This is a genomic window from Anaerostipes butyraticus (assembly GCF_016586355.1).
Classification (GTDB): domain Bacteria; phylum Bacillota; class Clostridia; order Lachnospirales; family Lachnospiraceae; genus Anaerostipes; species Anaerostipes butyraticus.
Map to the genome: position 1 here is coordinate 57,672 of NZ_BLYI01000047.1, position 57,671 is coordinate 115,342.

Sequence of the window (57,671 nt, forward strand, 5' to 3'; positions counted from 1 at the left end):
TCAAAGGCGCATTTCATATGAAATGGCGTTTTCTGATTCTGATTATCCTTTGTGTCGTAATATACTGTGGATATAAACGGATCACTTATTCCCCGTATTATGAGGCAACATCAACATTTACGATCAGTGCCAGCATTTCAGCTGAGGCGTCAGATACTTATATGGATAATGCCACGGCTAATCAGATGGCGAAAACTTTCCCATACATTCTAGAAAGCGGAGTCCTGCAGGAGATCATAGCGCAGGATCTGGGAAGACAGTCTGTACCGGGAAAGATTGAGGCAGATGTTATGGAGAATACCAATCTGTTTACGCTGAAAGTAACGGCAGACGATCCTGAGATGGCAAATAAGATTCTGCAATCTGTCGTGAAAAATTATCCGACAGTAGCAGAATTTGTAATCGGAAGTTCACAGCTGACACTGATGGACGAGAGCGGAGTCCCGGCTTCCCCGGCAAATCCGTTCAGCTACCGTCATGAAATCATCATCGGCGGTATTATCGGAGTGGTTTTATGCATTCTGCTGGATCTTTTGTTTGCGCTTGGAAAGAATACTGTAAAGAAAGAGGAAGATTTCAAACGGCTGTTCAGTGTGAAAAGTCTTGGAACGATTCCTCATGCCAAGTTCCATAAGAGAAGATCCAAGGTTCAGGAACTGGTGGTGCTGGATAATCCGAGAATTCCAAGGAATTTCCTGGAAGCTGCAAGAACAGTCCGGCGAAGACTGGAACGGGCAAGCAAAGAGACTGGAATGAAGTCATTCCTTGTGACCAGTGCCATGCCTGGAGAAGGAAAATCTACAGTTTCTGCTAATATTGCCCTGGCTTTGGCTATGAAAGGCTATAGTGTGATCCTGGTGGATGCCGACTTAAGAAACCCATCCACTGCGAAGGTGCTGGGCATGGAAGAAAAAGAAACCGGAACTCTGGAAGTAATCAAGGGTGAAGCGGATATTAAAGATGCGGTTCAGCCTTATAAGGATTCCGGTGTTATGGTACTGGCAGGTTCTTCTCCGATTCAGGATACATCTGGAGTTCTGAGCGGCGATAATATGAAAGAATTTGTCAAGAAGCTGGAGGAACAGGCAGATTTTGTTATCATCGATACACCTCCGAGTGCTCTTTTATCTGATGCGGCGATCGTAGCACAGTATGTAGACGGAGCAGTGTTTGTTGTCCGTCAGGATTACACGGAAATCGATCGGATTTTAGATGGAATGGAAATCCTGTCTGGTTCCGGAGTAGAGATCAAGGGATGTATTTTGAACGATGCAGACGTGAAAGCTGGCGAATCCAGCACATATGGCCACAGTTATCATGCGAAAGCAGAAACTGCATAATTAAGAGAGAAGGAGCGGCATTTGTACAATTTTATGATTAACCCTGCGGCGCGTTCCGGCATGGGAAGAAAAACATGGAAAAAAGTAGAAAAGATTCTTTTAGAGCAGCAGATTGAGTACCGGGCATATTATACCAAAGGACAGGGAGACGCGAGACGGATTGCCGGAAAGGTTACATCCGGTTCGGATCCGGTGAAGCTGGTACTGATCGGAGGAGACGGTACTTTGCATGAAATGGTATCTGGTATTAAAAACTGGGAAAATGTATCGGTTGGTTATATTCCGGTCGGATCGGGAAATGATTTTGCGAGAGGAATGGGATGGAAGAGATCTCCGAAGAGACAGATAGAGAATATTCTGAGGACTGGAGAGAACTGGCAGATGGACTGTGGAAAGGTTCAGACAGAACGCGGCGGCGGACGTTTTATGGTCAGCGCTGGAATAGGATATGACGCCGGAGTCTGCTGGAGAGTGAATCATTCTGGATTAAAGAAGATTCTAAATCGTATGAGACTTGGGAAACTGACCTATCTTATCCTTGGAGCTTATGAGTTATTTGCTTCTAAAAGATTCCGCGGTGAGCTGGAATTGGACGGCAGGTGTAAAGTTTTTCTTCGGGACATTCTGTTTTGTTCTGTGCATAATCTTCCTTATGAAGGAGGAGGGGTTCCTTTTTGCCCTAAGGCGGATCCAATGGACGGAAAAATGGATGTATGTGTTGTGTCAAGGGTTCCCAAACGGAAACTTCCGGTTCTGCTCCTGCAGGCTTTAAAGGGTCAGCACATAAAATACAGAGGTGTGCATGTCTATCGCTGTAAAGAGATAAAGATTCATGCAAGGACGCCTCAGTATTTCCATATGGACGGGGAAGTAATTGGAAAAGTTCGTAAGGTGAAAATATGTGTAGAAAAAGGAAAGGTACATATGTTATAAGAGAAAACGCCTCGAAAGGAGGCGTTTTTTTAATGAAATAACTGAAATATTTTGAAGAAATGTGAATATTTTGGTTATTATAAGTGTATAAACTATATTGATAAATGTTTACAAAGTATTTATCGGATGATATAATATAGAAACAGTACAGGAAAGTACTGGAAGACAGAAAAAGAATCAGGAAAGGAGGTACGGATGAAGGAAGAGGAATTACTGCAAATGATATCAAATCTGCTGGACGAAAAGTTAAAACCAATACAAGAGGGCATACAGAGGCTGGAAGAACGGATGGACAGACTGGAAGAGAGAATGGATCATCTGGAAAAACGGATGGACAGATTGGAAGAGAGAATGGATCATCTGGAAGAGCGGATGGACAGGCTGGAAGAGAGAATGGATCATCTGGAAGAACGGATGGACAGACTGGAAGAGAGAATGGATCATCTGGAAAAACGGATGGACAGATTGGAAGAGAGAATGGATCATCTGGAAGAGCGGATGGACAGGCTGGAAGAGAGAATGGATCATCTGGAAGAGCGGATGGACAGGCTGGAAGAGAGAATGGATCATCTGGAAAAGCGGATGGACAGACTGGAAGAGAGAATGGATCATCTGGAAGAAAGGATAGGCCAACTGGAGCAGCGGATAGAGAGCCTGGAGCAGAAGGTAGAAAACCTGGAGAGACGGATAGAAAGCCTGGAGCAGAAGGTAGAAAACCTGGAGAGACGGATAGAGAGTCTGGAACAGAGGGTAGAGAATCTGGAGAAGCGGATAGAGAGTCTGGAGCAGAAGGTAGAAAACCTGGAAAGACGGATAGAAAGCCTGGAGCAGAAGGTAGAAAACTTGGAGAAGCGGATAGAGAGTCTGGAACAGAAGGCAGAGAATCTGGAGAAGCGGATAGAGAGCCTGGAGCAGAAGGCAGAGAACCTGGAGAGACGGATAGAGAGTCTGGAGCAGAAGGCAGAGAATCTGGAGAGGCAGATGGAGAGCCTGAAGCAGAAGGTGGAAAAACTGGAGACACGAATGGGGGATCTGGAACGGAAAACAGGAAGTCTTGAGACGAAAACAGAAGAACTGATCAAAAGAATGGATGCGCTGGAGAGGAGTCATATCATTCTGGCTGGAAAGATTGATAAAGCAGAGCAGAGAATTATGGATATCGAATTTATCATTGAGACCAGACTGGCACAGGATATTCATGCGGTTGCGGAAGGTCACTCTTTTGTGAATAGTAAATTAGCATATCTGATTGAGACCATGCAGAAGTACCGGGATATTCCGATGGCAGTGCATTATCTGTATTATGAGTTTCAGCAGATGAAACGTCAGAAGACAACAGCGTAGTGAGGAAGCACAGGAAGGGCGGAATTAATTCCGGGCCCTTCCTGTGCTTTTCCTCTTGATAATAAAAGGTTCAAATTCCAGATTGGTTACAAAACCCCTTGGCTGATTTTTTGTCTTTGAATCTCTTAAACGGGCAATGATATCAACAGCTTCCCGGCCCTTGGCTTCGATGGAGTGTTCTACAGTTGTAAGAGAGATGCGGTTCATGGATGCCATAGGAACATTGTCAAAGCCGCAGACAGAAAAATCAGCAGGAACCCGGTATTTCATTTCGTATAAAGCATCTAAGATACCAATGGCGACCATGTCATTATATCCGACAAAAGCAGTAGAGTCGGTTCCTTCCATGAGAATTTGTTTTGTCAGGTTAAATCCGGAGGAATATTCCAGAAGGTTTGGCGATAACAGATTATATTCCCCGGAAGAAAGAGATCGCAGCGTGACGCAGTTTTCTCCCAAACCGTGATCCTCAAAGGCCCGGCACAATCCTTCATATCGTTTGGAACGGGAACGTTCTACACTGCTGATCGGAGTAGAAATATAAGTAATTTTTTTATGTCCGAGAGAGATCAGATGCTCGGCTACCAGGTAGGCAGGCTTGGTGCTGCTGACATGAATGGAGTCGAATATGATCTCATCATTTTTATCTCCGATGTTGACAATAGGCAGAAGTTTTGACATCTGATTTACTTCTGACAGAAAAGATGTTGGATAAAGATAGACAATGCCTGCTACTTCCACATCCCGTCTCAGCATGTCAAGATAATACTGTTCAGTGCTGGGATTGCGCAGCGTTGGGGCAACAAATGTCAGATAACCATAGTCGTGGGCACGTTCTGTGATCGAATGGATCAGGATTGTGTAATAGTGATTGGAAAGGAACGGACACATAATGACAATAACTTCGGATAAAGAATGCTCTGGTGTGGAGGCTGTCTTTTTTTTATGGTAGCCGAGTTCTTCTGCAGCCATAAAAACCCTTTGGCGGGTTTCTTCTGAAAAAGACACATTGGGTTTCTGATTCAGAATCATGGAAACAGCAGACTGGGAAACGTTTGCGTATTCAGCGATATCTTTTGTTGTAACTTTCTTTTTTTTACCCATCATGATCCTCCTAATCAAAATTATTTTAATTAATTAAATGTTGTTAATATTTTATGAAAATATTACTAATATTATCGAAATAATATTAATAAAACTATTCTTATCATATCATAAGGATGGCGGAAAATACAGAGAAATACAGGGTTTTTTCAAATGAAAATTTTGTGTAAAATTGGATCTGAAAAAATGTAAAAATTCATCTTATTAATAATTTTTTAAAATATTAATAAAATCCTGAAAATGTTGGAAAACAGCTCCTGGCGGACGTTTGACAAGGGCGGAGATCCATGTTTTAATGATACCAGAAACCAAACGAAGCCATACTTTTTAGGAGGAATAGAACATGAGATTTTTTGTAGACACAGCAGATGTAGATCAGATTAGAAAAGCAAATGATATGGGAGTAATCTGTGGAGTAACCACAAACCCATCCTTAATCGCAAAGTCCGGAAGACAGTTTGAAGACGTTATCAAAGAAATTACTTCCATCGTAGACGGCCCGATCAGCGGGGAAGTAAAAGCAACAACGACAGACGCAGAAGGAATGATCAAAGAAGGAAGAGAAATCGCAAAAATCCATAAGAATATGGTAGTTAAGATCCCGACAACAATTGAAGGACTGAAAGCTACAAAAGTATTATCTTCCGAAGGAATCAAAACAAACCTTACATTAATCTTCAATCCGAACCAGGCATTACTGGCAGCAAGAGCCGGTGCGACTTACGTGTCTCCTTTCCTTGGCAGATTAGATGATATTTCCCAGAACGGATTAGATCTTATCGCAGACATCAAAGAAATCTTTGATATGGCAGGAGATATCGATACACAGATCATCTGTGCAAGTGTCCGCAATCCAATTCATGTTATGGAATGTGCAAAAATGGGTGCAGATATTGCGACAGTACCGTATAATGTATTTGAGCAGATGATGAAACATCCTCTGACAGACCAGGGAATTGAAAAATTCCAGGCAGATTATAAGGCAGTATTTGGAGAATAGGAAAGGGTGGTAAATATCATGACAACCGCAGAATTAAAAAAGACGGCCAATGAAATCCGCAAAGACATTATCAAAGCAACACATGCTGCAAAATCAGGACATCCGGGCGGATCACTTTCAGCAGCAGATATGTTCACTTATTTATATTTCGTTGAGATGAACATTGATCCGAAAAATCCAAAGGATGAAAACAGAGACCGCTTTGTTTTATCCAAAGGACATGTAGCTCCAGGATATTATTCAGCACTTGCGGAAAGGGGATATTTCCCGAAAGAAGATCTTCTTACTTTAAGGCATATTGATTCTTATCTTCAGGGGCATCCGGACATGAAGAAGATTCCGGGTGTTGATATGTCTAGCGGTTCTTTGGGACAGGGAATTTCAGCAGCTGTTGGTATGGCTCTGGCAGCAAAATTAAAGAACAAAGATTATCGTACTTACACACTTCTTGGAGATGGTGAGATCCAGGAGGGACAGGTATGGGAAGCTGCAATGTTCGCAGGGGCCAGAAAGCTGGATAACCTTGTTGTGATCGTGGACAATAACGGACTTCAGATCGATGGAAACATTGAGGACGTATGCTCACCATATCCGATTGGTGAAAAATTTGCCGCATTTAATTTCAATGTCGTTGAGATTAACGGACACGATTTCGATCAGATCGCAGATGCCTTGAAACAGGCAAGAGAATGCAAAGGAAAACCAACGGCGATCATTATGAAGACAATCAAAGGAAAAGGTGTATCCTTCATGGAAAACCAGGCTTCATGGCATGGTACCGCACCAAATGATGAACAATGTGAACAGGCACTGAAAGATTTAGAAAAGGTGGGCGAGTAAGATGGCAGATGTAAAGAAGATTGCGACAAGAGAAAGCTATGGAAATGCTTTAGTGGAATTAGGAAAAGAAAATCCTGATATTGTAGTTTTGGATGCCGACTTGGCCGCTGCAACAAAGACAGGCGTGTTCAAGAAGGAATTTCCGGAAAGACATATTGACTGCGGAATCGCAGAGTGCAATATGGTTGGAATTGGAGCAGGACTTGCGGCAGCAGGAATGATTCCTTTTGTCAGCAGTTTTGCAATGTTTGCTGCAGGACGTGCTTTTGAGCAGGTAAGAAACTCTGTTGGATATCCACATTTAAATGTGAAAATCGGAGCAACACATGGTGGAATTTCCGTAGGAGAAGACGGAGCAACACATCAGTGCTGTGAGGACATTGCGTTAATGCGTACAATTCCGGGAATGACGGTCATTGTTCCTTCCGATGACGTAGAAGCAAGAGCAGCAGTAAAAGCAGCAGCGGAAATGGACGGACCGGTTTATATGAGATTCGGACGTCTGGCTGTTCCAGTGATCAACGACACAGCAGATTACAAGTTCGAAATCGGAAAAGGTACTGTATTAAAAGAAGGTACTGATGTGGCAATTATTGCCAACGGACTTTGCGTTGCGGAAGCACTGGAAGCAGCAAAGAAACTGGAAGCGGACGGAATCAATGCAAAAGTCATCAATATGGCAACGGTAAAACCGCTGGATGAGGAACTGGTTCTTGCGGCAGCAAAAGAAACAGGAAAAGTTGTTACAGTGGAAGAACATTCTGTGATCGGAGGACTTGGAAGCGCTGTATGTGATGTGCTGTCTGAGAAACTTCCGACTCCGGTATTAAAGATCGGTATTAATGATGTATTTGGACATTCAGGACCGGCAGTGGAACTGATCAAGGAATTCGGCCTGGATGGAGACAGCATCGCAAAGAAAGTAAAAGATTTTGTAAAATAGGTCAAAACATCTCAGTTGTATTTTATTATGGATGGGGCATATCTGTGAGAGCGGATATGCCCCGTTTTCTGTTGTGGACGGCTTTGAAAAAATCGGGTATAGTAAAAGAAAAAGGAGGATGCCGGAATGAAAGTATTAAACTACGGATCATTAAACTATGACTATGTATATGAAGTGGATCATATCAACAAACCGGGAGAAACTCAGAGCTGTCAGGCAAGGAATGTGTTCTGCGGCGGCAAAGGACTGAATCAGTCGGTTGCGCTGGCGCGCGCCGGGGTTTTGGTATATCAGGGCGGATTGATCGGGGAGGACGGACAGTTGTTTTTAGATATCTGCCGGGAAAACGGAATTGACACATCTTATCTTGGAAGAACGGAGGGACCCTGTGGACATGCAGTCATTCAGCTGGATAAAAATGGGGAAAACAGCATTATGATTTATGGAGGAGCGAATCAGAAACAGACACCGGAGCATATCGCTCAGGTGCTGGAGAATTTCGGAGAGGGTGATATTTTATTGCTGCAGAATGAAGTGAATGGCTTGAAAGATCTGATCGATCAGGCGTGGAAACGACAGATGAAGATTATCCTGAATCCTTCTCCATGGAATGACGTATTGAAAGAGTGCGATCTGAAGAAAGTAAGTATTTTCCTGATCAACGAAGTAGAGGGGGAACAGATAACAGGGAAACAGAAACCGGAAGAGATATTAGAGGAAATGGAACGATTTTATCCGGATGCTCAGACGGTCCTGACTCTTGGAAGCCAGGGAGCCATATGGCAGGGAGAAGGACGGCAGATCAGGCAGGAGGCTTATCCGGTGAAGACGGTAGATACTACGGCGGCAGGAGATACCTTTACCGGATATTTTATTGCAGGACTTACTGAAAATATACCAATGGAAGAGAATCTGAACCGGGCAGCCAGGGCATCTGCCATTGCGGTTTCCAGAATGGGAGCAGCGCCCTCTATTCCGCTGCGAAGGGAAGTGGAAAGCTGGACAAACTTTTAAAGAAAACATATAATATCATTTTGCAGAACAGAAAAGGAGGATGGAAAAATGTGGACCAGGAGTGAATTAAAGCAGAGAGGAAAAAGCGCTTTTCTCAGGAATTATGGAATTACGGTTCTTGTTACATTGATTTTGGGATTTCTGACAGGAGAATTATCAGGAAACAGTATAAGCAATGGCGCCAGAGATGTTATAACGGAGAATGATGGAGATATCATGGCTCTGGCAAGTTATGTGTGGCTTTTGATTTTTGGGATCGGCCTTATCATAGCTCTGATCGGTATTCTGGTAAAGATTTTTATTGGAAATCTGATTGAGATCGGAGCCATGCGGTTTTATGAGGAAAACAGCAGCCGCAAAACATCACTGGGAGTGATTCTTTCCGGATTCCGTCAGGGTTCTTATGGAAAGAATGTGCTGACATTGTTTTTAAGGGATCTTTACCGGGTGCTGTGGACATTTCTGCTGATTATACCGGGAATTGTGAAAAGCTATGAATATTCCATGATTTCCTATATTCTGGCGGAGAATCCGGAAATTTCCCGCCGGAGGGCTTTTGAGATCAGCCGGGAGATGATGCGTGGTGAAAAATGGAGTGCATTCGTGCTGGATCTGTCATTTATCGGATGGAATTTTCTGAGCGTGATTACGTTTGGAATTGTGGGACTGCTGTATTCCAGACCATATTTAAAATCAACCTGGGTGGAACTTTACAAAGTAAACCGGGAAAAAGTACTGGGAAATGGAAGCGCATCCATAGAGGAACTGCCAGGAGTCGATGTGGATGTTGTAGAATAAGAAAGAAACAGAGGATTCTGCGAAGCGCGGAATCCTCTTTCTTTATTTGATAACCGGACAAAGGCATGATATAATGAACGTCAAGGCATATGCCGGTCTCTGGACGGGCAGAATTTGCCATGGACAAATGAGAGAAAACAAGATACAGAATCGCAGTTATATTTAAGGAGTGTAAAATGGGAAAATATTTTGGAACAGACGGTTTTCGAGGAGAAGCAAATATAAATCTGACAGTAGAACACGCATACAAAGTAGGACGATATCTTGGATGGTATTTTAACCAGAAGACATCCAGGGCGAAGATCGTCATTGGCAAAGATACAAGAAGAAGCAGCTATATGTTTGAGAATGCTTTGGTTGCCGGGCTGACAGCTTCCGGGGCAGATGCTTATATGCTGTATGTAACAACAACACCGAGTGTGGCTTATGTAGTCCGTACGGAGCAGTTTGACTGCGGAATTATGATTTCTGCCAGCCATAATCCATATTATGACAATGGTATTAAGCTGATCAATGCCAGGGGTCATAAGATGGAAGCTGAGGTGGAAGCGAAAGTAGAAGCTTATATTGACGGTGAAACGGAAGAAATCCCATTTGCCACGAAAAAAGAAATCGGACGGGCAAGAGATTATACAGCAGGAAGAAACCATTACATCGGATATCTGATTTCTTCTGCAACTCGTTCTTTCAAAGGAATGAAAGTCGGACTGGACTGTGCCAATGGAAGTTCTTTTGCCATTGCGGAAAATGTATTTAACGCTCTTGGAGCGGAGACTCATGTAATTAACAATGAGCCGGACGGAACGAATATTAACACCAACTGCGGTTCTACGCATATTGAGATTTTAAGAGGATATGTAAAAGAGAATCATCTGGATGTGGGATTTGCCTATGACGGTGACGCAGACCGGTGCATCGCAGTCGATGAAAACGGGCAGGTTGTAGATGGAGATCTGATCCTCTATGTATGCGGACAGTATCTGAAAAAACATGGGGAGTTAAATAATAATACGATCGTTACGACAGTCATGTCAAATCTCGGATTGTATAAAGCGCTGGATGCGGCAGGAATTTCCTATGAAAAGACGGCGGTAGGAGATAAATATGTAAACGAAAACATGGTAAAGAATGGGCATGCTCTGGGCGGTGAGCAGTCCGGACATATTATTTTCAGCAAATATGCCACAACAGGAGATGGAATCCTGACATCTTTGAAGATCATGGAAGCGATCATTGAACAGAAGCAGACACTGGGACATCTGGTAGAAGCAGTAAAAATTTATCCTCAGATTCTGGAAAATGTTCGTGTGTATGATAAAAAGAAAGCGCAGGAAGATCCTGATGTACAGGCAGCTGTAGCTGAAGTGGAAAAAGAGCTGGGAGATGAAGGAAGAATTCTGGTTCGTGAAAGCGGAACGGAGCCGCTGGTTCGTGTTATGGTAGAGGCTAAGAGTCATGAAATCTGCCGTGATAAAGTGGATAAAGTGGTGAAGGTTCTGAGACAGAAAGGACATGTTGTCGAATAATTTATGGGGAAATTATATGCGGATATTATAATAGATATTTCTCATGAGGCACTGGATCGGGTATTTAGCTACAAAGTGCCTTTTTCCTTACGGGAAGAGATTCAGATCGGGCAGCAGGTGGCGGTTCCTTTTGGAAGGGGCAATCACGAGCGGAAGGGATTTGTTGTCGGTTTTTCAGATAAGACAGATTATGAGGAAGATAAGGTAAAAGAAATTATCAGAATCGAGCCGGGAGGAGTGACAGCGGAATCCAGGATGCTGAATCTGGCATACTGGATACGGGAGCATTATGGGTCTACCATGATCCAGGCGCTCAGGACGGTCCTTCCGGTACAGGAAAAGATGAACCGGAAGTCCAGCCGCTGGATTGAGCTGAAGATCGATCCGGTGCATGGCCCGGCGCTTCTGGAAGAATATTTCGGAAGACATTATACGGCAAAGGCCAGGCTTCTGGCGGCGCTTCTGGATCAGAACAGGATTTCCTGGGATCAGGCCTCTCACCAGCTGAAAATCTCTAAAAGCACGGTAGACGCCATGGTGAGAGAAGATGTAATCCGGGTGGTGACTGAGTATTATTACCGCAATCCAAATCAGGAAATGATCAGCCGGGAGGCACCGGTTCCTCTGAATCAGGAACAGCAGGATCTGATCGATGAGTTCCGGCAGGATCTGATGAGGGAAGAACATAAAGTATATCTGCTCCACGGAGTTACAGGAAGCGGGAAGACAGAGGTTTATCTGGCGGCCATTGAAGAAGTGATAAAAAGAGGAGAACAGGCCATTGTTCTGATCCCGGAGATTGCCCTGACGTATCAGACAGTTCAGAGATTCACGAAACGGTTTGGAGACCGGGTTTCTATTTTGAATTCCCGTCTGTCCAAAGGAGAAAAATACGATCAGTGGCTGAGAGCAAAACAGGGAGATGTGGATGTGATCATAGGTCCCAGGTCGGCTTTGTTTGTGCCCTTTCCAAATCTTGGGCTGATCGTCATTGATGAGGAACATGAGAGCAGTTACAAAAGTGAACAGACGCCGAAATATCACGCCAGAGAAACGGCGATCCAGAAGGCTTCCATGGAGGGCGCTTCGGTGATCCTGGGATCTGCGACGCCGTCTGTAGAAAGTTATAAAAATGCCCTGGAAGGCCGATACTGTCTGTGGGAGCTGACGAAACGGGCTCAGAACGCAGTGCTGCCGCGTGTATATATTGAAGATCTGAGGGAAGAATTGAAAGCAGGAAATCGAAGCATTTTCAGCAGAAAGCTCCGGCAGCTGATGGAAGACCGTCTGGCAAAGGGAGAACAGATGATGCTGTTTTTAAACCGGAGAGGATATGCAGGATTTGTATCCTGCAGAAGCTGCGGTCATGTGATGGAATGCCCTCATTGTGATGTGTCTATGACCTATCACCGGGAGGGTATGTTAAAGTGTCACTACTGCGGATATGAACTGCCGATGCCAAAGACCTGTCCTGAATGCGGGAGTCCTTATATCGGAACCTTCGGACTGGGAACCCAGAAAGTGGAATCGGCCATTTATAAGGAGTTTCCTCAGGCCAGAGTGCTGCGAATGGATATGGATACTACGAGAAAAAAGCACAGTTATGAAGAAATTTTAAAAGCCTTTTCAAAAGGAGAAGCCGATATCCTTGTGGGAACGCAGATGATCGTAAAAGGGCATGATTATGCCAATGTGACACTGGTAGGCATTTTAGCGGCAGATCTGTCGCTGCATGCCAATGATTACAGAGCCGGTGAGCGTACGTTTCAGCTGCTGACTCAGGCGGCAGGAAGAGCCGGGCGTGGAGACAAAGGCGGGGAAGTGGTCATTCAGACATATTCTCCGGAACACTACAGTATCGTTGCGGCGGCAAAGCAGGATTACAAGGAGTTTTATCAGCAGGAAATTGGATATCGTTCTTTAATGAAATATCCTCCGGTATGGCAGATGCTGGTAATCTTTTTTTCCGGCAGACAGGAGGAAGAGGTCAGAGATCTGTCACAAAAAGCGGCGGATATTCTGAAACGGATGGAATTTCTTGTAATCGGACCGGGTGAGGCGTCACTTGCCAGGATGAAAGATCAGTACCGACGTGTCATCTATATCAAAGACGCGGATTATCAGAATCTGATCCGGGCGAAAGATGAAATAGAACGGTGGCTGGAACAGCAGGATGAGAAAAGAAATATATTAGTTAATTTTGATTTTAACCCGATGAACAGTTATTAAAGGAATAAAGGAGAAAAAAATGGCAATTCGAAAAATACGTGTAATGGGCGATGAAGTCCTTCGCAAAACTTCAAAAGAAGTAAAGGAAATGACGCCCAGACTGAAAACTCTGGTAGGCGATATGTTTGATACGATGTATGAGGCAATGGGAGTCGGCCTTGCGGCTCCTCAGGTAGGAATTTTAAAGAGAATCGTTGTGATCGATACTTATGAAGAAGGAGAAAGATTTGTCCTTGTAAATCCGGTGATCACGGAGAGAGACGGTGAACAGATCGGGGATGAAGGGTGCTTAAGCCTTCCGGGAAAGACTGCCATAGTAAAACGCCCGAATCATGTCATTTGTCAGGCTTATAATGAAAACATGGAGCCGATTACTGTAGAGGGAGAAGGACTTCTTGCAAGAGCGATCTGTCATGAACTGGATCATCTGGATGGAATTCTTTATCCGGATGTGGCGGAAGAACCAGTGCGTGATGTGACATATGAAGAAGGTGAGTAAGATGAAAGTTGTATTTATGGGAACTCCGGAGTTTGCGGTGCCGACACTGCAGGCGCTGATCGATCACCATCAGGTGGCGGCAGTAGTCACACAGCCGGACCGTCAGAGGGGCAGAGGAAAAAAAGTACAGTTTTCTCCGGTGAAGGAAAAAGCTGCAGAATATAAGATTCCGGTGCTTCAGCCGGAGAAGGCCAGAGACGAAGAATTTATCCAAGAACTGGAGACTATCGCTCCGGATGTAATTGTTGTGGTAGCGTATGGACAGATTCTGCCGGAACGTATTTTAAATCTTCCAAAGTATGGATGCATCAATGTCCATGGATCCCTTCTTCCAAAATACAGAGGAGCGGCTCCGATTCAGTGGGCTGTGCTGAATGGAGAAGAAAAAACAGGGATTACCACCATGTATATGGAAAAAGGACTGGATACAGGCGATATGATCGATAAAGCGGAGGTTGTGCTGGATCCGAAAGAAACGGCAGGAAGCCTTCACGATAAGCTGATGAATCTGGGAGCAGATCTGCTGCTGGAAACATTAGATAAATTGGAAAAGGGAACGATCGTAAGGACGAAACAGGATGACAGTCAGAGCTGTTACGCGAAGATGCTCAGCAAGGAAATGGGAAGAATGGATTTCTCCAGGTCTGCGAAGGAACTGGAACAGTGGATCCGGGGAATGAACCCATGGCCAAGCGCTTATACGACAATGAATGGAAAGACACTGAAGATCTGGGATGCGGATGTCGTTTCTTATGAAGGAAGCGAAGAACCGGGAACTGTCGTAAAAGTAACAAAAGACACGATCATAGTTGCCGCAGGAGAAGGAGCCCTTGCTTTAAAGGAAATCCAGCTGGCAGGAAAGAAGCGGATGCCGGTACAGGCGTTTCTGCTTGGAAGTTCCGTGGAAACAGGAATCAGGTTAGGAGATTAAGATGGAAAATCCAAGAGAACAGGCACTGGATGTCCTGATTAAAGTAGATAAAAAGGAAGAATTGTCCCATATTATTATCGGAAATGTGCTGGAGAAATATCAGCTGTCTCCGAAGAGAGACCGGGCGTTTTTTACCCGTCTGACAGAGGGAACTCTGGAACGTTTGATCACCATTGACTATGTCATCGATCAGTTTTCCAGGACGAAGCTTCGAAAATGCAGGCCGCTGATCCGCAGCCTCCTTCGGATGGGGACATATCAGATCTTGTATATGGATCAGGTGCCGGATTCCGCAGCATGCAACGAGGCAGTAAAACTGGCAAAAAAACGGGGATTTTCCAGGCTGTCCGGGTTTGTCAACGGTGTTTTAAGAAATATCAGCCGGAACAAAGACCACATTGCCTGGCCGGATCAAAACAAAGATAAAAATGTCTGGCTTTCAGTAAAATATTCCATGCCGGTCTGGCTCATTGAGTTTTTCCGGGAGACCTATGATGCAGAGACAGTGGAAAAGATGGCGGCATCTTTTCTGGAAGAGAAAGAGACGACTCTTTGCTGCCTGAAAACTCGAGGAGGCAGAGAACCTGTAAAAAAGGAATTTTTAGAAGAAGGAATTCATGTGAGAGATGGAATTTTATGTGACGAAGCTCTGAAAATTTCCGGGTACGATTCTCTTTACCGGCTGTCAGCTTTTCGGGAAGGAAAGTGTTTTGTTCAGGATGAAAGTTCCATGCTGGCGGCATCTTTGGCTGGAGCCAGAGCAGGACAGACAGTCCTGGATCTGTGCAGCGCTCCGGGCGGGAAAGCCATGTATATGGCGGATCAGATGAACGGAGAGGGCATTGTGATTGCCAGAGATCTGACTGAAGAAAAGACAGATCTGATTGAAGAAAATATTGAGCGGACAGAACTTGAAAATATCCGCGTGGAAGCAGCAGACGCCAGAGAACAGGATAAGGATATGCTGGAAAAAGCAGATGTTGTGCTGGCGGACCTGCCATGCTCCGGTCTTGGCATCATGGGAAGGAAAAATGACATTAAGTACAACGCAGACAGAGAGCAGATGAAAGAACTTGCCATTCTGCAGAAAAAAATCCTGAAAAATGCGGCGTCCTATGTAAAACCGGGAGGTGTGCTGCTGTACAGCACCTGTACGATCAATCCAGAGGAAAATGAAGAGAATTTCCGGTGGATCCGGGAAGAATCCGGATTTGAGCCGGAAGATTTAAGACCTTTGCTGCCGGCGGATCTGAAGTCTGATACGGCACAGGATGGATATCTTCAGCTGCTGCCGGGGATCCATCCATGTGATGGATTTTTTATAGGAAAACTAAGGAGAGTGTAAGATGGATTTAAAATCAATGACTTTAGAGGAGTTAGAGGAATGTATGGTATCCCTTCAGGAACCAAAATTCCGGGCAAAACAGCTCTATGAGTGGATGCACAGGCATCTGGCGTTTTCCTGGGATGAAATGGGGAATCTTCCGAAAAAACTGAAGGAAAAACTCCAGAATCAGGGATATGTCATGCATGGGGTAAAGAAAGCAGACTGCTTTATTTCAAAGCTGGACGGAACACGGAAATATCTGTTTGAACTTTATGATGGAAATATAATCGAAAGTGTCCTTATGAAGTACAAGCATGGGAATTCAGTCTGTATTTCATCCCAGGCCGGATGCCGGATGGGATGTAAGTTCTGCGCGTCTACCCTTGGCGGACTGGATCGGAATCTGGAGCCGTCCGAAATGTTAAGTCAGATTTATTTTATTCAGAAGGATACAGGGGAAAGAGTGTCCAATGTCGTTATGATGGGAACGGGAGAACCAATGGACAATTATGAAAATGTCCTTCGGTTTCTGGAACTGATCACTTCTGAAAAAGGGTTACATATCAGTCAGAGGAATGTGACGATTTCCACTTGTGGAATCGTGCCGAAGATCCGGGATCTGGCGCAGGAGCATCTTCAGATTACGCTGGCAATTTCACTTCATGCGCCGAATGATGAGAAGCGGAGGGAACTGATGCCGATCGCGAAAAAATACTCAATGGAGGAACTTCTGGACGCCTGCAGATATTATTTTCATGAGACCAGGCGCAGGATGACGTTTGAGTACAGTCTGGTGGCGGGAGTAAACGACCAGCCGGAAAACGCCAGAGAACTGTGCGGCAGGCTGAAAGGATTTCCATGTCATGTAAACCTGATTCCGGTCAATCCGATCAAGGAAAGGAATTATCGTCAGTCTTTACCGGAATCAATCATGGAATTTAAAAAGATACTTGAAAAAAACTGTGTAAATGTTACGATAAGAAGAGAGATGGGCGCAGACATCAATGCCGCCTGCGGACAGCTGAGGCGAACGAAACTACAATCTGTAAAGTAAAGGAGTACAAATATGCGATCCGTTGGAGAGTCACATATTGGAAAGGTCAGATCAGAAAACCAGGATACGATTTTCTTAAGCGACCAGCCAGTAGGCAAATTTGAGAATCTATATATTGTAGCGGATGGCATGGGAGGCCATCGGGCGGGAGGATATGCGTCTTCTTATGCGGTAAGCCGGTTTGTGGACTTACTGCGCGAATCAGAGGAAGAAGATAAGATCGAATCCATGAAGGCAGCGATTGCCATTGTAAATCAGGAGATACTGGAGAAATGCAGGCATGATTCTACCTATGCGGGAATGGGAACAACCATTGTCGCAGCCACCGTTTCCGGGTCATGGATTACAGTTATGAATATTGGAGACAGCAGACTTTATTATGGAGCAAGGAATTTAGAGCAGATCACCGTGGATCATTCCTATGTAGAGGAACTGGTGCAGGCAGGCGCTCTGCGCAGAGACCAGAGCAGGCTCCATCCGAAAAAGAACTTAATAACCAGAGCAGTAGGAGCGCCATCTGCAGAGCCGGATTTCTTTCAGTTCCAGGCTCAGGATGGTTATTTGCTTTTGTGCAGTGACGGTTTGACGAATATGATAGCAGATGATGAATTGAAAGAACTTCTTTTAGATCACAGCCAGCTGGAAAACAAAGCAAGTCAGATGATCGCCCGCGCCAATGAGTATGGCGGACGGGATAATATATCGCTGGTCATTGTGGAATTAAAGAGATGAGGTGAAAACAGGTGTTAGAGATTGGAGAAATTCTCGGCGGCCGTTATGAAATCCTGAAAAGAATCGGATCAGGTGGAATGGCCGATGTATATATGGCAATAGACCAGAAACTGAATCGAAAAGTAGCAGTTAAAGTACTGAAACCAGAATATGTAGATGATGAAAAATTCCTGAAAAAATTTCAGACGGAGGCACAGGCAATCGCAAGCCTGACGCATCCGAATATTGTAAACATTTATGATGTCGGAGTAGAAGACGGGGTCAATTATATTGTAATGGAACTTGCCGGCGGGATTACCCTGAAAGAGTATATCAAAAGGAAAGGGAGGCTGTCACCGCAGGAGACCGTAGATATTTCCCTGCAGATTGCCTCTGCGCTTTCCCATGCCCATAATCATCATATTATCCATCGGGATATCAAACCGCAGAATATCCTGATTTCCGATGACGGCATGATCAAAGTAACGGATTTCGGGATCGCAAAGGCGGCCAATGCCAATACGGTAACTTCCACCGCCACGGCCATCGGATCGGTGCATTATATTTCTCCGGAGCAGGCCAAAGGACGGTTTTGTGATGAAAAGAGTGATATTTATTCCCTGGGAATCACGATGTATGAGATGGTAACCGGAAGAGTTCCATTCGACCATGAAAATGGAGTTACCATTGCCCTGATGCATCTTCAGAATGAGATCACTCCGCCAAGTGAGATCACGGAGGGAATTCCGGACAGCTTAGAGAAGATCATTTTAAAATGCGTGATGAAAAAACCGGAGGAACGGTATCAGACAGCAGATGAACTGATCGAAGATCTGAAACTGGTATTTCAGGATACCTCCGGAGACTATGTGGGATTTGCCCCTGTAGTGGATGATTCCCCGACGATCCTGGTAGATCAGGATGAACTTCAGCAGAAAGAAGAAGAGGAAAAAGAAAAAACAGGGGAACTGGATCCGGGTGAGGAAAACGGTTATCTGGCGGAAGATGATGATGAAGATGAGGGAATGAATTCCAAGATTGAGAAACTGATCATCGTCCTTGCGGCGGTAGTCGGCGCGATCATTTTGATTGCAGTGATCACTTTTGTTGTGAGAAGTTCAGGTCTGTTTCGGTCTGGAGATGAGGCTTCCACAGAACAGATCACAACGTCCAGTTCAGATTCTGAAGAGGAAACAGACGATAAATATCAGGTTCCAAATGTAGTGGGAATGTCATTAAGCCAGGCAAAAGAAGCCATTGGAGATAATCTTAAGATCGAAACGAAGACCCAGGCGTCATCCAGCTACAAATCAGGACTTGTCATCAGACAGAGTCTGGAGAGTGATTCAGAGGTAGAAAAAGGAGACACCATTACGCTGACAGTCAGCAGCGGGGAGCCTAAAACAAAAACAACGATTCCAAATGTCAAGGGACAGAGCCAGTCTTCAGCAACCAGGACACTGCAGAGCGCCGGATTTAAGGTCAGTGTGAAAACTGCCTACAGTTCCAGCGTATCAGAAGGAAATGTAATTTCCCAGTCACCGTCCAGCGGATCCAAGGCATCTTCCGGTGCTACGGTTACGATCACGGTCAGCAGCGGCAGTGAACAGGTAACAGTTCCGAACCTGTCTTACTATACGGAATCCGAGGCAAGACAGCAACTTAGGAACATGGGGCTTACATTAGGAAGCGTCACAAGAAAATATGACAACAATGTAGAGAAGAATCAGGTGATCAGTCAGTCCATTTCTTCAGGAACGAAAGTTTCCAAGGGAACCGCAGTAGGAATTACCATCAGTCTTGGAAGCCGTCCGTCTACAACGACGACCGATGAGGAAGAACCGGATGAAGAAGAGCCGGATGAGAATGAATAGCAGGAGCGTTAAAGTCGAATGCAGGGAAAGATAATAAAAGGAATCGCCGGGTTTTATGATGTGGCGGCCGGGAACACCATCTATCGGTGCCGGGCAAAAGGAATTTTCCGCAATCAGAAGGTAAAACCCCTGGTGGGAGACTGGGTGGAAATTGAAATACTGGATGAAAAGGACCGGGAAGGGAATCTGACCGGAATCCTTCCCCGGACGAATGAACTGATTCGTCCGGCGGTAGCAAATGTCGATCAGGCCATTGTCGTGTTCGCGGCGAAGAATCCAAAACCGAATTATAATCTGCTGGACCGGTTTTTGATGACCATGGAAAAACAGGGAATTCCGGTCATTGTATGTTTTAACAAAAAGGATCTGGTAAAAGAAAAAGAACTGGCACAGCTGGAAAGCATTTATGAGCAGTGCGGACACCAGGTTATATTTATCAGCGCCAGAGAAGGAAACGGGATCGATGAGATACGGGATTTGATCCGGGGAAAGACAACGGTTCTGGCAGGCCCTTCCGGTGTCGGGAAATCATCGCTGATGAATCAGCTGAATCCGGATGCCAATATGGAAGTCGGAGCCGTCAGCAGGAAGATTCAGAGAGGACGGCATACGACCAGGCATTCTGAACTGATTATGATCGAGGAAGGAACGTTTGTGCTGGATACTCCGGGCTTTAGTTCTCTGTTTATCGATCGATTTGAGGAAGATGAAGTCAAAGACTATTTTCAGGAATTTGCTCCTTATGCGGAACAGTGCCGGTTCCAGGGATGCAGCCATACTCACGAACCGGACTGCGGGGTAAAGAAAGCCCTGGAGGAAGGCAGAATCAGCAGAATACGTTATGAAAATTATGTAAACATATATCAAGAACTGAAAGAAAAGAGAAAGTGGTAATGAAGATATTAATACTGACAGGCGGAGACTTTGATCCGGTCTTCGCCTCATCTTATATTAAAACATGGAAACCAGACAAAGTCATTGCGGCAGACCGGGGGCTTCTTCGGGCAGATCAGCTGGGCATTCAGCCGGATGCGATCCTGGGGGATTTTGACAGCTGCAGCCGGGACGTCATGGACCGGTTTGCCACAGAAGATAAACTTCTGGTGCCCTGTGAAAAAGACGATACAGATACAGGGCTTGCCATGCAGAAAGCGGTTTTCATGGGAGCGGATGAGGTTTTAGTGATAGGAGCTTCCGGAACCCGGCTGGATCATGTGCTGGGGAATATCGGACAGCTTGTGTATGCCTTTCGCAATGGCGTGAAGGCACAGATGGCAGACGGGCACAATCGGATTACTGTTCTGGAACATAATCATAAGATTGAAAAAGAGCAGCAGTTCGGCCAATATATTTCCCTGATCCCTCTTTATGAGGCAAAGGGAGTGACGCTCAGCGGGTTTAAATATCCGCTGAACGAAGACACCCTGGTATTCCATGAATCCTGGGGCATCAGCAATGAGCTGGTGGAAAAATGCGGAGAAATCCGTTTCCGGTCCGGAACTTTATTGATGATAGAGAGCCGTGACTAGAAAGACTGAAAAGAATGTGAGGTATTTACAAATGGCAGACAAGAAACAACAGCAGAAAATGAAAGGGAATCCAAGATCCCGGACAGGCACCGCAAGAGTGAGGAGGATTGAAAAGAAAATGGGGGGAATTGAGAAGGTTCTGTTTTTCCTTCTGATCCTTCTTTTCGCCGCATCATTTCTCGGCCTGTATATCGGAGATTATATGGAAGCAGCTGCATATTTCCAGGCAGGAATGGGGATGAATCTTGTAGCGATCGCTATCCTGAGCCTGGAGAAATTTTTCTTTTCCAAAAACTGGAACCGAAAGATTACAGCAGGATATGAAGTTTCTTACTGGATCATCCTGGTGTATACACTTATACTGGCACTGCAGTATGAGGGAATCCTGGATCTGGGACTGATGGAAGAGAGAAGCATCTGGATGGTGGTTCCCGCAGCCAGTCTGATCTGGATCACAAAGCTTGTATTTGGTGATGTGGCTTTTATTGATTATGAGTCCAGAAAAGAGGCAGAGGCGAAAAAGAAAGGACGGAAGTAGATGAATTACGCGAGACCTAAAATTGCAGAATCTGCAAAGATTGCGAAGGAAACTGTTCTGCTTGGAAATATTACGATCGGAGAGGAGTCCACAGTACTTTTCTTTACGGTTATGAGAGCAGAGGGAGAAGAATCCATTGTGATCGGAAAACGCAGCAATGTTCAGGAAAACTGTACCATTCACGTAGATGAAGGAAAGAGTGTAAAAATAGGAGATGGTGTAACCATCGGTCACAATGCGGTCATCCACGGATGTGAGATCGGAGACCATACACTGATCGGTATGGGATCCATCATTATGGATGGTGCAAAGATTGGAAAAGGATGTTTGATCGGAGCTGGAAGCCTGGTAACACAAAACGTGGAAATACCGGATGGCATGCTGGTAATGGGAAGCCCTGCCAGAGTAAAGCGTCCGCTGACAGAAGAAGAAAAGAAGTATATCAATGACAGTGTTCCGGAGTATATTGAAGTGGGAAATATGCTGAGAGAAGACGGAGTACTGTAATTCAGAACAGTCAGGGTGAGGAAAAGTATGAAATATAAAAAGTGTCCGATCTGTGATGAGAAATTAAGAAATGGAATCTGTCCGGTCTGCGGATATGATTTTAAGAGGCTGGAGAAAAAGGAAGTACAACAGGACCGCCACTGGGATGTGCTGGAACAGGATTCCAGGACAAAAAAACCGGTTTTTGCCCATGAAGAAAAGATATGTGGAAAAAAGAAAAAGTCTTCAAAACGGACAAATTCCTATAAACGGCAGGACTCTTATAAAAGGAAGACAGGGAGAAAGAGCACCGGGGGAAACAGGAAAACCGGCCTGATCCTTCTTGTGGTGATCATCCTGCTGGCTTCCGGTCTCCTGCCTGCATTGGGCAGCATGGTATTTCAGGGAGTTTCGGACATAAAAAACGAAATTCAGTACCGGCTGTTTGATAAGGCCAGCTCGGATGAGACGGGAGAAGTAGATCCTTATAAAAATACGACGTATGCACTGGATACGGAGGGGGAACATTTTGATACAGAGCTGACGGCAGGGGAATATCTGGCTGGTGTGGATCTTCCAGAAGGAATTTATAAGGTATCAATCCAGGAAGGCAAAACAGCGCTGCTTGTAAGAAACCAGAAACAGAGCATCAATATCTATGATTTTTACAGGTCAGATGCTGAGAAGGACGATGATTTTTATAAAAAATCAGAAGAGATCCGGCTGTATCGGGGAACTTATTTAAGAATTGACGGTGCAGGGACCATGCGGTTTGAGACGGACAGCGCAAAGGATGGATATGAACCGACGGCGAATCCGCTGAAGGAAAATGTCGCTGTAAAAGGGACGATGACTGCGGGAAAGGATTTTCCGGCAGGTTCCTATGACATTGTCTGCAAAAAGAACCGGGGCACTGTGCAGACCGTTTATCAGATTACAAAAGACGGCGCAGAGTACACGACAGATTATAATATGATCGCCAGCGGCGGTAATGATGTATGGGGAGATCCGGAAAGATATCTCCAGGTGTATTTTTATAAAGGAATGAAGATCAAAGTGCCGGATGACATGGAAGTGGAACTGGAGCCGTCTGTGTATACCCGCCCTGAGCATGCAGAAGAATACCGGTTTTATGAGCAGCTGAATGGAAATTGACGGGATACGGCTTGAAAATACAAAAGGAGTATGATACATTTAATAATATTGAAATATCCGGAGCAATGAGGCTCCGGCGGGCTGTACCGTGGAATTGAGATTCTGCCCCGAGGCACCAATGGCCCCGGGGCTTTTTCTTAGAAAACGGATGAAACGCGGCAGAAGATGAAGGAGGAAAAAACATGGCAAATCATATTGATGATGAAACGATCGAATATGTCGGAATCCTTGCCAAACTGGAACTGTCCGGAGAGGAGAAGGAACAGGCAAAGAAAGATATGGAAAGCATGCTGGATTATGTGGATAAATTAAATGAACTGGATACCAGCGGAGTGGAACCGATGTCTCATGTATTTCCGGTGCGCAACGTATTTCGTGAAGATGTGGTGACCAATGGAGATGGAAGCAAAGATACACTGGCGAATGCGCCAGAGGCACAGGACAATTCTTTTGTAGTGCCGAGAACGATCATATAGGAGGCGGGACATGAGTATTTTAGATTACACTGCCCTGGAACTGGGCAGAAAGATAAAAGACGGAGAAATAACCGCTGTGGAGGCGACAAAGGCTGCCCTGCAACAGATCAAGGCAGTGGAAGATCAGGTTCATGGGTTTGTATCTTATGATGAAGAAAGCGCCTTGAAGAGAGCGGAAGAAGTACAGAAAGGAATCGAAGAAGGAATATATGCCGGCCCTCTGGCAGGAGTGCCGATGGCTGTGAAAGATAATATCTGCACAAAAGGATATACAACAACCTGCAGTTCCAAGATTCTTGAGAATTTTGTGCCGACGTATTCTGCGCAGGCAGTGGAAAATCTCATAAAAGAAGGAGTTATATTCCTTGGGAAGACAAACATGGACGAGTTTGCCATGGGAAGCACAACAGAAACTTCAGCTTTTGGAGAGACAAAGAATCCATGGGATCTGGAAAAAGTTCCGGGAGGTTCTTCCGGAGGATCCGCGGCAGCAGTTGCATCCAATGAATGTTTTATGGCTCTGGGATCTGATACTGGAGGATCCATTCGTCAGCCGGCGTCTTACTGCGGTGTGACCGGAATGAAGCCAACCTACGGCACTGTTTCAAGATATGGACTGATCGCTTACGGTTCCTCTCTGGATCAGATCGGGCCAATCGCGAAAAATGTGTCAGACTGCGCGGCTCTGCTGGAAGTGATCGCGTCTCATGATCCGAAGGATTCCACATCGATTGAGAGAGACGATTATGACTTTACGTCAGCTCTGGTAGATGATGTAAAAGGAATGAAGATCGGAATTCCAAAAGATTACTTCGGAGAAGGACTGGATCCTGAGGTAAAAGACGCAGTGCTGGCAGCGGCAAAAGTTCTGGAAGAAAAGGGCGCTGTGGTAGAAGAATTTGATCTTGGGCTGGTAGATTATGCAATCCCTGCTTATTATGTTATTGCGGCAGCGGAGGCAAGTTCCAACCTTTCAAGATTTGACGGAGTAAAATACGGATACCGGGCAAAGGATTATGAAGGGCTTCATAACATGTACAAAAAGACCAGATCTGAAGGATTTGGAGCGGAAGTAAAACGACGGATCATGCTGGGATCTTTTGTGCTGAGTTCCGGATATTATGATGCGTATTATCTGAAAGCGTTAAGAACGAAAGCGCTGATCAAAAAAGAATTTGACAAGGCATTTGAAACATACGATATGATCTTAGGGCCGGTTGCTCCAACGACGGCACCGAAGCTGGGAGACAGCCTGAGCGATCCGATCAAGATGTATCTGGGAGATATTTATACGATTTCTGTCAATCTGGCAGGACTTCCGGGAATTTCTCTTCCGTGCGGCAGAGATAAGGATGGAATGCCGATCGGACTGCAGCTGATCGGGGACTGTTTCCAGGAGAAAAAGATCATACAGGCGGCTTATACATTCGAGCAGACAAGAGACTATGAAGCTCCAGAGATCGCAAAAGGAGGTGCCGAAGCATGAAAAAGCAGTATGAAGCGGTAATCGGACTGGAAGTCCATGTGGAACTGGCCACAAAGACAAAGATTTTCTGTGGATGCAGCACAGAATTCGGCGGCGCGCCGAATACTCATACATGTCCGGTATGTACCGGTATGCCGGGCTCTCTTCCGGTATTGAACAAACAGGTGGTGGAATATGCTGTAGCAGTGGGACTGGCAGCTGATTGTGAGATTACCCAGAACTGCAAATTTGACCGAAAGAATTATTTCTATCCGGACAATCCGCAGAACTATCAGATTTCCCAGCTGTATCTGCCAATCTGCAGAAATGGAAAAGTGGAAATCGATGTAGATGGGAATAAAAAAGATATCAGAATTCATGAAATCCATATGGAAGAGGACGCAGGAAAGCTGATCCATGATCCATGGACAGGAGATTCTCTTGTTGACTTTAACCGTTCCGGGGTGCCTTTGATCGAGATCGTATCGGAGCCGGATATGCGTTCCGCCGATGAGGTCATCGCCTATCTGGAAAAACTGAGACTGATCATCCAGTATCTGGGAGCTTCTGACTGTAAGCTTCAGGAAGGCTCCATGAGAGCGGATGTAAATCTGTCTGTCAGGGAAGAAGGAGCGGAAGAATTTGGTACAAGAACAGAAATGAAAAACTTAAACTCTTTCAAGGCGATCAAAAGAGCCATTGAAGGGGAGATGGAACGCCAGATCGATCTGATTGAAGCCGGAGAGGAAGTTGTACAGGAAACACGCCGTTGGGATGACACCAAAGGAGAATCCTTTGCCATGCGTTCCAAGGAGGATGCGCAGGACTACCGCTACTTCCCGGATCCTGATCTTGTGCCGGTCGTGATCAGCGATGAGTGGATCGAAAAGATCAAAGCGGCTCAGCCGGAATTCAGAGATGAGAAGAAGGCAAGATACAAAGAGGAATATGATCTTCCGGATTATGATATTGACATCATTACAGGATCCAAACATCTGGCAGATCTGTTTGAGGCAACGATCGCTCTTGGATCAGAGCCGAAGGAAGTATCCAACTGGCTGATGGGAGAGACCATGCGTCTGGTCAACGAGTCAGAAATGGAACTGGATGACGTGGCATTTGCACCGGAACATCTGGCAAAACTGATTGAGATGATCAAAAACAGTGAGATCAACCGTAAGGTTGGAAAAGAAGTCTTTGAAAAGATTTTCAAAGAAAACATTGATCCGGCAGCCTATGTGGAAGAACACGGATTAAAATCCATGAATGATGAGGGCGCGCTCAGGGCAGCCATTGAAGAGATTGTAAAGAATAATCCAAAGTCTGTGGAAGACTATAAATCTGGAAAGAAAAAAGCTATTGGGTTCCTGGTGGGACAGACCATGAAGGCAACCCAGGGGAAAGCGGATCCTGGAATCGTAAACAAAATACTAAACGAAATCCTGGCTCAGATATAAGAAGATACCATGGGACACAAATCTGCGGTTTTGCAGATTTGTGTCCTTTTCTATTGAATTTACGTTTTAAAATCAGTACAATAAGAAATGATAAATAAGAGAAAGGTATTGGATAAAGGGTATGAAAGAATATAAAGGAATTGTATTTTTTGACTATGACGGAACCACTGTGGATGAAGTCGACAGAATCAAGACAGCAACGCCGACAACCGTGGAATCACTGAACAAATTGAAAGAAAACGGATATCTGACCATGCTCTGCTCCGGAAGGACCAAACGTTTCCTGGAAGCGGATATTGACAAATTCCAGGGAGCTATCACATGCAATGGAGCATTTACGGAAGTTGACGGAGAAGTATTCAGGGATATTACCATTCCGGATGAGTTAATGTTTGATGTGATCGATAAATATTTTCCAAGGGATACGATCATTCAGCTGGAGACTCAGGATGTGACTTACTATCTTCACAATGATGCGGAATTTTTCCAGTATTTCTGCCGTCTGTTCAGTCTTCCGGAGAGATGGTACGCGCCTTGGAAGTTCCGTACAAAGGAGAACCATATCAATAAGCTGGTATTAAATTATAAAGATCCAAAAGTATTGGAAGATTTTAAAGAAGAATACAAAGATGTATTCCAGTGTGCAAAGCATGTTCGGGAGAATTTTATTGATATTACATTAAAAGGTGTTACAAAGGGAGATGCGATCGAGGAACTGATCGGGAAGCTTGGAATCGACAGGAAAGATACCTATGCATTTGGCGACGCTGACAATGATGTAGAGATGATGAAAGTGGTAGGAACCGGAGTTGCCATGGGAAGACACAGCGATGCTGTAGGAGAAGTAGCATCTATGGTAACCGGAACTGTAAAAGAAGAAGGCATTACACAGGCATTGGAAAAACTGGGGCTGATATAATGGGAAAATACAGAGGAGTCGTATTGTTTGATTATGACTTTACGACAGTTGATAAAGATGAAGGGGTGCCTGCCGCTTCACCAAAAACGATAGAATCTCTGGAGAGATTAAAAGAAAATGGATATCTGACCATGCTCTGCTCCGGAAGGACCAAACGCTTTCTGGAAGAGGATATTGACAAATTCCAGGGAGCGATTACCTGTAATGGAGCTTATACGGAAATTGAAGGACATCCTGTCCGTGACATCCATATTCCGGAAAATGTGGTGCAGAAAGTGATCCATGAGTATGACACGGAAGAATCCGCTCTCCACCTGGAAACGCAGGATGTTACATATTATATTGAACATGGGCAGGATTTTTATAAAGGATTTCGTATGTTCCTGGATCTTCCGGAACACTGGTTTGCGCCATGGAGCCAGCATAAAGAGGGAGAACATATTACCAAGATTGTCTTAAACTGCACAAAAAAGGAGATTATGGATCGGTTTCGGGAAGAATTCGAAGGGAAGCTGCAGTGTATTCCGCCGTTTGAAGACAAACTGATCATGGATGTTATGTCTGTCGGAATCACAAAAGGAGAAGCGATTAAATATCTGCTGGAGAAATTCGAAATTGATCGAAAAGACAGCTACGCTTTTGGAGATTCTGATAATGATGTGGAGATGCTTCGAGCTGTGGGCACCGGCGTGGTCATGGGAAAACACAGCAAGGCAGCAGGTGAAGCAGCGACAATGTTTACAGGAACCGTAAAAGAAGAAGGCATTACCACAGGACTGGAAAGGTTAGGATTGATCTGATATGGCAAAAATAATATTTGATCTGGATGATACTCTGTATGATCTGATGGAGCCGTTTCAGAAGGCTCACGAAGAAGTATTTGGAGATAAGACCGGCGCAGACTGTGAGAAACTGTTTATGGCGTCCAGGATTTACAGCGATGAAGCGTTCTATCTGGTAAGAGACGGAAAACTGCCGAAAGAGGAGGAGTTTGCTTATCGAATTCAAAAGACATATCAGGAGGCGGGGCTGAATCCTGAGAGAGAAGAGACGGATCGGTTTGAAGAGAGATACCGCTATTATCAGAAACATCTGCATGTGCCGGAAGTGATCCGGAAAATGCTGGATCTCTGTGTAGAACGGGAAACTGTAATCGGAATTCTGACCAATGGAACCGCGGTAAATCAGGGAAAGAAGATCAAGGTTCTCGGAATGGAACGGTGGTTCCCGAAGGAACGGATTTTCATATCAGACGAGGTGGGAGCCACCAAGCCTGATGTCAGAGCCTTTCAGGCCGTGGAAGACTCCATGGATTTGGACCCAAAGGATACCTGGTTTGTGGGGGATACGTTTGAAGTAGACGTGGACGGCGCTCATAACGCTGGCTGGCATATCATATGGTTCAATCACCGGAAACGAAAGGCACCGGAAGGAGCCAGACAGCCGGATTTGGAAGTTAGGACAGCAGAGGAACTGCTGGAAGCAGTTGAAAAATTGACAAAATGGGTAAAAAATTGACAGCAGAGAAGAGGAAACTCTTTTCTGCTGTCAATTTTTTATAATTTATGATCCGCGATAACAGTACGAATTGTTTTTAAAGACTGATTTGCCTGTTCGCTGTTTCGAAACATTGCCAAAACAAAGAGGGCATCAATAATAGCCAGCTGAGAAATCCTGGATGCCAGTGCCTCAGAGCGGTAAGCTGTCTCTTCAGCCGTACAGGTCAGAACAATGTCTGCGATTTTAGTGAGCGGCGAAGTAGGATAGCTGGTCAGAACAATAATTTTTGCAGATGTTTTTCTTGCGGTTTTGGCGATTTCAATGGTTTCTTTTGTAGCGCCGGTATGAGAAATAATAAATGCGCAGTCATTTGATGTTAAAAGAGAGGCATTCATCAGCTGCATATGATAATCGGATACATATTGACATTGAACCGGAGAGCGGAGAAATTTGTGATACATATCTTCCGCAACAACGCTGGATCCGCCTATACCAAAAAAACTTACAATATTAGATTTTAAAAAAATATCTGCCGTTCTGCCGTAATCTTCTGCATGGATTAATTTTTTTGTATCCTGTAGAGACTGAATAGTAGAATCAAAAACTTTTTCAATTTTTGTGTAATCATTATCAGATTGCTGAATGTTTTCATGAATAGAGACAGAAGCATCTGACTCTTCCGTCAGAAGAGCTATCTTAAATTCTTTGAATCCTGAATAACCTAATTTCCTTGTAAACTGAAAAAAGGTGGAAACAGCAATTCCGAGAAACTGTGCAAGTTCATTGATGGTACTTCTGGATGTTTTCTCAGGGTAATCTAATACATAATCCGCAATTCTTTTTTCAGTAGGACTTAATTCAGGATATAAAGCTTTGATTTTCAAACGGATTGTGATGGCAGATTTTTCTTCATGCTTCATAATTATTCTCCAAAGTTTTGTATATTGAATTTCATATAAATAATATCATTTTTTTTTGTGATTGTAAAACGAAAAAATTTTTTTATAAAAAGTATTTACAAGAAAAAAATTTTGTGCTAATATTAGTACATCAGTTAAGGAAGGACATGAAAAGAAAAAAATCAGAGAAAGGAGGATAATTTTTAGCACAGATTCACAGATGAAAAGAAGGAGGTAACGAAATGGAGTTAACAGTCATTCAGGCATTGATCATTGCAATCTGGGTTGCGCTGATTGAATCCAGATGCCTTGGATATGCCACATTAACATTGCGCTTCAGTCCATTGATGACAGGCTTTGTCTGCGGAGCTGTCATGGGAAATGTTTCTGAAGCTATGATGGTAACTGCAACCATTCAGCTGATTTATATGGGAGCGGTTGCGCCAGGAGGAACATTGCCAAGTGAACCGGCAATTGCTGCTGCAATTGCGGTACCGGTATCATTGATCGGAAATCTGAGTCCGAATCAGGCAGTGGCAATTGCGGTACCAGTAGGACTGCTGGGGTCATACTTATATCAGTTCCGATTCTTCCTGAATACGTTCTTTACAAAAGTAATGGATAAGTATGCGGCAGAAGGAGATGGAAGGAGACTGGGACTTTCTATTATGCTGATTCCGACAGTCATTTCTTTCTGTTTGTTTATTCCGCTGACATTTATTGCTTTATATTTTGGAGCGCCGGTCATTTCAGATGTAGTTAATATGATTTCCAACGGACCTATTTTCCATATCCTGGAAGTTGTCGGCGGCGGACTCGCAGCTCTCGGAATTGCGGTAATTATGCATGTTATAGGAAAGAAGAGCCTGCTTATTTTCTTCTTCCTGGCATATTTTATGAGCGTTTCACTGAGCAGTCTGGAAATTAATACAGTGACTTATGCAATCTTTGGATGTATTTGTGCAGGAATGTACATCCTGTTTACTGCAAAAGAAGCGTAAAGGGAGGTGTGAAATATGAGTGAATATATCGAACAGTTTATGGATGAAGAAGGAACGATAACGGCGGATACAAGTGTTATGACAAAGCCGGAAAATGCACCGGAACCAATTACAAATAAAGATTTGCTCAAATCATGGTTCCGCTGGTGGTGGGCAAATGAAGTGCCGCATACATATGACCGTATGCTGGCTCCGGCATTTTGCTTTGGAATGATTCCGGCATTAAAAAAGCTTTACAAGGACAAAGCGATGCTTGCGGAAGCATTTCAGAGACATTTAATGTTCTTTAATACCCAGGCAGTCTGGGGCGGAGGAACGCTGACAGGAGTTTCTATTTCTTTGGAAGAAGCGAGGGCAAAAGCGCTTCATGAAGGAAAGCTGGAAGAAGCAGTGGACGTTTCCATGATTAACAATACGAAAATCGGATTGATGGGACCTCTGGCAGGAATTGGAGATGCCATTGATTCTGGTACGGTACAATATATCTTTATTGCAATTTTTCTTCCGTTTGCAAAATCAGGAAGCGGTCTGGGAGCTTTACTTCCATTTTTATGTTTTGCATTGTCAACCTTTATTTACGGCTTTTTCTTTACCAAAATGGGATACAGCTTAGGACGAGGCGCTGCAAAAGAGATCATGACAGGAGCAAAAATGAAATCAGTGATCAATGCGCTGGGAGTTCTTGGATTGTTTATGATGGGAATCATGGCAGCACAGTATGTGGATGTTTCCAGTGCACTGGAATTTACGATCAACCAAAAGGAATTTGTTATCCAGGATATTCTGGATTCTATCCTTCCGGGACTTCTTCCGCTGTTGACAGTACTTGCATTGTATCTGTTCTTTGACAAGAAGGGATTGAAGATTACAAAAGGTATGATCGTGTTGACTGTTTCACTGATTATATTAGCAGCAATTGGAATTTTATAAAACTGGAGGAAGTAAAATGGCAAATCGGGCAATTATTGTAATCACACATGGAGAATTTGGAATAGAGCTGATTAAAAGTGCAGAAATGATCATGGGTCCCCAGGAGGATGTAAAGGGGCTCGGGCTCCGTCCCGGAGAATCCGTTGATGATCTGCGGGCAGAAGCAGGGGAAACGGTAGAAAAATTTAAGGAAGACGGAAAAGAAATCATCGTATGCTGTGACGTGCTGGGCGGAAGTCCAAGCAACGTAGCGCTGTTCCTTGCAGCAAAATATGATCTTCAGATTTTTACAGGTGTTAATATGCCGCTCCTGATCGAATTATTCCAGGGATATCAGGACGATGAAGATACGGAAGAACTTTTAAACCGGGCAGAAGCGACAGGTTCTGAGGGCGTAAAACGTTTGGCAAAAGATTTTTTAAAAAAATAGAATCAACAGGAGGTAAAACAAATGGGTACAATTAATTTAGTAAGAATTGACGACAGACTGATCCACGGACAGGTAATGACAAAATGGTCCAAAGGAATGGGAACCAATGCGATTTATGTTATTGATGATGTAACGGCAGCAGATGATTTTATGAAAGATATCTACATCTCAACAAATTCTTCAGCAAATTTAAAAATTGAAGTTTACAGCGTGGATGAAGCAGTAGAAGAGTATAAAAAGAATCAGTACGGAGATGACAAAGTCATCTTATTATTTAAGACGGTTGCATATGCCAAAAAATTTATTGAGGCAGGAATTCCTGTGGATTCTCTCTGCGTCGGCGGTATTGCCAAGAAACCGAAAGCAACATTTGTAATTTCTACTGTAGGTCTGACACAGGAAGATGCGCAGCAGCTGAAAGAACTTCATGACAAGGGAATCGAAGTATACTTCCAGATTGTGCCGGATACACCGAAAGTTTCTTTCGAAGATGCTATGAAGAAAATGTAGGAGAAGACTGTATGGTTGAATATCGAATTGCAATTGTAAATTCCAGCAGTTTCGGAAGAAGGTTTCCAGATCAAATGGAGAGGCTGCAGAAAATCGGAACAGTGGAAAGAATTACAGTTGACGGCATGATGAGAGGAAAAGAACTGGCAGAACGGCTCCGGGGATATAATTTGATCATTTCCAGCGTTACTCCCTTTTTTGACCGGGAATTTTTTGAGAATAAGGACGAGTTGCTGATCATTTCCAGGCATGGTATCGGCTATAACAATATCGACTTAGAAGCAGCCAGAGAACATAACACGACAGTATCAATCGTCCCGCCTCTGGTGGAGAGGGATGCCGTAGCAGAAAACGCGGTAGCAAATCTCATGGCTGTCATGCGCATGACAGTTCCAGCTGTCAAGGCAGCATCAGAGAATCGGTGGAAAGACCGGGCCAGCTTTGTTGGAAACGGAATTACAGGGAAAACAGTGGGCGTGATCGGCTGTGGAAATATCGGAAGCAGGGTAGCAGAGATATTAAAACACGGATTCAATACCCGGCTGCTGGTAACAGATCCGAATCTAGATCTTGAATGGGCCAGGGAACACGGAGCAGAACAGGTTGATTTGGAAACTCTGGTATCAGAAGCAGACATTATTTCTCTGAACTGCACTCTGAATGAGACATCATTTCATATTCTGAATCAGCAGATGTTTGAGAAAATGAAACCAGGCGTATATATTACAAATACAGCAAGAGGAGATCTTATTGATGAAGAGGCTGCCTGTAAGGCTATTGAAAATGGAATTATAAAAGGAATGGCAGTCGATGTGATGCATGAAGAACCGGCCTCAAACACACATCCGTATTTTAGATATGATAATGTTCTGGTGACACCGCATACATCAGCTTATACAATCGAATGTCTGCAGGGTATGGGAGAAAAATGTGTAGAAGACCTGGAAAAAATAATTGTCGGGCAGAAACCTGAATGCACTGTAGAGAAATAGTATGAAGCCAGAAGCCCTTTTCATTCAGTGGAAAAGGGCTTCTGCTGCAAATACCACAGGAGAAAACAATGAAGAAATTATTGATTTTTGATATGGATGGTCTGATGTTCGAAAGTGGGAAAATGGCGTTCCGCGGATATCTAGAATCGGCCAGAAAATATGATTATCAGATGACTCATGATGTATATTATTATCTGACCGGCCGTACCTGTGAAGAAATTTATGACGAAATGAAGAATTTATACGGAAGCGAGAACGATACGAGAACATGGCGGGAAGAGATGCTGAGAAGCAAACAGGAGATTCTTGAAAAAGAGCAGAAGATAGGAAAGAAGCCCGGCCTGCTGGAACTTCTGCAATACTGCCGTGAAAATGAAATTCAGACAGCCATGGCATCTTCTAATGATTTGATGATGATCAGACAGTATCTGCAGATGGAACAGATGGAGGGAATGATACCATTTATTGTTTCAGGCGAAGAAGTCAGGCGAGGCAAACCGGATCCGGAAATTTTTCAGAAAGCATGCAGGAAGGCAGGAGCAGAACCGGAGGAAGTTTTGGTTCTGGAAGATTCCATGGTAGGTATTTTGGCCGCAAACAGAGCCGGATATCAAAGTGTATGGATTGAAGATGATATTACAGAATTGCCGGAGTATGATGGAAAAATAAAATTAAAAAAATCGTTGGACAGGAAGAATATGAAATGGGGCAGACCGGATTTTGTATGTAAATCATTAAAAGAAGTTGTAAACCTTTTGAAGGAGTTATAATATGAGAGAAGAATATCTTATTTATTCAGACAGAACAAAACAAATCCTGTCATTCATTATGAATTTAATTCTGATTGGGATATGCGGGTGTTTTATGACGATGGAAGCAATGTCCATATGGCTGAAGCTTTTTCTTGGTGTGATGATCGTATTTATGATAATTATGGAAGGGAAAGTCATCTGCCGGCTGAAAGAAAAGAAGATTTTGTACCGTCTGGATCAGAAAGGAATCACGGATTATACAGATCCGGAAAAGACCATATATCTGGATTGGAAAGACGTGGGAAAAGTTGAAACTGTTGTGAATAATACTTCTCTGCAAATCGGAATCATGGGGATAAAGGTATCAGAAGATAAAAACAGGATGGGAGAGATTTTAAAAAGAAATTTATCTGCGAATGGGAATATGTCATTTTATCATATTGTGATTGATGGATTTCAGTTTCGAAAAAAAGTATTTCGTGAGATCATTCACCAGTGCAGATATTTTGCTGTGAAGTATCATCCATCTGTTGTGATAACAGAAAGTAATGATCCGTTTTTGAAACGGTAAAAGAAATGGAGTGATTGTAATGGGAAAAAGTTCAATTGGCGTCTACGGAATGGGAGTTATGGGCCAGAGTCTTGCTTTAAATATGATGAATCATGGGTATCAGGTTTCTGTGTTTAACATTGATTATGATGTAACAGAAAAATTTGTCCAGACAAAAGCACTGGGCAAAAGTGTACAGCCGTGTAAAGAATTGAAGGAATTTACAGATTCTCTGGAGAAACCAAGAAGAGTATTCCTTATGGTAACAGCAGGAAAAGTGACGGATTTAGTGATTGATCAATTGAAGGAATGCCTGGAAGAAGGCGACATTATCATTGATGGAGGAAACTCATATTTTAAAGATACGATTCGAAGATTTAAGGAACTAAGAGAATATGGACTTCATTTTATCGGAACGGGAGTTTCCGGTGGAGAAAAAGGTGCTCTGGAAGGACCAAGTATGATGCCGTCAGGAGATCCGGAAGCATATCAGTACGTAGAACAGATTTTTACCGATATTTCAGCAAAGGCAAAGGACGGAGCTCCATGCTGTGCATATATCGGCGGAGATGGTTCCGGGCATTATGTAAAGATGGTACATAATGGAATTGAATACGCTGATATTCAGATTATTTGTGAAGCGTACGATTTGATGCGCAATGGAGCGGGCTTTTCTATAGAAGAAATTCAACAGGTATTTGAACAGTGGAATCAGGGAAGGTTAAAATCATACTTAATAGAAATAACCAGCAAGATTTTAAAGAAAAAGGATGAAGAAACCGGAAAATATCTTGTGGATGTGATTCAGGATAAGGCAGGGCAGAAAGGGACCGGAAAATGGACCAGCATGGAGGGACTGGATATTGGAGCAGCTATCCCGACAATTGCAGAGTCAGTATTTTCCAGATATATTTCTGCGCAGAAGGAAGAAAGAGTCCGCGCAAGCCTGGAATTAACAGTAAATTTATCTGCGGAAGTAACCGACAAAGAAGAGTTTGTCCGTGATTTGGAAGCAGCCGTATATGCAGCAAAAATATGCTGCTATGCCCAGGGATTTGAATTGCTGAAAAAAGCGGCAGCAGAATATGGATGGGTATTGGATTTTGGACAAATTGCTATGATCTGGCGGGAAGGATGTATTATTCGTGCTGATTTTCTGGAAGATATCAAAGCTGCTTATGATCAGGGTGAAGTGTCTAATTTGATGCTGACTTCAAAATTTAAAAAAGAATTATTAGATGCGCAGAAATCATGGCGGCGAATTGTGTGTCATATCGTGAATAGTGGAATCTATGCTCCGGCATTAACCAGTACACTGAATTATTTCGATGGATACCGCTGTGAAAGAACCAGTGCAAATCTCACACAGGCACAGAGAGATTTCTTTGGTGCGCATACCTATGAGCGTACAGACCGGGAAGGAATTTTCCATACCATATGGGAAGAAGAGTAAAAAGACAGTGAAATTGAGCCACAGAAAAGACGAGGAATCCTCGTCTTTTCTGTGCTTGTTTTCTTTTCAGGGGGATTTCTTATGATAGTAAGAAATCCCCCTGCCGGATATCCTGAACCTTCAGCTGATGAGCAATTTCATTCAGTACGGTTCGTTTCCGGAGGCTCCATAAAGGCGCGATCAGCAGGTCTCTTGGACCATCGCCGGTCAGACGGTGGATGACAATATCTTTGCGAAGGTTTCCAATGCAGCGAAGAATCAGATCAATATAGGACTCCATGGTAAAGACGGGAAAAGGATCTTCCCGGTACATATCTGCCAGGTCGGTGCCTTTTAGTATATGAAGCATGGAAAATTTAACTCCGTGGACTGGAAGAGAATTGAGATACCGGACGGATTCCAGCATCATCTCCTCTGTTTCGCCGGGCAGGCCCAGAATCAGATGAACCACTGTCCACACGCCGATAGAAGATAAATTCCAAACTGCCTCCTCAAAACAGGAAAGAGGATAGCCACGGCGGATCAGTCCGGCGGTAGACGGATGAATGGTCTGGAGCCCCAGTTCCACAAAAACCGGTTTTTGGTTATTTAGTTCTTTCAGCAGTGACAGAACGTCACTGGGAAGGCAGTCCGGCCGGGTTCCAATGGCGAGAGCGGCAATGCGGGGATCTTCCATGGCTTCGGTAAACAGCTGACGGAGCCGGGACACCGGGGCATAAGTATTGGTAAAAGCCTGAAAATAAGCAATATATCTGGAAGATGGATTTTTTGCCGCTACAAGAGAGATACCCTGAGTGATCTGATCCTGGATGGAGAGACGGGCGTCTGAAGCAAAATCACCGGAGCCGCCTTCACTGCAGAAGATACAGCCGCCGGTTCCGATGGTTCCATCCCGGTTGGGACATGTAAATCCGCCGTCCAGGGATACTTTATAAATTTTTTCCCCAAATGTATTTTTTAAAAAGCTGTCAAAGGAATAGTAGCGTTTTCCGTGCCAGTCCATATAAAACCTCCCAAAATAGTAAATAGAATTGAAATATCTGTCAGTTTTCCAGATAAACCTAGCATAAAACAAGACATCTGCGCAAGTATAGTTTCTATTTTCCTTAGATTTTACAAAAATTTAGAAAGAATTAACGGAATGATTGCAGGAATTTTCAATTCATCCGATATGATGGTAGTAAAGGAGGGTGAATAAAATGAATGCAGTAATGCGATTTGATGTAAGAACGTCGATGAAACTTCAAAGACATAAAAATCCTGCAGTGGATAAAGTGCTTTTGGGAATAACAAAATCAGCAAACGGTGGAATGATATGGATTATGACAGGCCTGGTTTTACTGGCGGTTCCGGGATATAGAGAAGCAGGAATCTTTTATTTTGAGGTGCTGGCAGCGACAGCAGTTGTGAATAATCTAATTTTAAAATCAGCATTTATGAGAAAGAGACCATGTGATCTGTTTAAGAAGATTCCGGTTTTGATTAAGCGCCCGCATGGATCTTCCTTTCCATCCGGGCATACGGCCATATCATTCGCATGCGCGGCAGCACTCTGCGCAATCTGTCTTCCGGCAGGGATTTTCGCACTGTGTCTGGCAACAATCATTGGATTTACAAGGATTTACTTTTTTGTACATTTCTTCACGGATGTATTGTTTGGCGTTTTGTCTGGTCTTACGACGGCGGCAGTCTGCATTTTCATTTTTTTAGCATAGAAAAGGGGCAGCTGGTCTTTTGCCTGATTTTACTTTATAATAGAAGTAAAATGTCAGGAGGTTTTGAGATGAACAAAAGATCAAGAGAAATGTTATTGTTATTTGTGGAACAGCAGAAAAACTGGACAATCTCAAAGCTTGCAAAGCGCTTTGAGGTATCAGAGCGGACTATAAGGAACGACATCAGTGATATCAACGATTATCTGAAGCAGCAGAAGATCACACAGATCCAATTTGGCGGCAGCGGACGTCTGATCATAGAAAAAGATATCAAAAAGGTGAAAAAACTGGGAGAAAACGGCGACCTCTATACGTATCGTCTGTCAAAGGAGGAAAGAAAAGTCCTCGCAGCCGCGCTCCTTATTCAGACAAAGGATCATATTACACTGTCTAACATTGCGGAAATGCTGATGGTCAGCAGAGCAACCATCATCAATGATCTGGACGGTGTTAAAAAATTTCTTCAGTCAGGAAATCTTCACGTGATTTCTCATTCCAATAAAGGCCTGCGGCTGGAGGGAAGTGAGGGGGATAAAAGGCTGTTTTTGCTCCGGATCATGTCCATTGGAGCCAATGAGATACAGGGTGAGTCTGTCATCCGCAGTTTTCTGAAAGGTCTGGGAATGGAATTCGAACTTCCGGAGGAAGACCGGCGGAGACTTCAGCGGATTATTAATGAACAGGAGCATGTCTATGGCCGTTTCCTGACGGATGCGTCCTTTGATTATCTGATGCAGTATCTGATGCTGTCCATTCAGAGAATCCGTCAGGACAGCCAGATTACGGAGGAAGTAGACGGAAATAAGAGCAAATATAAAATGGCGCGGGACATTATAAAATATGTATCTCAGTACTGGGGGCTGGATGAAGGAAAAGGAGAAGCAGATTTCCTCTGCGGTGTGCTGGACAGTATGAGTTATACCCAGCGGAAACGCAGAGATCAGCGGATCATCGGACTGCAGCTGGTGACGAGAAAATTTATTGAAAATGTATCCCGGGAATTGAATGTTAATCTGAACCGGGATTTCAATTTTTATGAAAATCTGGTAGATCATCTGGAATCCATTTTTATGAAGTCTTTTAATGTAACCCAGAGAGATGATTTCCTTAAAAAATATGTAGAACAAAATCCCAGAGTTCTGGAAGTTGTAAAGAATCATCTGGATATGCTGGAAAAATTTATCGGACGGGAAATTTCGGAGATTGAAACCGATTATATTGTTATCCATATTTGTGCGGCGATTGAGAGGCGGAAGAAGAAGGAAGTGGATTTCCAGGTGCTGATTGTGTGCGGAGGCGGAGTGGGGACTTCTCAGCTTCTGCTTTCCAAGATGGAGAATCGTTTTGACTTTCATGTAGTGGATGTGGTATCGGCTCACCTGCTTCGGGAGACAGAGTATGAAAATGTGGATATGATAGTTTCGACGATTCCATTGAAAAATTTTGAGAAAGACTATATCCTGGTTTCGCCGGTATTTACAGATGAGGACTATCTGAGAGTCAGCAGGAAGATTGAGGAACTGCAGGGAAGGCGGAGAGTCCCGAAAAAAGAGAAATCTCAGGAGGAACAAGGGAAAAAGACGGCAGAAAAGCTTTTAAAAGTTTTAAAACCGGTGATAAAGGACGAAAATCTGATGAAAGAGGTGTCCAAAAAAGTCAGAGAGTTTTTCGGGGTGGAAGATCCCGAGGAAGAGCCTTTTCTCTATGAGCTGCTTCCGCCAGAACATATTCAGCTGGATGTAAAATGCAGAGACTGGAGAGAGGCAGTCTGCAAATCAGCACAGCCGCTTCTGGAGAAGGGGTATATTGAAGAAAGATATATTGACGCTATGCTTGATAATATCAGGGAAAATGGCGCTTATATTGTAATCTCACCAGGATTCGCCCTGCCTCATGAAGGATTTGATACAGGATGTATAAAAGTAGGAATGAATCTGATTCGCCTGACAGATCCGGTGGTGATTGAAGATATAGATGGAGAGACTGAGACTGTTAAGATATTTTGCTGCATGAGCACAGAAGATCATAAAAAGCATCTGAAAGCATTTTTCCATCTGGTAAACATGCTGACCAACCGCCAGTTCAAGGAAGAACTGATGAATGCGGATACGCCGGAGAAAATGGCGGAGATTATAAAAATATATGAAATGAGAATCAAAAGCTAGTTAATTAAAAATACAGAAAAAAGAGACCTGCGGTCAATGAGAGATCGAGGGTCTCTTTTTGCGTGTAAATTTCTTTCCAAAATTTCGGAAACGTTTTCAACCTGTGTAAAATTCTGCAAAATAATAAGAAAACCTTTTGACCGTTTTTTTCACAGAGCAGGCAATATAATAAAACCATAAAGAAGAGGACGTCACTTCAAAGGAACAAAAAGGATGTAATATGAAAGGAGAAACATAAGAAATGGTTTGGGAGAAGCTTAAGAAAGAGCTCATTATCCCTGGACTGGAAGCGAAGAACAGCGATGAGATTTTTGAAGCGCTGGGAGGAGAGCTCGTAAAGCAGGGATACTGCAAGGAATCTTATGTACAGGCATTAAAGGACCGGGAGGCAGAATTCCCAACAGGAATCAATATGGGAGAAAAAGGAGTTGCGATTCCTCATACAGATGTCAGTCATGTCAATAAAAAAGGAATTGCAATTGCTACTTTAAAAGAACCGGTATCATTTATTGAAATGGGGACGGACGATGAATATGTGAAAGCACAGGTTATCTTTATGCTGGCAGTGGATGAAAAAGGACACTTGGAACTTCTGCAGGCGATTCTTGGAATCCTGCAGGATCAGGAAACATTGACAAAATTAACAGAAGCAAAAGACGCAGAAGAAATTATAGAAATCATCAAAGAAAAGGAGAATATGTAATTATGAAAAAGAAAGTAATCGTAGCATGTGGAGGAGCAGTCGCAACATCAACAGTAGCAGCAAACGCAGTAGTAGATCTGGCAAAGGAAAACGGAATTGACGTGGAAATCGCGCAGGTAAGGATTTCTGAAATCGCATCCAATCTTCCGGCGGATCTGATCGTAACCACATCAAAGGTAAAGAGAGATTTCGGAGTGCCGCTGATCACAGGAATGCCTTTCATTTCCGGAATCGGCGTAGACAAAACAAAAGCAAAGATCTTAGAAGTATTAAAGAAATAATTTTTTGACCGGAGAAACCATACAGAGGATGTTATAAGTGTAAGATGTAAATATATGGGATAGTATACAGATTTTGAAAAGGAGAAAGTTATGGGAATCATAGGAGATGCGATTAATTATATTATCGATATGGGAGCTTCCGCCATGCTCCCGCTGGTGATCGCAGTCCTGAGTATTATTGTCGGCGTAAAAGTCGGAAAAGCAATTCGGGCAGGACTGATGGTTGGTGTCGGATTTGTAGGACTGGATCTGATCGTAACGCTGATGAATGAAAACCTGGGACCTGCGGCCCAGAAGATGTCAGAAAATTTTGGACTGAGTCTGAATGTTGTGGACATCGGATGGCCTGGTATGTCACCGATCACATGGGCGTCCAGCATTGCGACCGTTGCAATCCCGGTTGCTATTGGAGTCAACATTCTAATGCTGGTACTGAAACTGACCAAAACGATCAATGTAGATATCTGGAATATCTGGCATATGACATTTACAGGCGCGATTGCTTATGTGGTGACAGGAAATTTTGCTATCGGCATTGCAGGTGTTGTTGTGCATGCGGTCATCGCATATAAATTTGGTGATTTATATGCGCCGTTAATGGAAGACTATTTTGAACTGGAAGACATCACAGTGCCGCATGGAACGGCTACATATCTCGCGCCGATCGCATGTACGGTAGATGCGGTCATTGAAAAGATCCCTGGCGTGAAAAAGATTAATTTCAGTCTTGAAAATTTACAGGAAAAAGTCGGCGTGCTGGCAGAGCCGATCGTAATCGGAGGTATCCTTGGAGGTATTGTAGGACTCCTGGCAGGCTATGATTTTAAAGGAGCATTCCAGTTAGGCATCAAGATGTCCGCCGTTATGGTATTAATGCCGAAGATCACAAAATGTATCATGGAAGGTCTGATGCCTCTGACAGAGCGCATGAAGGAAATTCTTACGAAGAGATCTGGGGATTCTGAATTCTATATCGGTCTTGATCCGGCGATTCTTCTTGGAGATTCCGATGTAGTAACAGCAGGATTGATCTTTATTCCATTAACTGTACTGATCGCGGTTATCGTTCCTGGAAATGTGATCCTTCCATTTGGGGACCTGGCAACCATCGGATTTTTCATCGCAATCGCGGTTGCTGTTCATAAAGGAAATCTGTTCCGTACTTTGATCTCAGGGTCCTGTATTATGTTCTTTACTATCTGGATTGCAAATCAGGCAATTCCATGGACAACGGCTCTTGCACAGTCTGTAAACCTGACAGGCGGAGCAAGCCAGATCGCAGCGCTGGATCAGGGAGGATGTCCGATCACATATCTGTTCACACAGCTCTTTACACGTGATAATATGTTCGGATTTGCGGTGATTGGAATCATTTATGTGATTTGTATGATCTTTACGGTCCGTTTGTCAAAACAGAGAGCAGCAGCGTTAAAAGAAGAAAATTATTAAAACACCCGGCGGATCGCAAAGATCCGCCGCTGATTTTAGGAGGAATTATCAATGCCATTAGTAACGACAAAAGAAATGTTATTGAATGCCCAGAAAGGGAACTACGCAGTGGGAGCGTTCAATGTGGAAAATATGGAAATGGTTATGGCGGTCATGGAAGCGGCCGAAGAGTTAAAATCACCGGTGATTATGCAGACAACGCCGTCTACCGTAAAATATGCGGGTCTTGATTTCTTTCTGGCCAATGTGAAGGCAGCAGCAGAGAGAGCATCTGTGCCGGTGGCCATGCATCTGGATCATGGAAGCAGTTTTGAACTGGCCATGCAGGCATACCGGACAGGATATACATCCATTATGATCGATGGATCCCATGAAAGTTTTGAAGGAAACATCGCCGTATCCAAGGCAGTGGCCGATGCCTGCGCGCCGTCAGGAATTCCGGTGGAAGCGGAACTGGGAAAAGTCGGAGGCAAGGAAGATGACCTGGACGGAGGAGACGATAACCCGTATACGGATCCGAATCAGGCCGTGGAATTCGTAAAGCGTACAGGGGTCAATTCCCTGGCAGTGGCGATTGGAACCGCCCATGGAGTTTACAAAGGAGAGCCGAAACTGGATCTGGATCGCTTATCTGAGATACGCAAAGTGGTGGATATCCCGCTGGTGCTTCATGGAACCAGCGGCGTTCCGGATGAAACAGTGACGGAATGTGTCAATCGTGGAATCTGTAAGGTAAATTATGCCACAGATTTAAGAATCGCTTTTACCAAAGGCGTAGAAGCCGTGTTTGAGGAAAATCCGGATGTGATTGATCCGAAGAAATATAACGCAAAAGGAAAAGAATATGTAAAAGAATATGTTATGTCCAAAATGCGTGTTGTAAAGAGTGTTGGAAAGGCAGAATAAACAGAAAGGAAGAATGAGAATGAAAGCAGGAGTTGTTCATGCAAAGAATGATATTCGATATGAAAAAATAGAAAAACCGGTGCCAAAAGCAGGGCAGGTACTGATCAAAGTGAAATATACAGGGATCTGTGGATCTGATGTACCAAGGGTGAATGGAGATGCATGCCATTTCTTCCCGAATGTGCTGGGTCACGAGTTTTCCGGAACTGTAGAGAAAGTAGGAGAGGGAGTCACTTCTCTGGCTGCCGGCGACCGGGTGGCCGGAGTTCCGCTGGTACCGTGCATGGAATGCGAAGACTGCCAGAAGGGAAATTATTCTCTGTGCAAACACTACAGTTTTATCGGCTCCAGAGAATTTGGAAGTTTTGCAGAATATGTGGTGGTTCCGGAGAAAAATGCCGTAAAATTTGAGGATACGGTCAGCTTCGAGCAGGGAGCATTTTTCGAACCGGCAACGGTGGCCCTCCATGGGCTGAACCGTGTAGATTACCGGGCAGGAGAATGTGTGGCAATCCTCGGCGGCGGAACCATCGGACTGTTTACGGCTCAGTGGGCAAAGATTTTCGGCGCAAAGAAGGTGGTAGTGTTCGATATCAATAATGAGAGACTGGAGCTTGCAAAAAAACTGGGTGCTGACGAGGGAATCAATACACTAGATGAAGACTTTATGGAAAAAGCCATGGCGCTGACAGACGGCAAAGGATACGGATATATTTATGAGACAGCCGGTGTGACTACAACGATGAAATATGCCTTCCAGCTGGCAGCCAATAAAGCAGGGGTTTGTTTCATCGGAACGCCGACCAGGGAATTAAGTTTTTCTGTAGATGAGTGGGAGAATATCAATCGAAAAGAATTTACTCTGACCGGCTCCTGGATGTCCTACAGTGCTCCGTTCCCGGGAAAAGAATGGGTTCTCACAGCGCATTATTTCAGGACAGGACAGCTGAAATTCGATGAGTCCCTGATTTTCCGGAAAATGCCGCTGAGCAAAATCGACGAGGCGTTTGAAATGTATAAGACACCGGGAACCGTAAAAGGAAAGATTCTGATCGATAGCGAGGAATAGAGATGATTACAACTATTACTTTAAATGTTTCTGTAGATAAAGCATACCGCATTGCAGGCAGCATACAGCCGGGAACTGTATCCAGGGTGCTGGAATGTATCAATACAGCTGGAGGAAAAGGACTGAATGTGGCGAGGATTATAGATTTCTGCGGAGAAAAAGTGACAGCAGCAGGGTTCGCAGGAGGATTCAACGGAAGATATGTGGAGTCTCTGCTGGATCAGGATGGAATCCATCATGATTTTACCAGAACCAGGAGTGAAACCAGAAGCTGTATCAATATCCTGGCAGAGGATGAAACATCCACGGAATTTCTGGAGCCGGGAGCCCCTGTAGATGAGGGTGAAATCAGGGCGTTTCTGGAAAACTTTCAGCGAATTGCAGAAGAAAGTGATGTAATTACGATTTCCGGAAGTATTCCGAAAGGGGTGCCGGATGATATTTATGCGTTAATGATTCGGGAAATAAAGAAAAAGGGGAAAAAGGTGATTCTGGATACCAGCGGAACGTATTTAAAAGAAGGGATTAAGGCCGGGCCTACGATGATAAAACCAAATAAAGAAGAGCTGGAAGCCATTTTGGGAATGGAAATCACAGACAGGAACAGGACCATAGAAGCGGCAGTGGAACTGATGAAGTACGGCATTGAGTATGTGGTCGTATCTCTCGGCGGTGATGGAGCCATGGTGGTAAGCCGGGAGGGAATCTTCCATGGCAGGCCGCCGCGGCTGAAAGCCGTAAATACAGTGGGATGCGGAGATTCCATGGTAGGGGCTTTTGCAGTCGCTATGAGACGAAGTCTTCTGATTCAGGAGGCGCTGGCCTACGCAGTGGCAGTTTCAGCTGCCAACGCAGTGAATCCGGAAACCGGGCATATCCGAATGGAAGATGTGGATGAGATTCTTCCAAAAGTAACCGTCCGGCGTCTGAATGTGCAGAAGCCGGAGATTTGATGCAGGCTGTCTGGAAAGGACAGACAAAGGAGTTTTCCTTTCATAATTCATATTACATCCTGGACAGAGGAACGATTGGGAAAGAAACTTTTCCGGTCGTTCCTTTTTCGAACAGATTTTGCTGTTTCTATAAAAAATGCAGCAGAACAAATGGGAGCAATCGATCTGATTACTCCCATTCTCTTACAGAATTTCAATGGTAAAGCTTAAACTGGTTTCTTCTCCCGGCTGCAGGGTTTTGATGCCTCTCTTGTGTTCGAAAACATCGTCCTCATCAGTGCAGGTGGAAGTGCCGCTCCAAGGTTCCAGGGCAACGAAAGGTCCGTCGTTGGCGCTGGACCATACGCCCAGATAATCGAAATCAGGGAAGGAAACGCAGATGCCTTTTTCCTGATCTTTGTGTTTTAAGGAAACTTTTCTGGATTTCAGCTGGTCAAAGATAAGGGCGTCATTGTAAAACATCTCATGTTTGACCGGCAGGGTGGAGGAATCCTTAAGGATCGGAACCCGGTTTCCGTTGTCAATCAGAGCGTCTTCATTGAGAAGCGCGCAGTCAGCGGTTTCCGGATATTCGAATTCCACCACATAGTCTTCGAAATCTTCACCCTCGGAAATCGGGCAGTTAAAAGCAGGATGTCCGCCGACACAAAACGGCATCGGAATAGAATCATGGTTGATGACAGTATGGGTAATCTTAAGTTTTTGGCCGTCCAGTTCATAGGTCATCTGAAGTTCGAAGTCAAAAGGATACTGTTTTTTCGTCTCTTCGTCTGCCTTCAGGGAAAATACGGCTTTGTCCTCTGTGCTGGAGATCAGAGTGAATTCCTTTCTTCTTGCGATTCCGTGGCGGCCGAAAGAACATGTTTTATCGCCGGAGACAGATGCTGTTCCGTTTCTTAAACATCCGATGATCGGAAACAGAACAGGCGCCTGGCCGCTCCAGTAATCCGGATTGCCCTGCCACAGATATTCTGTTCCTTCTGTGTCTTTCAGGGACGTAAGTTCTGCTCCCATTGTCTTAAGAGCAGCAGAAATTTTGTCATTTTTCAATTCTATAACGCTCATATGCCCTCCTTGTTTTCACAATTCCTCTATCCGGAATTGCAAAATTATTTTTTCTTATTATATAATTATATCATGATTTACCGGATGAGAGAAGGAAAGCTTTTTTAGCCAGACCGGTAGAATTTTTCTCACTGGTGTGATAATATGACTAAGTATGCATAAAACAAGGAAATCACACGGCGGACAGCAGAAAGTCCGCTTCACATAAGAGAGGAGAAGCTATGGCAAATTCTATCGAACAGGAAATCAGCCGCAGAAGGACTTTTGCGATCATTTCGCATCCGGATGCGGGAAAGACGACCCTGACGGAAAAATTTCTGCTGTATGGCGGAGCCATCAACACGGCGGGATCTGTCAAGGGAAAAGCAAATTCGAAGCACGCAGTGTCAGACTGGATGGAAATCGAAAAGGAAAGAGGAATTTCTGTCACATCATCCGTGCTGCAGTTTGAATATGAAGGAAAATGCATCAATATCCTGGATACGCCGGGACATGAGGACTTTTCCGAGGATACGTACCGTACTCTGATGGCGGCAGACTGCGCAGTCATGGTTATTGACGCGTCCAAAGGTGTGGAACCGCAGACTATTAAGCTGTTTAAAGTATGCGTGATGCGGCATATCCCGATTTTCACTTTTATCAACAAAATGGACCGGGAGGCAAAAGATTCGTTTGACCTGCTGGACGATATTGAAAAAGTGCTGGGAATCGAGACCTGCCCGATCAACTGGCCGATCGGATGCGGAAAAGAATTTAAGGGAGTTTATGAGAGAGAAAGCAAAAATATTCTCCGGTTTGAGGCAGTATCCACAGGAGGCTCCAAGGAAGCGAAAGAAACCATTCTTCCGGCAGATGATCCTCAGGCGAAAGAACTGATCGGGGAAGATTTCTATGATAATTTAATGGAAGAAATCGAACTCCTGGATGGAGCGGCCGCGGAACTGGATATGGAAAAGGTGCAGAAAGGTGAATTATCTCCGGTATTTTTCGGATCTGCGCTTACGAACTTCGGCGTGGAGCCGTTTTTGGAACATTTCCTGAAAATGACCAGCCAGCCTCTTCCAAGGATGTCAAAAGGTGAGGAAGTGGATCCGGTAGAAAATGGATTTTCCGCTTTTGTCTTTAAGATACAGGCAAATATGAACAAAAATCACAGAGACAGGATCGCGTTTATGAGAATCTGTTCCGGAAAATTTGAGGCGAACATGGAAGTGAAGCATGTACAGACCGGGAAGAAGATGCGGCTGTCCCAGCCGCAGCAGATTATGGCTCAGGAGAGAAAGGTTGTAGAGGAAGCCTACGCGGGAGATATTATCGGAGTTTTTGATCCGGGTATCTTTTCCATTGGAGACACGGTCTGCCTTCCGAAAGATGACTTTGAATATGAAGGAATTCCAACGTTTGCGCCGGAACATTTTGCCAGAGTCATCCATCTTGATTCCATGAAGAGAAAACAGTTTGTCAAAGGTATAGAGCAGATCGCTCAGGAAGGAGCTATCCAGATTTTCCAGGAACATGAGGCAGGATTTGCGGAAATCATTGTCGGTGTAGTAGGAACCCTGCAGTTTGATGTCTTAAAATACCGGCTGGAAAATGAATATAATTGTGAAATTCGTCTGGAACCTCTTCCATACCAGGCAATCCGCTGGATCAAAGACAGGAATACAGATATGAGCAAATTAAGAGGTGTGGCGGAAGTGAAGAAAGTAAAAGATATGAAAGGCAATCCGCTTCTCCTGTTTAAGAATGAATGGGGAATCCAGTTTGTTCTGGACAGAAACGAAGGTCTGGAACTGGTAGAATTCAGTAAAGAATAATTCTCGGAAAGAGAGGAAAAGAAAAATGACGCGAAAAGAAAAATTTGATCAGGCTGCGCGGGAAGCAAAAGCTGTCAGAGTCGGCCTGATCCTGATCATTTTGTTTTGGATCATTTCCGGCTTTGGCGTCAGCCGGCTGGAAATTACGGTATGGCATACGCCCTTGTGGGTCATTACGGGCTGTGTCGGTACATGGGTTTTTTCTATTGTTCTGGTAACATGGATCGTGAAAAAAGTATTCAAAGATTTTGCGCTGGATGAGGAGGATGGAGATGAATCATAATATTTTTGGCTTGCTGCCAGTGTTTTTGTTTATGCTTCTGATGCTTGCAGTCAGCATCTACATCAGGAACCAGTCTGCAAAGAAATCTTCCGGAGGCTTTATCCGGGAATACTTTATTGGTTCCAGAAGTCTGGGAGGATTTGTTCTGGCAATGACGACCGTTGCCACTTACAGTTCTGTCAGCTCTTTCGTAGGAGGACCGGGACAGGCATGGAGCGTTGGGTTCGGCTGGGTCTATATGTCTGTCGTACAGGTAACGGCTCTGTTTCTGGTGCTGGGAATCCTTGGAAAGAAAATGGCCATGGCAGCCCGAAAGATCGATGCGGTAACGGTGATCGATGTCATTCGTCACAGATATCAGTCAGATGCGCTGGCCAATATATCAGCTGTTATCATTGTGCTGTTTTTCTCAGCCACTATGGTAGCGCAGTTTGTAGGAGGCGCGAAGCTGTTTGAGGCGGTGACAGGATATTCTTATATGACCGGACTGGTGCTGTTCGGTCTTGTGGTAGTAATCTATACGACTATTGGAGGATTCCGGGGTGTGGCAGTTACGGATGCCCTGTGCGCCATTGCCATGCTGATTGGAATGTTTATTCTTCTATTTGGAATTCTGAAGGCAGGAGGCGGCTACGAAGCCATTATGACGCAGATCGCGTCCAATAAGCCGGAAATGCTGGAACCGTTATCCGGAGGAGAGATGCCGGTGAGCCTGTATCTTTCTCAGTGGATGCTGGTAGGAATCTTTACAGTAGGACTGCCGCAGTCTGTTGTACGCTGTGTCAGCTACAAAGATACGAAATCTCTTCACCGTGCGATTATTATCGGAACGATCGTCATCGGAGCCATGAACATCGGCATGAATTTTATCGGTGTCCTGGCACAGGGCGTGCTGCCGGATGATCTGGCAGCTTACGGAGGAAGTGTGGATAATATTATGCCTCTGGCCATCGTGGCGTCTTTAAAACCGCTGATTGCGGGCATTACCATCATCGGACCGGTGGCGGCGTCCATATCCACCGTTTCTTCTCTGCTTCTGACGGCTACATCGTCCATCGTGAAAGATATTTATATTTATCAGAAAGAGAAGAAAAAGGAGCAGGTATCTGAGAAAAAGACCAGCTTTTTAAGTCAGGTATGGACACTGGTCCTTGGAATTCTGATTTTTATCATTTCCATCAGCCCGCCGGATGTAATCTGGAAGATCAATATGTTTGCGTTCGGAGGACTGGAGACAGCGTTTTTCTGGGTATTCCTTCTTGGAATGTTCTGGAAGAAAGCGAATAAAAGAGGTGCTGTCTGGGCTATGGCGGCAGGAACCATTGTCTATTGTGTGACTATGGCTCTTGGCATCACCGCCGGTGGAATCCATCAGATTTTGCTTGGAATCGGTGTATCCCTGATCTGTATGCTGATCGGCGGATGGACCGGAAAGACCGCGGACCGGGAAGTTCTGGATGTATATTTCCCGGAAGCATAGAGGCAGAACTATATATAATAGAAGAAACAGGTTTTGAAAATATGACGAAAAAAATATTGACACAAGGTCCGTTTCTGTGCTATACTGTATAGGCTGTTGAAAACAGCGGAAACAACAAAGAAGAGTATCCACTCTCACCTTAGCACGAAGGATGATGACAGTGACTTGGGTTAATATTTAAGAATATGATGTTTTTTAATCATGCTTGAATTTATGTGGATAGTCTTAAGACTGTCCACTTTTTTCTTAAATTGAAAGTATGGGAGTATGGATTGCTGATGCAGGAACACATGTATATGGAGGTGTAGATTATTAGCGATTTAATGGTAAACGGACAGATTAGAGATAAGGAAGTACGCCTGATAGCGAACAATGGCGAACAGCTTGGAATCATGTCCGCAAGAGAGGCACAGAAACTGGCTGATGAAGCAGGACTGGATCTGGTAAAGATTTCACCAAAGGCAAAACCGCCGGTTTGTAAGATCATCGATTACGGAAAGTACAAATATGAACAGACCCGTAAAGAGAAGCTTGCGAAGAAAAAACAGAAAGTAATTGATATCAAAGAAGTGCGTATGTCACCGAATATTGATACCAATGATCTGAACACAAAAATCAACCATGCCAGAAAATTCCTGGCAAAGGGAGCAAGAGTAAAAGTAACGCTCCGTTTCCGTGGAAGAGAGCTTGCGCATGTTAATTCCAGCAAGGGAATTCTTGATGATTTTGCCAAAGCGCTGGAAGATGTAGCAGCAGTCGATAAGAAACCGAAGTTTGAAGGAAGAAGCATGACTATGTTTTTGGCTCCGAAGAACAATTAGAAAACGGAAGCCGATAGAATTCGAGTGATGAGTAGATACAGGAAGAATAAAGGAGGAAATCATCATGCCAAAAATGAAGACTTGCAGAGCAGCTGCAAAAAGATTTAAAAAGACAGGAACAGGAAAATTAAAAAGAAATAAGGCATATAAGAGCCATATCTTAACAAAGAAATCTCCTAAGAGAAAGAGAAATTTAAGAAAAGCTGCAATGACAGATGCAACAAACGAGAAGAATATGAAGAAGATTTTACCATATCTGTAGAGTGATTGGATTGTTAAGGAGGAAACATAAGAAATGGCAAGAATTAAAGGCGGAGTAAACGCAAAGAAAAAACATAACAGAGTATTAAAGCTGGCAAAAGGATACAGAGGAGCCAGATCTAAACAGTATAGAGTAGCAAAACAGTCTGTAATGAGAGCATTAACAAGCTCTTACGCAGGAAGAAAACAGAGAAAACGTCAGTTCAGACAGTTATGGATTGCACGTATCAACGCTGCAGCCAGAATGAACGGACTTTCTTACAGCAAACTTATGCACGGCTTAAAATTGGCTGATGTTGAAATTAATAGAAAAATGTTATCAGAAATGGCAATCAGTGAGCCAGATGCATTTGCAGCATTAGTAGAAGTTGCAAAGGGAAAACTGGCTTAGTTAGGGCCGATGACTGAGAGAGATGGAATATCCCTGGCAGAAAAGTTGTCCAGGGATATTTTATAGTCAGAAATTTGTGTATTTTACATATTTTTTATATTCTTTATAAAAGTTTATAAAAAGTTTAGAATCGTTCGGATGTGTACTTTTTTTAATAAGTTATCTGAAAAAGAGGAAAATATTTTCGGTATCAGTGAAAGAATTCTGAAAATAAAACGAAAAATTGGTCGATTTCATGAAGAAAGTTACGAAAGTACTATTAAATGTTACAAAAATATTACAAAAATTTTTAAAAAAAGGTTGACATATCTACTGAGCATGTTATAATACAAATCGTATTCAAGTTAACAGAATTGTAACAACTTAGGAGGAATATATGATTATCAAAAAAATGAGACTGTCAATGGCAGTTGTAACTTTAGCAGGAACAGTGCTCGCAGCAACACCAGTAGCCGCAGCGGAAGATAAAGCTTCTACAAAAGATACAGCAGCTCAGTCTGAAAGTAAATATGAAAATAAGGCAGTAGCTGATGTTCGTTCTAACACAACACTGAATATCAGAAAAGCTGGAAATATGAATTCAGAGATCGTTGGAAAGATGAAAAAAGGCAATATCGCAACTGTCCTTGAAAAAGGAAGCGAATGGTCTAAAGTAAAATCTGGAAATGCTACAGGATATGTAAAAAATGATTATCTTGTATTTGACAACGAGATTGAAGAATATGCAAAAGACAATGTAAAACAGGTAGCAAAAGTTAATACAGAGACTCTTCGTTTAAGAGAAAAAGCTACAACAGATTCTGATATCGTTAGCTTAGTTGGTGAGGGAGATACTTACACAGTTAACAATCAGAATGACGAATGGGTAAAAGTCAGTGTAGATGGAGAGACAGGATATCTTTCTAAAGACTACACAGAACTGAACTATTCATTTGGAAACGCAAAGACAATGGCTGAGATCGAAGCAGAGCAGAAGGCAAAAGAAGAAGCAGCCGCAGCAAAAGCAGCAGCTCAGGCAGCAAAATCTTCTGCATCTACAAGCACAAGCAGCACAGCAGCAAGCACAAGTACTTCTTCAAGCAGCTCATCCAGAAGAAGTACAACAAGCAGCTCTAGAAGAAGCACAGCAGCAAGCACAAGCAGCTCTTCAAATACAGCAGCATCTTCTACAGTAACTGGATCTACAACAGGTGCAAGAATCGCAAGCTATGCAAAACAGTTTGTTGGTAATCCATATCGTTATGGCGGAACAAGCTTAACAAACGGAGCAGACTGTTCTGGATTTGTAATGTCTGTATACGCTCACTTTGGATATGGTCTGAACCGTACATCCAGCGCACAGGCAAGCAATGGTGTTGCAGTTTCAACAAGCAGCCTGCAGCCAGGAGACTTATTATTCTACGGAAGCGGAAGCGGAATCAACCACGTTGCTATCTACATTGGTGGAGGACAGGTTGTACATGCAAGTAACTCTGCTCCATATCCAAAAGGAGGAATTAAAATCTCCAGCGCCTTCTACAGAACTCCGGTTTGTGCAAGAAGAATCGTTAGATAATAAAGCAGTTAAATATAAGAAAATTCATCGGCAGGGCATTGGCTCTGCCGATTTTTTTTGGCTCTTTGTTAAGTATGGGGGTAAATTTAAAATTGTGATCAAGATCAGATGTGTGAAAAAGCATCTGATCTTTTTTAAATCTTTGTCCAGTCTGGGATAAGCAAAGAATAGAACTGTTTTTGAGGTGAAGCATCCGGAAAGTTGGAAAGCCTGTGCAGGAGAAGGCAATCTGAAAGGCAGAGAGACGCAGAAGAAGCTTCTAAGAAGAAAAAGGCGGGAAACTATAAAAAGTCCAGGATGAAGATAAAAGGCTGCTAAGAAGTGAATAACAGCCTTCTGGGGCGTTTTTTTCATTTGCTGTTGGATGATCTGCCTGTAAATCGGAGCAGGGAAGTCCAGAGATTAGAATGGATGATAGATCCTGCGCCACTGGGAAACGAGAGAGCGGGCCCGCTTTCGCCGGAGAATGAAGATCACTCTCCGGAGCAGAAAGCGGCAAGGGAAAAATATGATAAAAAATAGAATGATATATTTCTTTTTTATATACATGACGGGACTACCTCACATATGGAATAAAAGGATAATATTTATTCTTATTTTAACAAAAAGTCAAAAAGTAGTCTATAAGAATATAGCATATTCTGTTAGTTTATTATTTGGAACTCTGTTTCATACTAAAATGATATCAATGGGAAGAAACGGAGTGAAGGCATGGAGATCAATTATAAGGCATTAGGCGAGAGGATTCGGAAAATAAGGAAAATAGAAGGAATGACACAAGAGTACCTGGCGGAGAAACTGGAAATTTCAACCCAGCACATGTCTAATATTGAAAATGCGTCAAAAAAGCCGTCTCTTGCCCTGCTTATGGATCTTGCAGAACTTTTGGGAGTAACTTTGGATGAACTGCTGGCTGACAGCTATCCCAGAGAAAGGGAAGGGGATATCCTTTACACAGAGACAGAGATGATTCTTGAGCGGTGCAGCGCAAAGGAAAGAAGAATTGCCATGGAGATGCTGGAAGCTCTGGTAAGCAGCATGATCAGGAACAGAGGAAAAGACGAAGAGGAATAAAGGGAGTACAGTTCTGCCGGGCAGGATAAATTACAGATTGAAGTCAGAATCAGATGCATGAAAGCGCGTCTGATTTTTTGTTTTATAGATTATACTGATATGGCTGTCAAGAATAGAAAAATACTTTTTTATACAACAAAAAAACCAGCATATCAAATGCTGGTTTTTAAAGTGCCGATGGCGAGATTCGAACTCGCACGAGCGTACACTCACTGCGACCTGAACACAGCGCGTCTGCCAATTCCGCCACATCGGCCAAGTGCAGTTGAGGGGACTTGAACCCCTACCCAGTTAACCCGGACTAGATCCTTAGTCTAGCGCGTATGCCAATTCCGCCACAACTGCGCAACACAGATATCATATCATTGTGTGGGCAATATGTCAATAGTTTTTTTGAAAAACTTTTAAATTTTTTAAAAAATATGTAATTTTTCTGCCCCGTGGCTTATAATATACCATGTTATGATAAAAAAGTAAAGAGAAAAAAGCAAAGGAGAAGAAAAATGTTAATAGGATCCCATGTGGGAATGAAAGGGAAGGAGATGTTCCTGGGCTCTGTAAAGGAAGCTTTGTCCTACGGCGCAAACACATTTATGGTATATACAGGGGCGCCGCAGAATACAAGGCGTAAAAAGATTGAGGAGCTGAGAATAGAAGAAGGCAGAGAACTGATGAAGGAAAACGGGATGGAAACTTTTGCAGTACATGCCCCGTATATTATTAATCTTGCCAATACAGTGAAACCAGAGACCTTTCAGCTGGCAGTGGATTTTCTGAAGATAGAGATTGAAAGAACGGCGGCTATGGGAAGCAGTATCCTGGTGCTGCATCCGGGATCCCATGTAGGCGCAGGGGCTGATGAAGGAATCGCACAGATTATCCGCGGATTGGATCAGGTGCTGGAAGAAGATACACCAGTAAGGATCGCCCTGGAAACCATGGCAGGAAAAGGAAGCGAGATCGGACGGAATTTTGAAGAGATTGCCAGAATCTATGATGGCGTCCGTCATCCGGATAAACTGAGAGTCTGCTTTGATACCTGTCATGTCAGCGACAGCGGACTGGATGTAAAAGAGAATTTTGATGCTGTGATGGATTCTTTCGACCAGATCATAGGGAAAGATCAGATCAGTGTATTTCATATCAATGACAGTAAAAATCCGATGGGAGCGGCAAAGGACCGGCATGAAAATCTGGGATTTGGAGAAATCGGATTTGATGCGCTTCGATATGTTGCCACTCATAAGGATTTTGAGAAGGTTCCGAAAATCCTGGAGACTCCTTATATAAAAGAACCAGATGGCAAGAAGTCTTATCCGCCTTATAAATATGAAATTGAGATGCTGAGAACAGGAATTTTTGATCCGAAGATGAAAGAAAGAATACTGGAGGATGCGGGACAATGAAAGTGACATTTATCGAACATAGTGGATTTTCTGTGGAAATGAGCGAGACAGTGATTCTTTTTGACTATTATAAAGGCACGATCCCGGAATTCCCGACAAATAAGAGAATCTTTGTTTTTGCCTCTCACGGTCATGGGGATCATTATAATCCTGAGATATGGAAACTGAAAGGCCGCTATCCGGACATTACATATATTCTGTCGGATGATATTCAGACAAAAGAAGACGCGGTAATGATGGGTCCTCACGAGAAAAAAGAAATCAGAGGAATTCATATTGAGACATTAAAGTCTAATGATATGGGAGTTGCGTTCCTGGTGCAGGCAGAGGGAAAGACGATCTATCATGCAGGAGATCTGAACTGGTGGCACTGGAATGGGGAGCCGGATGAAGACAATGAATATTATAAAAAGACGTTTCAGGAAGAAATACGGCGTCTGGAAGGAACAAAAATTGATGTGGCTTTTATGCTGCTGGATCCAAGGCAGGAAGACAAATACTGCTGGGGGATGAATTATTTCCTGGAAAAAGTACATCCCCGCAGGGTGTTTCCGATGCACTGCTTCGGGTCTTATAAGATTACGAAACATTATCTTGGGTGCAGTGACGGAAAACACTGGAGAGATATTGTATATGAGATTACGGGGCCTTCAGAAGAATTTATCATAGAAGATGAAGGCTAGAGCGGAAGAATGACCTTCCAGGCTTTCAGAAGCCGTTCCAGAGAGTAGGAGGCGTTAGCCGGACTGGTGGAAGGAAGTTTAACAGCCGGATATCCGGTTTCCGGTTCACAATATTTTTTATAAAGTTTATAAGCGGTACCGCCGTTGGTATATATCCGACGGATGGGTGCCGCTTTTAATATACCGGAAAAATCATTTGGCACCGTGTTCTTAATGCTGCTGTCGCTGGATCCCTGAATATCACAGGATGCGATGACATCCCAAAGAGCAATATGATGCTTTAAAAGAAAAATTTTCTTCTCTTCAATGGTTTGCGGAAGGGAATCCTGAGTCAGAGAGGCAAGAACCTTCCAGAAACGGTTCTGAGGGTGATGATAAAAGAACTGGGCTTCCCGGGACTTTACAGAAGGAAAAGAACCGAGAATCAGAATTTCAGACTGATGATTAAAGACCGGGGGGATCTGATGTATTACATGTTCCATAAATTTACTCTCCTTTTTGCTTTTTTCCTCATTGTAGCAGATATGACGCAAAATTTGTAGAAACAGTGCATGCGCCTATAACATTTTCTGACAAAGAATTCTGGCCTGTTTTTCTATAATGACAATATGTTTTTCATCATTTTATTTCTGCGGCAATGGCTTGTTGTGGAACTTCTTTTGGTATTTATAAACCGGGGGCTTAGACAGAACTGCCGGTTTCGAAGGATAGCTGCCGCTGCGGCAGCAGGAAGCCTGGCAGGATGTGCGGCAATGGTATTTCCAGGCAGGATTTTCTTTTTTATACTGGGATTCGCTCTGACAGTGCAGATTGCGTTTGGATCCAGGTGGAAAAAGAAATTGTATTTTGGAGGCTGCCTGGCAGCGCTTGCCTCGCTGTATGGAGGCATCTGGACAGCATGCAAAAGGTTCATTCCGGGGAAAAGCTGGATCCTTGGAGGCATTCTTTCTGCGGCGGGACTGTTTTGCTTCTATATTTTGTTCTGGAGAGACACCCTGCGGCAGAAAGATTTTTTGTACGATGTAGAATTTACCTGGCAGGGGAAAAAAATCAAAGTCTGCGGTTTTGCGGATACTGGGAATTTT

59 protein-coding genes and 2 tRNA genes (2 of these 61 cut by a window edge) are annotated in these 57,671 nt (G+C 43.8%); 54 read left to right on the forward strand and 7 right to left on the reverse strand.

What is annotated here, in order from left to right:
- The 3 genes from JMF81_RS11430 to JMF81_RS11440 all read left to right on the forward strand — a co-directional run.
- On the forward strand, positions 1-1,340 hold the 3' portion of the coding sequence (locus JMF81_RS11430; RefSeq protein WP_201311578.1) for a polysaccharide biosynthesis tyrosine autokinase. 67 nt of this gene lie to the left of the window's left edge; the window shows 1,340 of its 1,407 coding nt (coding positions 68-1,407); its start codon lies beyond the left edge, outside the window; its stop codon occupies positions 1,338-1,340.
- Between the two features lie 21 nt (positions 1,341-1,361).
- Positions 1,362-2,273, forward strand: coding sequence for a diacylglycerol/lipid kinase family protein (locus tag JMF81_RS11435; RefSeq protein WP_201311579.1), 912 nt, complete (start codon positions 1,362-1,364; stop codon positions 2,271-2,273).
- A gap of 195 nt (positions 2,274-2,468) precedes the next feature.
- Positions 2,469-3,617 (forward strand): tropomyosin, encoded by a 1,149-nt coding sequence (locus tag JMF81_RS11440; protein ID WP_201311580.1) that lies wholly within the window; start codon positions 2,469-2,471, stop codon positions 3,615-3,617.
- A 24-nt stretch (positions 3,618-3,641) separates the two neighbouring features.
- On the opposite strand, the gene JMF81_RS11445 is transcribed toward JMF81_RS11440, so the two are convergent.
- Positions 3,642-4,724 carry a LacI family DNA-binding transcriptional regulator gene (locus tag JMF81_RS11445; RefSeq protein ID WP_330597378.1) on the reverse strand — a complete coding sequence of 361 codons (1,083 nt, stop codon included), beginning with the start codon at positions 4,722-4,724 and terminating at the stop codon, positions 3,642-3,644.
- 340 nt (positions 4,725-5,064) lie between these two features.
- Here JMF81_RS11445 and fsa point away from each other — a divergent pair, with 340 nt between their 5' ends.
- From fsa to JMF81_RS11565, 24 genes are all read left to right on the forward strand, one after another.
- Positions 5,065-5,721, forward strand: coding sequence for a fructose-6-phosphate aldolase (gene fsa / locus JMF81_RS11450; RefSeq protein WP_201311581.1), 657 nt, complete (start codon positions 5,065-5,067; stop codon positions 5,719-5,721).
- Positions 5,722-5,739: 18 nt separating this feature from the next.
- Positions 5,740-6,561 (forward strand): transketolase, encoded by an 822-nt coding sequence (locus tag JMF81_RS11455; protein WP_201311582.1) that lies wholly within the window; start codon positions 5,740-5,742, stop codon positions 6,559-6,561.
- 1 nt (position 6,562) lies between these two features.
- Positions 6,563-7,504 carry a transketolase family protein gene (locus JMF81_RS11460; protein WP_201311583.1) on the forward strand — a complete coding sequence of 314 codons (942 nt, stop codon included), beginning with the start codon at positions 6,563-6,565 and terminating at the stop codon, positions 7,502-7,504.
- Positions 7,505-7,630: 126 nt separating this feature from the next.
- On the forward strand, positions 7,631-8,518 hold the full coding sequence (locus JMF81_RS11465; protein WP_201311584.1) for a ribokinase: 888 nt from the start codon (positions 7,631-7,633) through the stop codon (positions 8,516-8,518).
- Between the two features lie 48 nt (positions 8,519-8,566).
- Positions 8,567-9,316 carry a DUF975 family protein gene (locus JMF81_RS11470; RefSeq protein ID WP_201311585.1) on the forward strand — a complete coding sequence of 250 codons (750 nt, stop codon included), beginning with the start codon at positions 8,567-8,569 and terminating at the stop codon, positions 9,314-9,316.
- Positions 9,317-9,492: 176 nt separating this feature from the next.
- A complete protein-coding gene (glmM, locus tag JMF81_RS11475) occupies positions 9,493-10,842 on the forward strand; it encodes a phosphoglucosamine mutase (RefSeq protein WP_201311586.1) in 1,350 nt (449 codons plus the stop codon).
- A 3-nt stretch (positions 10,843-10,845) separates the two neighbouring features.
- Complete coding sequence (gene priA, locus JMF81_RS11480; RefSeq protein WP_201311587.1) at positions 10,846-13,071, forward strand: replication restart helicase PriA; 2,226 nt, start codon at positions 10,846-10,848, stop codon at positions 13,069-13,071.
- Positions 13,072-13,090: 19 nt separating this feature from the next.
- Entirely contained in the window at positions 13,091-13,570 is a 480-nt protein-coding gene (def, locus tag JMF81_RS11485; RefSeq protein WP_201311588.1) for a peptide deformylase, read from the forward strand.
- A gap of 1 nt (position 13,571) precedes the next feature.
- Positions 13,572-14,501, forward strand: a complete 930-nt coding sequence (fmt, locus tag JMF81_RS11490) for a methionyl-tRNA formyltransferase (protein WP_201311589.1) — start codon at positions 13,572-13,574, stop codon at positions 14,499-14,501.
- Between the two features lies 1 nt (position 14,502).
- Complete coding sequence (rsmB, locus tag JMF81_RS11495) at positions 14,503-15,846, forward strand: 16S rRNA (cytosine(967)-C(5))-methyltransferase RsmB (protein ID WP_201311590.1); 1,344 nt, start codon at positions 14,503-14,505, stop codon at positions 15,844-15,846.
- Position 15,847: 1 nt separating this feature from the next.
- Positions 15,848-16,882: a 23S rRNA (adenine(2503)-C(2))-methyltransferase RlmN gene (gene rlmN, locus JMF81_RS11500; protein WP_201311591.1), complete on the forward strand. Its 1,035-nt coding sequence runs from the start codon at positions 15,848-15,850 to the stop codon at positions 16,880-16,882.
- A gap of 12 nt (positions 16,883-16,894) precedes the next feature.
- Positions 16,895-17,614 carry a Stp1/IreP family PP2C-type Ser/Thr phosphatase gene (locus tag JMF81_RS11505; protein WP_201311592.1) on the forward strand — a complete coding sequence of 240 codons (720 nt, stop codon included), beginning with the start codon at positions 16,895-16,897 and terminating at the stop codon, positions 17,612-17,614.
- 11 nt (positions 17,615-17,625) lie between these two features.
- Complete coding sequence (pknB, locus tag JMF81_RS11510; protein ID WP_201311593.1) at positions 17,626-19,467, forward strand: Stk1 family PASTA domain-containing Ser/Thr kinase; 1,842 nt, start codon at positions 17,626-17,628, stop codon at positions 19,465-19,467.
- 18 nt (positions 19,468-19,485) lie between these two features.
- Complete coding sequence (gene rsgA, locus JMF81_RS11515; RefSeq protein WP_201311594.1) at positions 19,486-20,361, forward strand: ribosome small subunit-dependent GTPase A; 876 nt, start codon at positions 19,486-19,488, stop codon at positions 20,359-20,361.
- Positions 20,361-20,996 carry a thiamine diphosphokinase gene (locus tag JMF81_RS11520; protein ID WP_243282622.1) on the forward strand — a complete coding sequence of 212 codons (636 nt, stop codon included), beginning with the start codon at positions 20,361-20,363 and terminating at the stop codon, positions 20,994-20,996. The genes rsgA and JMF81_RS11520 overlap by 1 nt, the downstream gene beginning before the upstream one ends.
- Positions 20,997-21,027: 31 nt before the next feature.
- Positions 21,028-21,534: a hypothetical protein gene (locus JMF81_RS11525; RefSeq protein ID WP_201311596.1), complete on the forward strand. Its 507-nt coding sequence runs from the start codon at positions 21,028-21,030 to the stop codon at positions 21,532-21,534.
- On the forward strand, positions 21,535-22,041 hold the full coding sequence (locus tag JMF81_RS11530) for a gamma carbonic anhydrase family protein (RefSeq protein WP_201311597.1): 507 nt from the start codon (positions 21,535-21,537) through the stop codon (positions 22,039-22,041). It begins immediately after the preceding gene.
- 27 nt (positions 22,042-22,068) lie between these two features.
- The gene (locus JMF81_RS11535; protein WP_201311598.1) at positions 22,069-23,175 is read left to right on the forward strand and encodes a hypothetical protein; all 1,107 of its coding nucleotides are present in this window, start codon (positions 22,069-22,071) and stop codon (positions 23,173-23,175) included.
- Between the two features lie 182 nt (positions 23,176-23,357).
- Positions 23,358-23,651 carry an Asp-tRNA(Asn)/Glu-tRNA(Gln) amidotransferase subunit GatC gene (gatC, locus tag JMF81_RS11540; RefSeq protein WP_201311599.1) on the forward strand — a complete coding sequence of 98 codons (294 nt, stop codon included), beginning with the start codon at positions 23,358-23,360 and terminating at the stop codon, positions 23,649-23,651.
- Between the two features lie 10 nt (positions 23,652-23,661).
- Positions 23,662-25,137 carry an Asp-tRNA(Asn)/Glu-tRNA(Gln) amidotransferase subunit GatA gene (gene gatA, locus JMF81_RS11545; protein ID WP_201311600.1) on the forward strand — a complete coding sequence of 492 codons (1,476 nt, stop codon included), beginning with the start codon at positions 23,662-23,664 and terminating at the stop codon, positions 25,135-25,137.
- Positions 25,134-26,573: an Asp-tRNA(Asn)/Glu-tRNA(Gln) amidotransferase subunit GatB gene (gene gatB, locus JMF81_RS11550; RefSeq protein WP_201311601.1), complete on the forward strand. Its 1,440-nt coding sequence runs from the start codon at positions 25,134-25,136 to the stop codon at positions 26,571-26,573. Before gatA ends, gatB (JMF81_RS11550) begins: the two co-directional genes overlap by 4 nt.
- Before the next feature lie 121 nt (positions 26,574-26,694).
- Complete coding sequence (locus tag JMF81_RS11555) at positions 26,695-27,492, forward strand: HAD family hydrolase (protein ID WP_201311602.1); 798 nt, start codon at positions 26,695-26,697, stop codon at positions 27,490-27,492.
- Positions 27,492-28,292 carry an HAD-IIB family hydrolase gene (locus JMF81_RS11560; RefSeq protein ID WP_201311603.1) on the forward strand — a complete coding sequence of 267 codons (801 nt, stop codon included), beginning with the start codon at positions 27,492-27,494 and terminating at the stop codon, positions 28,290-28,292. The genes JMF81_RS11555 and JMF81_RS11560 overlap by 1 nt, the downstream gene beginning before the upstream one ends.
- 1 nt (position 28,293) lies before the next feature.
- On the forward strand, positions 28,294-29,010 hold the full coding sequence (locus JMF81_RS11565) for an HAD family hydrolase (protein ID WP_201311604.1): 717 nt from the start codon (positions 28,294-28,296) through the stop codon (positions 29,008-29,010).
- 38 nt (positions 29,011-29,048) lie between these two features.
- Here JMF81_RS11565 and JMF81_RS11570 read toward each other — a convergent pair whose 3' ends face one another.
- Entirely contained in the window at positions 29,049-29,912 is an 864-nt protein-coding gene (locus JMF81_RS11570; protein ID WP_201311605.1) for a MurR/RpiR family transcriptional regulator, read from the reverse strand.
- A gap of 221 nt (positions 29,913-30,133) precedes the next feature.
- Between JMF81_RS11570 and JMF81_RS11575 the strand changes: the two genes are divergently transcribed.
- The 8 genes from JMF81_RS11575 to gndA all read left to right on the forward strand — a co-directional run bounded on the left by JMF81_RS11575 (position 30,134) and on the right by gndA (position 36,509).
- The gene (locus JMF81_RS11575) at positions 30,134-30,892 is read left to right on the forward strand and encodes a PTS mannose/fructose/sorbose/N-acetylgalactosamine transporter subunit IIC (protein ID WP_201311606.1); all 759 of its coding nucleotides are present in this window, start codon (positions 30,134-30,136) and stop codon (positions 30,890-30,892) included.
- A gap of 15 nt (positions 30,893-30,907) precedes the next feature.
- Positions 30,908-31,822 carry a PTS system mannose/fructose/sorbose family transporter subunit IID gene (locus JMF81_RS11580; RefSeq protein WP_243282624.1) on the forward strand — a complete coding sequence of 305 codons (915 nt, stop codon included), beginning with the start codon at positions 30,908-30,910 and terminating at the stop codon, positions 31,820-31,822.
- A 16-nt stretch (positions 31,823-31,838) separates the two neighbouring features.
- On the forward strand, positions 31,839-32,252 hold the full coding sequence (locus JMF81_RS11585) for a PTS sugar transporter subunit IIA (protein WP_201311607.1): 414 nt from the start codon (positions 31,839-31,841) through the stop codon (positions 32,250-32,252).
- A gap of 21 nt (positions 32,253-32,273) precedes the next feature.
- Positions 32,274-32,762 carry a PTS system mannose/fructose/N-acetylgalactosamine-transporter subunit IIB gene (locus tag JMF81_RS11590; RefSeq protein WP_201311608.1) on the forward strand — a complete coding sequence of 163 codons (489 nt, stop codon included), beginning with the start codon at positions 32,274-32,276 and terminating at the stop codon, positions 32,760-32,762.
- Positions 32,763-32,773: 11 nt separating this feature from the next.
- Complete coding sequence (locus tag JMF81_RS11595) at positions 32,774-33,754, forward strand: D-isomer specific 2-hydroxyacid dehydrogenase family protein (RefSeq protein WP_201311609.1); 981 nt, start codon at positions 32,774-32,776, stop codon at positions 33,752-33,754.
- Positions 33,755-33,822: 68 nt separating this feature from the next.
- Positions 33,823-34,524 (forward strand): HAD family hydrolase, encoded by a 702-nt coding sequence (locus tag JMF81_RS11600; protein WP_201311610.1) that lies wholly within the window; start codon positions 33,823-33,825, stop codon positions 34,522-34,524.
- A gap of 1 nt (position 34,525) precedes the next feature.
- Positions 34,526-35,077 carry a hypothetical protein gene (locus JMF81_RS11605; protein ID WP_201311611.1) on the forward strand — a complete coding sequence of 184 codons (552 nt, stop codon included), beginning with the start codon at positions 34,526-34,528 and terminating at the stop codon, positions 35,075-35,077.
- A 19-nt stretch (positions 35,078-35,096) separates the two neighbouring features.
- Positions 35,097-36,509 carry an NADP-dependent phosphogluconate dehydrogenase gene (gndA, locus tag JMF81_RS11610; RefSeq protein ID WP_201311612.1) on the forward strand — a complete coding sequence of 471 codons (1,413 nt, stop codon included), beginning with the start codon at positions 35,097-35,099 and terminating at the stop codon, positions 36,507-36,509.
- Between the two features lie 79 nt (positions 36,510-36,588).
- Here gndA and JMF81_RS11615 read toward each other — a convergent pair whose 3' ends face one another.
- Entirely contained in the window at positions 36,589-37,512 is a 924-nt protein-coding gene (locus JMF81_RS11615) for a TIGR01212 family radical SAM protein (protein ID WP_201311613.1), read from the reverse strand.
- Between the two features lie 196 nt (positions 37,513-37,708).
- Between JMF81_RS11615 and JMF81_RS11620 the strand changes: the two genes are divergently transcribed.
- From JMF81_RS11620 to pfkB, 8 genes are all read left to right on the forward strand, one after another.
- A complete protein-coding gene (locus tag JMF81_RS11620) occupies positions 37,709-38,224 on the forward strand; it encodes a phosphatase PAP2 family protein (RefSeq protein WP_201311614.1) in 516 nt (171 codons plus the stop codon).
- Between the two features lie 68 nt (positions 38,225-38,292).
- Positions 38,293-40,389 carry a BglG family transcription antiterminator gene (locus tag JMF81_RS11625; RefSeq protein WP_201311615.1) on the forward strand — a complete coding sequence of 699 codons (2,097 nt, stop codon included), beginning with the start codon at positions 38,293-38,295 and terminating at the stop codon, positions 40,387-40,389.
- Between the two features lie 241 nt (positions 40,390-40,630).
- Positions 40,631-41,092, forward strand: coding sequence for a PTS sugar transporter subunit IIA (locus JMF81_RS11630; protein WP_201311616.1), 462 nt, complete (start codon positions 40,631-40,633; stop codon positions 41,090-41,092).
- 2 nt (positions 41,093-41,094) lie between these two features.
- Entirely contained in the window at positions 41,095-41,373 is a 279-nt protein-coding gene (gene gatB, locus JMF81_RS11635) for a PTS galactitol transporter subunit IIB (protein ID WP_201311617.1), read from the forward strand.
- 90 nt (positions 41,374-41,463) lie between these two features.
- Positions 41,464-42,822 (forward strand): PTS galactitol transporter subunit IIC, encoded by a 1,359-nt coding sequence (locus JMF81_RS11640; RefSeq protein WP_201311618.1) that lies wholly within the window; start codon positions 41,464-41,466, stop codon positions 42,820-42,822.
- Positions 42,823-42,873: 51 nt separating this feature from the next.
- A complete protein-coding gene (gatY, locus tag JMF81_RS11645) occupies positions 42,874-43,728 on the forward strand; it encodes a tagatose-bisphosphate aldolase subunit GatY (RefSeq protein ID WP_201311619.1) in 855 nt (284 codons plus the stop codon).
- A gap of 19 nt (positions 43,729-43,747) precedes the next feature.
- A complete protein-coding gene (locus JMF81_RS11650; protein WP_201311620.1) occupies positions 43,748-44,797 on the forward strand; it encodes a galactitol-1-phosphate 5-dehydrogenase in 1,050 nt (349 codons plus the stop codon).
- Between the two features lie 2 nt (positions 44,798-44,799).
- Complete coding sequence (gene pfkB, locus JMF81_RS11655) at positions 44,800-45,750, forward strand: 1-phosphofructokinase (protein ID WP_201311621.1); 951 nt, start codon at positions 44,800-44,802, stop codon at positions 45,748-45,750.
- Positions 45,751-45,933: 183 nt separating this feature from the next.
- Here the strand turns inward: pfkB and JMF81_RS11660 are convergent, their stop codons facing one another.
- Positions 45,934-46,815 (reverse strand): aldose 1-epimerase family protein, encoded by an 882-nt coding sequence (locus tag JMF81_RS11660; protein ID WP_201311622.1) that lies wholly within the window; start codon positions 46,813-46,815, stop codon positions 45,934-45,936.
- Between the two features lie 221 nt (positions 46,816-47,036).
- Between JMF81_RS11660 and JMF81_RS11665 the strand changes: the two genes are divergently transcribed.
- From JMF81_RS11665 to JMF81_RS11700, 8 genes are all read left to right on the forward strand, one after another.
- Positions 47,037-48,632, forward strand: a complete 1,596-nt coding sequence (locus tag JMF81_RS11665; protein ID WP_201311623.1) for a peptide chain release factor 3 — start codon at positions 47,037-47,039, stop codon at positions 48,630-48,632.
- Positions 48,633-48,657: 25 nt separating this feature from the next.
- On the forward strand, positions 48,658-48,915 hold the full coding sequence (locus tag JMF81_RS11670; protein ID WP_201311624.1) for a YhdT family protein: 258 nt from the start codon (positions 48,658-48,660) through the stop codon (positions 48,913-48,915).
- Positions 48,905-50,395 carry a sodium/pantothenate symporter gene (panF, locus tag JMF81_RS11675; protein ID WP_201311625.1) on the forward strand — a complete coding sequence of 497 codons (1,491 nt, stop codon included), beginning with the start codon at positions 48,905-48,907 and terminating at the stop codon, positions 50,393-50,395. The genes JMF81_RS11670 and panF overlap by 11 nt, the downstream gene beginning before the upstream one ends.
- Before the next feature lie 323 nt (positions 50,396-50,718).
- Positions 50,719-51,216, forward strand: coding sequence for a translation initiation factor IF-3 (infC, locus tag JMF81_RS11680; RefSeq protein ID WP_201311626.1), 498 nt, complete (start codon positions 50,719-50,721; stop codon positions 51,214-51,216).
- 64 nt (positions 51,217-51,280) lie between these two features.
- Complete coding sequence (gene rpmI / locus JMF81_RS11685; RefSeq protein ID WP_008393260.1) at positions 51,281-51,478, forward strand: 50S ribosomal protein L35; 198 nt, start codon at positions 51,281-51,283, stop codon at positions 51,476-51,478.
- Between the two features lie 33 nt (positions 51,479-51,511).
- A complete protein-coding gene (rplT, locus tag JMF81_RS11690; RefSeq protein ID WP_201311627.1) occupies positions 51,512-51,868 on the forward strand; it encodes a 50S ribosomal protein L20 in 357 nt (118 codons plus the stop codon).
- A 376-nt stretch (positions 51,869-52,244) separates the two neighbouring features.
- A complete protein-coding gene (locus JMF81_RS11695) occupies positions 52,245-53,423 on the forward strand; it encodes a C40 family peptidase (RefSeq protein ID WP_201311628.1) in 1,179 nt (392 codons plus the stop codon).
- 711 nt (positions 53,424-54,134) lie between these two features.
- Positions 54,135-54,497, forward strand: a complete 363-nt coding sequence (locus tag JMF81_RS11700) for a helix-turn-helix domain-containing protein (protein ID WP_201311629.1) — start codon at positions 54,135-54,137, stop codon at positions 54,495-54,497.
- A gap of 172 nt (positions 54,498-54,669) precedes the next feature.
- Here JMF81_RS11700 and JMF81_RS11705 read toward each other — a convergent pair.
- Positions 54,670-54,753 (reverse strand) — tRNA-Leu (locus tag JMF81_RS11705).
- Positions 54,754-54,757: 4 nt separating this feature from the next.
- Positions 54,758-54,842 (reverse strand) — tRNA-Leu (locus JMF81_RS11710).
- A 158-nt stretch (positions 54,843-55,000) separates the two neighbouring features.
- Here JMF81_RS11710 and JMF81_RS11715 point away from each other — a divergent pair.
- On the forward strand, positions 55,001-55,903 hold the full coding sequence (locus JMF81_RS11715; RefSeq protein ID WP_201311630.1) for a deoxyribonuclease IV: 903 nt from the start codon (positions 55,001-55,003) through the stop codon (positions 55,901-55,903).
- Positions 55,900-56,586, forward strand: a complete 687-nt coding sequence (locus JMF81_RS11720) for an MBL fold metallo-hydrolase (protein WP_201311631.1) — start codon at positions 55,900-55,902, stop codon at positions 56,584-56,586. Before JMF81_RS11715 ends, JMF81_RS11720 begins: the two co-directional genes overlap by 4 nt.
- Here JMF81_RS11720 and JMF81_RS11725 read toward each other — a convergent pair.
- Positions 56,583-57,068 (reverse strand): DNA-deoxyinosine glycosylase, encoded by a 486-nt coding sequence (locus JMF81_RS11725; protein ID WP_201311632.1) that lies wholly within the window; start codon positions 57,066-57,068, stop codon positions 56,583-56,585. The two genes, JMF81_RS11720 and JMF81_RS11725, sit on opposite strands and share 4 nt — an antisense overlap.
- Positions 57,069-57,194: 126 nt before the next feature.
- Here JMF81_RS11725 and JMF81_RS11730 point away from each other — a divergent pair, with 126 nt between their 5' ends.
- On the forward strand, positions 57,195-57,671 hold the 5' portion of the coding sequence (locus JMF81_RS11730) for a sigma-E processing peptidase SpoIIGA (RefSeq protein WP_274954415.1). Its footprint extends 315 nt past the window's final position; only the first 477 of its 792 coding nucleotides appear in the window; the start codon lies at positions 57,195-57,197; its stop codon lies off the right edge, out of view.

Bases quoted from the DNA above. Each gene is read 5' to 3' on its own strand.
- fmt (WP_201311589.1), top strand. From the start codon at position 13,572: ATGAAAGTTGTATTTATGGGAACTCCGGAGTTTGCGGTGCCGACACTG.
- JMF81_RS11640 (WP_201311618.1), top strand. From the start codon at position 41,464: ATGGGAATCATAGGAGATGCGATTAATTATATTATCGATATGGGAGCT.
- gatY (WP_201311619.1), top strand. From the start codon at position 42,874: ATGCCATTAGTAACGACAAAAGAAATGTTATTGAATGCCCAGAAAGGG.
- pfkB (WP_201311621.1), top strand. From the start codon at position 44,800: ATGATTACAACTATTACTTTAAATGTTTCTGTAGATAAAGCATACCGC.
- JMF81_RS11670 (WP_201311624.1), top strand. From the start codon at position 48,658: ATGACGCGAAAAGAAAAATTTGATCAGGCTGCGCGGGAAGCAAAAGCT.
- JMF81_RS11455 (WP_201311582.1), top strand. From the start codon at position 5,740: ATGACAACCGCAGAATTAAAAAAGACGGCCAATGAAATCCGCAAAGAC.
- rpmI (WP_008393260.1), top strand. From the start codon at position 51,281: ATGCCAAAAATGAAGACTTGCAGAGCAGCTGCAAAAAGATTTAAAAAG.
- JMF81_RS11575 (WP_201311606.1), top strand. From the start codon at position 30,134: ATGGAGTTAACAGTCATTCAGGCATTGATCATTGCAATCTGGGTTGCG.
- JMF81_RS11660 (WP_201311622.1), bottom strand. From the start codon at position 46,815: ATGAGCGTTATAGAATTGAAAAATGACAAAATTTCTGCTGCTCTTAAG.
- JMF81_RS11580 (WP_243282624.1), top strand. From the start codon at position 30,908: ATGAGTGAATATATCGAACAGTTTATGGATGAAGAAGGAACGATAACG.
- JMF81_RS11445 (WP_330597378.1), bottom strand. From the start codon at position 4,724: ATGATGGGTAAAAAAAAGAAAGTTACAACAAAAGATATCGCTGAATAC.
- JMF81_RS11505 (WP_201311592.1), top strand. From the start codon at position 16,895: ATGCGATCCGTTGGAGAGTCACATATTGGAAAGGTCAGATCAGAAAAC.
- gatA (WP_201311600.1), top strand. From the start codon at position 23,662: ATGAGTATTTTAGATTACACTGCCCTGGAACTGGGCAGAAAGATAAAA.
- rplT (WP_201311627.1), top strand. From the start codon at position 51,512: ATGGCAAGAATTAAAGGCGGAGTAAACGCAAAGAAAAAACATAACAGA.
- infC (WP_201311626.1), top strand. From the start codon at position 50,719: ATGGTAAACGGACAGATTAGAGATAAGGAAGTACGCCTGATAGCGAAC.
- JMF81_RS11520 (WP_243282622.1), top strand. From the start codon at position 20,361: ATGAAGATATTAATACTGACAGGCGGAGACTTTGATCCGGTCTTCGCC.
- JMF81_RS11530 (WP_201311597.1), top strand. From the start codon at position 21,535: ATGAATTACGCGAGACCTAAAATTGCAGAATCTGCAAAGATTGCGAAG.
- JMF81_RS11700 (WP_201311629.1), top strand. From the start codon at position 54,135: ATGGAGATCAATTATAAGGCATTAGGCGAGAGGATTCGGAAAATAAGG.
- JMF81_RS11600 (WP_201311610.1), top strand. From the start codon at position 33,823: ATGAAGAAATTATTGATTTTTGATATGGATGGTCTGATGTTCGAAAGT.
- def (WP_201311588.1), top strand. From the start codon at position 13,091: ATGGCAATTCGAAAAATACGTGTAATGGGCGATGAAGTCCTTCGCAAA.
- JMF81_RS11590 (WP_201311608.1), top strand. From the start codon at position 32,274: ATGGGTACAATTAATTTAGTAAGAATTGACGACAGACTGATCCACGGA.
- panF (WP_201311625.1), top strand. From the start codon at position 48,905: ATGAATCATAATATTTTTGGCTTGCTGCCAGTGTTTTTGTTTATGCTT.
- JMF81_RS11615 (WP_201311613.1), bottom strand. From the start codon at position 37,512: ATGGACTGGCACGGAAAACGCTACTATTCCTTTGACAGCTTTTTAAAA.
- JMF81_RS11560 (WP_201311603.1), top strand. From the start codon at position 27,492: ATGGGAAAATACAGAGGAGTCGTATTGTTTGATTATGACTTTACGACA.
- fsa (WP_201311581.1), top strand. From the start codon at position 5,065: ATGAGATTTTTTGTAGACACAGCAGATGTAGATCAGATTAGAAAAGCA.
- JMF81_RS11535 (WP_201311598.1), top strand. From the start codon at position 22,069: ATGAAATATAAAAAGTGTCCGATCTGTGATGAGAAATTAAGAAATGGA.
- rsgA (WP_201311594.1), top strand. From the start codon at position 19,486: ATGCAGGGAAAGATAATAAAAGGAATCGCCGGGTTTTATGATGTGGCG.
- JMF81_RS11565 (WP_201311604.1), top strand. From the start codon at position 28,294: ATGGCAAAAATAATATTTGATCTGGATGATACTCTGTATGATCTGATG.
- JMF81_RS11625 (WP_201311615.1), top strand. From the start codon at position 38,293: ATGAACAAAAGATCAAGAGAAATGTTATTGTTATTTGTGGAACAGCAG.
- JMF81_RS11605 (WP_201311611.1), top strand. From the start codon at position 34,526: ATGAGAGAAGAATATCTTATTTATTCAGACAGAACAAAACAAATCCTG.
- priA (WP_201311587.1), top strand. From the start codon at position 10,846: ATGGGGAAATTATATGCGGATATTATAATAGATATTTCTCATGAGGCA.
- JMF81_RS11630 (WP_201311616.1), top strand. From the start codon at position 40,631: ATGGTTTGGGAGAAGCTTAAGAAAGAGCTCATTATCCCTGGACTGGAA.
- gndA (WP_201311612.1), top strand. From the start codon at position 35,097: ATGGGAAAAAGTTCAATTGGCGTCTACGGAATGGGAGTTATGGGCCAG.
- JMF81_RS11665 (WP_201311623.1), top strand. From the start codon at position 47,037: ATGGCAAATTCTATCGAACAGGAAATCAGCCGCAGAAGGACTTTTGCG.
- JMF81_RS11570 (WP_201311605.1), bottom strand. From the start codon at position 29,912: ATGAAGCATGAAGAAAAATCTGCCATCACAATCCGTTTGAAAATCAAA.
- JMF81_RS11650 (WP_201311620.1), top strand. From the start codon at position 43,748: ATGAAAGCAGGAGTTGTTCATGCAAAGAATGATATTCGATATGAAAAA.
- JMF81_RS11720 (WP_201311631.1), top strand. From the start codon at position 55,900: ATGAAAGTGACATTTATCGAACATAGTGGATTTTCTGTGGAAATGAGC.
- JMF81_RS11585 (WP_201311607.1), top strand. From the start codon at position 31,839: ATGGCAAATCGGGCAATTATTGTAATCACACATGGAGAATTTGGAATA.
- JMF81_RS11525 (WP_201311596.1), top strand. From the start codon at position 21,028: ATGGCAGACAAGAAACAACAGCAGAAAATGAAAGGGAATCCAAGATCC.
- rsmB (WP_201311590.1), top strand. From the start codon at position 14,503: ATGGAAAATCCAAGAGAACAGGCACTGGATGTCCTGATTAAAGTAGAT.
- JMF81_RS11695 (WP_201311628.1), top strand. From the start codon at position 52,245: ATGATTATCAAAAAAATGAGACTGTCAATGGCAGTTGTAACTTTAGCA.
- JMF81_RS11620 (WP_201311614.1), top strand. From the start codon at position 37,709: ATGAATGCAGTAATGCGATTTGATGTAAGAACGTCGATGAAACTTCAA.
- JMF81_RS11715 (WP_201311630.1), top strand. From the start codon at position 55,001: ATGTTAATAGGATCCCATGTGGGAATGAAAGGGAAGGAGATGTTCCTG.
- JMF81_RS11555 (WP_201311602.1), top strand. From the start codon at position 26,695: ATGAAAGAATATAAAGGAATTGTATTTTTTGACTATGACGGAACCACT.
- gatB (WP_201311617.1), top strand. From the start codon at position 41,095: ATGAAAAAGAAAGTAATCGTAGCATGTGGAGGAGCAGTCGCAACATCA.
- JMF81_RS11595 (WP_201311609.1), top strand. From the start codon at position 32,774: ATGGTTGAATATCGAATTGCAATTGTAAATTCCAGCAGTTTCGGAAGA.
- glmM (WP_201311586.1), top strand. From the start codon at position 9,493: ATGGGAAAATATTTTGGAACAGACGGTTTTCGAGGAGAAGCAAATATA.
- JMF81_RS11725 (WP_201311632.1), bottom strand. From the start codon at position 57,068: ATGGAACATGTAATACATCAGATCCCCCCGGTCTTTAATCATCAGTCT.
- JMF81_RS11440 (WP_201311580.1), top strand. From the start codon at position 2,469: ATGAAGGAAGAGGAATTACTGCAAATGATATCAAATCTGCTGGACGAA.
- gatB (WP_201311601.1), top strand. From the start codon at position 25,134: ATGAAAAAGCAGTATGAAGCGGTAATCGGACTGGAAGTCCATGTGGAA.
- rlmN (WP_201311591.1), top strand. From the start codon at position 15,848: ATGGATTTAAAATCAATGACTTTAGAGGAGTTAGAGGAATGTATGGTA.
- gatC (WP_201311599.1), top strand. From the start codon at position 23,358: ATGGCAAATCATATTGATGATGAAACGATCGAATATGTCGGAATCCTT.
- JMF81_RS11460 (WP_201311583.1), top strand. From the start codon at position 6,563: ATGGCAGATGTAAAGAAGATTGCGACAAGAGAAAGCTATGGAAATGCT.
- JMF81_RS11470 (WP_201311585.1), top strand. From the start codon at position 8,567: ATGTGGACCAGGAGTGAATTAAAGCAGAGAGGAAAAAGCGCTTTTCTC.
- JMF81_RS11465 (WP_201311584.1), top strand. From the start codon at position 7,631: ATGAAAGTATTAAACTACGGATCATTAAACTATGACTATGTATATGAA.